The 57,671-nt window shown below is 50.1% G+C and carries 36 protein-coding genes (2 of these 36 only partly in view); 33 read left to right on the top strand and 3 right to left on the bottom strand.

The annotated features are described in order from the left end of the window. The 4 genes from PAECUDRAFT_RS07500 to PAECUDRAFT_RS07485 all read left to right on the top strand — a co-directional run. Positions 1-858 carry the 3' portion of a sensor histidine kinase gene (locus PAECUDRAFT_RS07500; protein ID WP_006037514.1) on the top strand. Its footprint begins 546 nt before the window's first position, so only the last 858 of its 1,404 coding nucleotides appear in the window; its start codon lies off the left edge, out of view; it ends in the stop codon at positions 856-858. Continuing rightward, entirely contained in the window at positions 804-1,160 is a 357-nt protein-coding gene (locus PAECUDRAFT_RS07495; RefSeq protein WP_144266471.1) for a hypothetical protein, read from the top strand. Before PAECUDRAFT_RS07500 ends, PAECUDRAFT_RS07495 begins: the two co-directional genes overlap by 55 nt. A 12-nt stretch (positions 1,161-1,172) precedes the next feature. Then, positions 1,173-1,433, top strand: a complete 261-nt coding sequence (locus PAECUDRAFT_RS25635) for a hypothetical protein (protein ID WP_144266470.1) — start codon at positions 1,173-1,175, stop codon at positions 1,431-1,433. Positions 1,434-1,572: 139 nt separating this feature from the next. After that, positions 1,573-3,915 (top strand): MMPL family transporter, encoded by a 2,343-nt coding sequence (locus tag PAECUDRAFT_RS07485; RefSeq protein WP_006037512.1) that lies wholly within the window; start codon positions 1,573-1,575, stop codon positions 3,913-3,915. Between the two features lie 547 nt (positions 3,916-4,462). Here the strand turns inward: PAECUDRAFT_RS07485 and ku are convergent. Further along, complete coding sequence (ku, locus tag PAECUDRAFT_RS07480) at positions 4,463-5,500, bottom strand: non-homologous end joining protein Ku (RefSeq protein WP_006037511.1); 1,038 nt, start codon at positions 5,498-5,500, stop codon at positions 4,463-4,465. 157 nt (positions 5,501-5,657) lie between these two features. Between ku and PAECUDRAFT_RS07475 the strand changes: the two genes are divergently transcribed. Continuing rightward, positions 5,658-5,888 carry a hypothetical protein gene (locus PAECUDRAFT_RS07475; protein ID WP_006037510.1) on the top strand — a complete coding sequence of 77 codons (231 nt, stop codon included), beginning with the start codon at positions 5,658-5,660 and terminating at the stop codon, positions 5,886-5,888. 4 nt (positions 5,889-5,892) lie between these two features. Continuing rightward, complete coding sequence (locus tag PAECUDRAFT_RS07470) at positions 5,893-6,078, top strand: H-type small acid-soluble spore protein (protein WP_006037509.1); 186 nt, start codon at positions 5,893-5,895, stop codon at positions 6,076-6,078. Here the strand turns inward: PAECUDRAFT_RS07470 and PAECUDRAFT_RS07465 are convergent, their stop codons facing one another. Further along, complete coding sequence (locus PAECUDRAFT_RS07465; protein ID WP_006037508.1) at positions 6,079-6,291, bottom strand: hypothetical protein; 213 nt, start codon at positions 6,289-6,291, stop codon at positions 6,079-6,081. A gap of 364 nt (positions 6,292-6,655) precedes the next feature. On the opposite strand from PAECUDRAFT_RS07465, the gene PAECUDRAFT_RS07460 reads away from it, so the two are divergent. The 8 genes from PAECUDRAFT_RS07460 to PAECUDRAFT_RS07425 all read left to right on the top strand — a co-directional run bounded on the left by PAECUDRAFT_RS07460 (position 6,656) and on the right by PAECUDRAFT_RS07425 (position 16,705). After that, complete coding sequence (locus PAECUDRAFT_RS07460; protein WP_006037507.1) at positions 6,656-7,525, top strand: YitT family protein; 870 nt, start codon at positions 6,656-6,658, stop codon at positions 7,523-7,525. A 143-nt stretch (positions 7,526-7,668) separates the two neighbouring features. Beyond that, entirely contained in the window at positions 7,669-8,901 is a 1,233-nt protein-coding gene (locus tag PAECUDRAFT_RS07455; protein WP_050794292.1) for a thiamine-phosphate kinase, read from the top strand. 46 nt (positions 8,902-8,947) lie between these two features. Continuing rightward, positions 8,948-9,457: a tRNA (adenosine(37)-N6)-threonylcarbamoyltransferase complex ATPase subunit type 1 TsaE gene (tsaE, locus tag PAECUDRAFT_RS07450; protein WP_006037505.1), complete on the top strand. Its 510-nt coding sequence runs from the start codon at positions 8,948-8,950 to the stop codon at positions 9,455-9,457. Further along, positions 9,454-10,305, top strand: coding sequence for a tRNA (adenosine(37)-N6)-threonylcarbamoyltransferase complex dimerization subunit type 1 TsaB (gene tsaB / locus PAECUDRAFT_RS07445; RefSeq protein WP_006037504.1), 852 nt, complete (start codon positions 9,454-9,456; stop codon positions 10,303-10,305). The genes tsaE and tsaB overlap by 4 nt, the downstream gene beginning before the upstream one ends. Then, complete coding sequence (gene rimI / locus PAECUDRAFT_RS07440) at positions 10,302-10,793, top strand: ribosomal protein S18-alanine N-acetyltransferase (RefSeq protein ID WP_006037503.1); 492 nt, start codon at positions 10,302-10,304, stop codon at positions 10,791-10,793. Before tsaB ends, rimI begins: the two co-directional genes overlap by 4 nt. Then, positions 10,790-11,890, top strand: a complete 1,101-nt coding sequence (tsaD, locus tag PAECUDRAFT_RS07435; RefSeq protein ID WP_006037502.1) for a tRNA (adenosine(37)-N6)-threonylcarbamoyltransferase complex transferase subunit TsaD — start codon at positions 10,790-10,792, stop codon at positions 11,888-11,890. The genes rimI and tsaD overlap by 4 nt, the downstream gene beginning before the upstream one ends. A gap of 1,056 nt (positions 11,891-12,946) precedes the next feature. Then, complete coding sequence (locus tag PAECUDRAFT_RS07430; RefSeq protein WP_006037501.1) at positions 12,947-14,560, top strand: 2-isopropylmalate synthase; 1,614 nt, start codon at positions 12,947-12,949, stop codon at positions 14,558-14,560. 534 nt (positions 14,561-15,094) lie between these two features. Then, positions 15,095-16,705 carry a catalase gene (locus PAECUDRAFT_RS07425; RefSeq protein ID WP_040711897.1) on the top strand — a complete coding sequence of 537 codons (1,611 nt, stop codon included), beginning with the start codon at positions 15,095-15,097 and terminating at the stop codon, positions 16,703-16,705. Positions 16,706-16,891: 186 nt separating this feature from the next. Here the strand turns inward: PAECUDRAFT_RS07425 and PAECUDRAFT_RS07420 are convergent, their stop codons facing one another. Next, positions 16,892-18,829: an ABC-F family ATP-binding cassette domain-containing protein gene (locus PAECUDRAFT_RS07420; RefSeq protein WP_006037499.1), complete on the bottom strand. Its 1,938-nt coding sequence runs from the start codon at positions 18,827-18,829 to the stop codon at positions 16,892-16,894. Positions 18,830-19,056: 227 nt separating this feature from the next. On the opposite strand from PAECUDRAFT_RS07420, the gene PAECUDRAFT_RS07415 reads away from it, so the two are divergent. The 19 genes from PAECUDRAFT_RS07415 to PAECUDRAFT_RS07325 all read left to right on the top strand — a co-directional run. After that, positions 19,057-19,698 (top strand): 5-formyltetrahydrofolate cyclo-ligase, encoded by a 642-nt coding sequence (locus PAECUDRAFT_RS07415; RefSeq protein ID WP_006037498.1) that lies wholly within the window; start codon positions 19,057-19,059, stop codon positions 19,696-19,698. Next, a complete protein-coding gene (gene moaC / locus PAECUDRAFT_RS07410) occupies positions 19,686-20,162 on the top strand; it encodes a cyclic pyranopterin monophosphate synthase MoaC (RefSeq protein WP_006037497.1) in 477 nt (158 codons plus the stop codon). Before PAECUDRAFT_RS07415 ends, moaC begins: the two co-directional genes overlap by 13 nt. 40 nt (positions 20,163-20,202) lie before the next feature. Continuing rightward, positions 20,203-20,703: a MogA/MoaB family molybdenum cofactor biosynthesis protein gene (locus PAECUDRAFT_RS07405; RefSeq protein ID WP_006037496.1), complete on the top strand. Its 501-nt coding sequence runs from the start codon at positions 20,203-20,205 to the stop codon at positions 20,701-20,703. After that, positions 20,693-21,736, top strand: a complete 1,044-nt coding sequence (locus PAECUDRAFT_RS07400; protein ID WP_006037495.1) for a molybdopterin-binding protein — start codon at positions 20,693-20,695, stop codon at positions 21,734-21,736. The genes PAECUDRAFT_RS07405 and PAECUDRAFT_RS07400 overlap by 11 nt, the downstream gene beginning before the upstream one ends. A gap of 58 nt (positions 21,737-21,794) precedes the next feature. After that, positions 21,795-22,031 carry a twin-arginine translocase TatA/TatE family subunit gene (locus PAECUDRAFT_RS07395; RefSeq protein WP_006037494.1) on the top strand — a complete coding sequence of 79 codons (237 nt, stop codon included), beginning with the start codon at positions 21,795-21,797 and terminating at the stop codon, positions 22,029-22,031. Positions 22,032-22,077: 46 nt separating this feature from the next. Next, entirely contained in the window at positions 22,078-22,902 is an 825-nt protein-coding gene (gene tatC / locus PAECUDRAFT_RS07390; protein ID WP_006037493.1) for a twin-arginine translocase subunit TatC, read from the top strand. Between the two features lie 167 nt (positions 22,903-23,069). Continuing rightward, complete coding sequence (locus tag PAECUDRAFT_RS07385; protein WP_006037492.1) at positions 23,070-24,218, top strand: endospore germination permease; 1,149 nt, start codon at positions 23,070-23,072, stop codon at positions 24,216-24,218. A gap of 74 nt (positions 24,219-24,292) precedes the next feature. Next, positions 24,293-25,657, top strand: a complete 1,365-nt coding sequence (locus PAECUDRAFT_RS07380; RefSeq protein ID WP_267879176.1) for a spore germination protein — start codon at positions 24,293-24,295, stop codon at positions 25,655-25,657. Next, positions 25,654-26,799: a Ger(x)C family spore germination protein gene (locus PAECUDRAFT_RS07375; RefSeq protein ID WP_006037490.1), complete on the top strand. Its 1,146-nt coding sequence runs from the start codon at positions 25,654-25,656 to the stop codon at positions 26,797-26,799. The genes PAECUDRAFT_RS07380 and PAECUDRAFT_RS07375 overlap by 4 nt, the downstream gene beginning before the upstream one ends. Positions 26,800-26,967: 168 nt before the next feature. Further along, complete coding sequence (gene groES / locus PAECUDRAFT_RS07370; RefSeq protein ID WP_006037489.1) at positions 26,968-27,249, top strand: co-chaperone GroES; 282 nt, start codon at positions 26,968-26,970, stop codon at positions 27,247-27,249. 89 nt (positions 27,250-27,338) lie between these two features. After that, entirely contained in the window at positions 27,339-28,973 is a 1,635-nt protein-coding gene (gene groL / locus PAECUDRAFT_RS07365) for a chaperonin GroEL (RefSeq protein ID WP_006037488.1), read from the top strand. 754 nt (positions 28,974-29,727) lie between these two features. Continuing rightward, positions 29,728-35,289, top strand: coding sequence for an HAD-IIIC family phosphatase (locus tag PAECUDRAFT_RS07360; protein WP_006037487.1), 5,562 nt, complete (start codon positions 29,728-29,730; stop codon positions 35,287-35,289). A 22-nt stretch (positions 35,290-35,311) separates the two neighbouring features. After that, positions 35,312-36,640: a glycosyltransferase family 4 protein gene (locus PAECUDRAFT_RS07355; protein WP_006037486.1), complete on the top strand. Its 1,329-nt coding sequence runs from the start codon at positions 35,312-35,314 to the stop codon at positions 36,638-36,640. A gap of 18 nt (positions 36,641-36,658) precedes the next feature. Further along, on the top strand, positions 36,659-45,733 hold the full coding sequence (locus tag PAECUDRAFT_RS07350) for a non-ribosomal peptide synthetase (RefSeq protein ID WP_006037485.1): 9,075 nt from the start codon (positions 36,659-36,661) through the stop codon (positions 45,731-45,733). A gap of 9 nt (positions 45,734-45,742) precedes the next feature. Further along, a complete protein-coding gene (locus PAECUDRAFT_RS07345; RefSeq protein WP_006037484.1) occupies positions 45,743-49,009 on the top strand; it encodes a non-ribosomal peptide synthetase in 3,267 nt (1,088 codons plus the stop codon). A gap of 34 nt (positions 49,010-49,043) precedes the next feature. After that, positions 49,044-52,853 (top strand): beta-ketoacyl synthase N-terminal-like domain-containing protein, encoded by a 3,810-nt coding sequence (locus PAECUDRAFT_RS24485; protein WP_006037483.1) that lies wholly within the window; start codon positions 49,044-49,046, stop codon positions 52,851-52,853. Between the two features lie 30 nt (positions 52,854-52,883). Next, positions 52,884-54,140, top strand: coding sequence for an ACP S-malonyltransferase (fabD, locus tag PAECUDRAFT_RS07335; protein ID WP_006037482.1), 1,257 nt, complete (start codon positions 52,884-52,886; stop codon positions 54,138-54,140). A gap of 43 nt (positions 54,141-54,183) precedes the next feature. Continuing rightward, positions 54,184-54,990: a thioesterase II family protein gene (locus tag PAECUDRAFT_RS07330; protein ID WP_158306235.1), complete on the top strand. Its 807-nt coding sequence runs from the start codon at positions 54,184-54,186 to the stop codon at positions 54,988-54,990. Then, positions 54,980-57,671, top strand: partial view of a condensation domain-containing protein gene (locus PAECUDRAFT_RS07325; RefSeq protein ID WP_006037480.1) — the start only. The gene runs 4,844 nt beyond the window's last position; 2,692 of the gene's 7,536 nt are visible here — the first part of the coding sequence; its start codon is at positions 54,980-54,982; its stop codon lies off the right edge, out of view. The genes PAECUDRAFT_RS07330 and PAECUDRAFT_RS07325 overlap by 11 nt, the downstream gene beginning before the upstream one ends.

The following is a 57,671-nucleotide window of genomic DNA, read 5'->3' as shown; positions in this document are numbered from 1 at the left end:
GCGTCTCGTTACGTCGTACGGCCCGTCGTGAAGCTAACGGCTGCGACACGCCGTCTGGCCGGCGGCAGCTACGATATACAGCTGGACGTCTCAAGGAAGGATGAGCTGGGGCAGCTGGCACGGGATTTCGAAAATATGGCGGCTTCTCTTCGCCAGCTCGATGCGATGCGTCAGCAGTTTGTCGGCAATGTCTCGCATGAAATCCAATCGCCCTTGACGACGATTCAAGGCTTCGCGCAAGCGCTGCAGGAGGGGGAGACGCCTGAGGCGGACAAGAGGCGTTATATTCAGCTCATAGGGGAAGAGAGCCGCCGCCTGTCCTCGCTAAGCCATCAGCTGCTTACGCTCGCGTCGCTCGATAATGAAGGCCAGCAGTTGAAGACCGCGCCCTATCGGCTGGACGAGCAGCTGCGCCAAGTGCTCATCATGAACGAGCGGCAATGGTCCGCCAAATCGCTTGAGCTGGATTTACAGCTAAGCGAGGTTATCATCGACGGCAATGAAGGCTTGCTGCATCAGGTATGGCTGAATCTCATCACGAATGCGATCAAGTTTTCCCGTGCGGGAGGCAGGCTTGCAGTACGGCTGCATGAGGCGAGCGGCGAGTCTGTTGTCACTATAGAGGATCAAGGCGCGGGTATATCACCCGAAGCGCTGCCGCATATTTTTGACCGCTTCTACAAAGCGGATGCTGCGAGAAGCAGAGCGGAGCGGGTAGGCGGGAGCGGGCTTGGGCTATCGATCGTTCACAAAATCGTATTGCTGCACGACGGGACCGTGTTCGCTGAGAGCGAGGAAGGCAAGTGGACGCGATTGACGGTGCGATTGCCTGTTGGATTGGAGAAAAGAAATGCTTAGGCGAATGGGAGGATGAAATGGGGACGAATTTTACGGCTTTTATCGGACATCAGTTAAAAAGTGATGACATTGAACGATTGTGCCAAACTCTAAATTCAAAATCTTTGAAGCATATTGACGAGTTTGTTGATCATTTACTTCCACACAATCCAAAGGACGTGGGCATACCGTGGGCAGTCTTTGATGGGATTGGCGGTACGGTGGAGATCAACGGTCCGTGCGGATTTGATCTCACTTTCTCGGAGAAGGTTTGTTATTTTCATCATTATATTAGATGGAGTACTTTTCTCCATAATGAGTAGCTTCAGCTTTATTTGAGGCAGGTTTCTTTCGATTTAGCCCGTTATTTCTCATCAGCCTATGCCATTTATGTGCCGGATAATGGTTTTAGAGAAGCAGACATTATAGATTTTATTTGGGAAGATGAAAATAAAGATATCGAAATTATAAAAAATTGGCTTCTTACACGCTGCGGAGCGCCTAAAGGGAAAATTTCTGATATCGCTACAGAGTACGAAGATTATTGGGAGTATGACGGATATTTCATAGATTATTTTGGTGATTTCAATAAATAGAATAAAACGCTCTGCTTCTAGGAGAAAATGCCCGCTGGCCAGCTCGGTCAGCGGTTTTGTTTTGTAATCCAAAGTTCATCATCCGTTCATATTGCGATCCTACCATGAGGGAAGCAAGAGGAATGGAGGTTGATGATGGATGATTCGAGCAAAATGGAAGGCTCGTTATCTCTCGTTATTCGGAAGTCGAAAGAAAGCGCTGGGCATCATTATCGCGTGGCTCCTCATCACGATTATACTTGGGGCAGTTGCTCCTTCGGCTAAGACGCTCGCAGTAAACGGAGGAGAAGGGCATGTACGGAATGCGGTGCCTTCCGCCGAAGCGCAAGAGCAATTGGCAAAGCACTTTCCTTCAGGCGATGGATTGACGGCGCTGCTCGTATTTTATCGGGAACAGCCGTTAGGGCCGCAGGATGAAGCTGCTGTGCTGGAGGTTAGCCAATGGCTTGAGTCGAAGGACGCGCCAGCAGCGGTTTCGGGCGTCGCCCCTTACAGCAAGCTATCGGAAGCGGAGCGTCATCGGCAGGTCAGCAAGGATGGAACGACCGCGCTGTTGAGCCTCTCTCTTTCGCCAAATATGGATTCGGATGCGATTGACGAAACGCTGAAGCTCGTACGCAACAAAGTGGAAGCGATTATTGCGGCAGCGCCGTCTCAATCCGGGGAGCTGCAGTTCGCGATTACAGGGCCTGCTGGCATTGCGGCAGACACAATCGAATTGTTTCGCAACGCGGATTTTGTTCTCATGCTGGCGACAGTTGCCATCCTGCTTGTGCTGCTGCTCGTCATTTATCGTTCGCCTCTGCTCGCCGTGCTGCCATTGCTGATTGCCGGTGTTGCTTATGCCATAACCGATCGCCTCATTGGCCTTGGCGCCGAGTGGGGATGGTTCACCGTCGAGAAGCAAGCGTTATCGATTATGATGATTCTGTTGTTCGCCGTCGTAACCGATTATTGCTTATTCGTGTACGGTCGATTCCGTGAGGCTGTGAGCGAAGGGCTTGCGGGTAATCAAGGCAGTGAGGGAAGCAAAGAGGCAGAGAAGCTGACGCGTTATGCTGCAATGTCGCGCACGATGCGCAGCGTTGCAGAACCGATTATGTTCAGCGGCGGCACGGTGTTGGTTGCGATGCTGGCATTGCTGGCTGCGGTATTCAAGCCTTATCACTCGTTCGCGGCGGTGTTCGCTGTGACGGTTATCGTCATGCTGCTCGCAGGGTTGACGCTGGTGCCAGCGGTGTTTGCATTGACGGGAGGACGGCTGCTGAAGCGCAGCAAAGTCGGCCGCAAGGCTATGGCTAAGCCTGAAACCTATGCGACATATGATGAATATGCCAAAGATGATTCTTACTCGGCAAAACGGCCGCCTATTTGGCTTCGAATCGCTAACTTCGTAGTACGCCGTCCGGCGCTTACGGCGATTCCGCTGCTGCTGGTATTGGTTGCGGGGACGATCGGAACGTCCGGTATAAGGTATTCGTTTAATTTGCTGCAATCCTTCCCATCGGATACCTCTTCGAGAATTGGCTACGAACAGCTGGAGCGGAGTTACCCGCCGGGCAGACTGGCTCCCGTACAGGCGGTTCTAGCAGCGAAGGAACCGATGGCTCAAGATGCTGGGGATGGAAAGGCAATCAAGCGCTTAAGCGAATTGCTGTCGGAGCAGAGCGGGTTAGCCGCCGCTAACAAGCTGGAGCCTGGCAAGCCTGCCGGGGAATACGGCGGTTTTGAAATGGCAAGCGACAAGCTGGCCTTGCGTCAGCAGCTGCTTATGGAAGGCAGCCCTTACGCGCAGGAATCGCTTGATACGTTAGAACGGCTACGGGCGGACGGTCCGAAGCTGATCGCGGAGAGCGGGCTGGATCCGGAGTGGTATTCGTTATATTTTGCCGGACAAACTTCGCTTCAAACCGATGTAAGAGCAATGAATGAACAGGATACACGGGTGCTGATTGCGTTAATTACCGCATTGCTCGCAGTTATGCTTGCTTGGCAAGCGCGTTCAGCTCGGTTAGCGCTGCTCATGCTGGGCACGATTCTGCTGTCTTACGCGGGTACCTTGGGATTAACGTGGCTTGTGCTTCATTTCGGCTTTGGCTTCGAGGCTATTAGCTATCGGATTCCGGTATATGCATTTGTATTTCTCGTCGCGCTCGGCGTCGATTACAATATCATGCTCGTGTCTCGTATCCGAGAAGAAGCAAGGAAGCTGCCGTGGGTTGAATCCATACGAAGAGGCGTCGCGCAAACAGGAGGCGTAATCTCGTCGGCAGGGCTTTTGCTGGCAGCCACGTTCGGTGTGCTCGCGACTCAGCCACTTCAGGAATTGTATTTGTTCGGAATAATTATGGCAGCTGGCGTTCTTATGGATACGTTCCTCGTACGAGGCATGCTGCTCCCTGCTTTGCTGCTGTTGTTCGGCGGCAAAAATCGGATCAGGAGTGTGGATAAAAGTATAACCACTGCGAATTTCTCCAAATGATAGGGATAGCAAAAAAGGCACAGGCGATGCAGCTTATTGCTGCAAGTCTGTGTCTTTTTGAGGTTATTCATGGCGATACCGCCGACTGGGGGTGAATAGGGAACATAGATATGCCCTATTGGGGCGCTCCCGCCGACTGGAGGCGAATAGGGAACAAAAATATGCCCTAATGGGGCGCTCCCGCCGACTGGGGGCGAATAGGGAACAAAAATATGCCCTAATGGGGCGCTCCCGCCGACTGGAGGCGAATAGGGAACATAAATATGCCCTGTTGGGGCGCTCCCGCCGACTGGGGGCGAATAGGGAACATAAATATGCCCTATGGGCGCGATACCGCCGACTGGAGGCGAATAGGGAACAAAAAGATGCCCTATTGGGGCGCTCCCGTCGACTGGGGGTGAATAGGGAACATAAATATGCCCTAATGGGGCGCTCCCGCCGGTTGGGGGCGAATATGGAACATAAATATGCCCTCTTGGGGCGCTCCCGCAGCCCAGAGGAGAATAGGGCAGATTTCTCTGCCCTACTGCGTGCAACCGCAGCCGCGCTACTGCGCGGCCTTCTTCGCCGCGCGCGGCTTGCGCGGCGGCTTCGCGCCCGGCGCCGCCGTGCCGTCGCCCGCGGCTGCCAATGCAGGCGCCGCCGCCGGCGTCGCTTCGGCAGCCGCCGCATCGCCCGCGGCAGCGGCTTTGCCCGCGCGCGACTTGCGCTTCGCGGCAGGCGCCTTCGCAGCGCCGGCTGCGGCTGCGCTGTCGTCGCCGCTGGCCGTCGGGATCGGCCCGACGGCCACGGCAGGCGGCGCTGCCGAAGCGCCGCCGCTGCGCGCAGCCTCGAGGCTCGCTTGCAGCGCCGCCATCAGGTCGAGCACGCTCGACGGCTCTGCCTGCGGCGCGACGCGCACGTCCTCGCCCGCGATTTTGTGCTGGATCATATCCATCAGCTGCGTCCGGTAATCATCCGTATACTTGTCCGGCTCGAACGGTGTAGACAGCTGGTCGATCAGCATGCACGCCATCGCCAGCTCCTTCTCATTTACCGGCTTGGCCTCGCCAAGGCCGGGCACCTGCTGGGGCGAGCGAACCTCGTCCGGGTAAAAGATCGTCTCCATCGCGAGACAATCGCCCATGACGCGAATCGCGGCGAGCGAGCTTTTTTGCCGAATCGATACTTTCGCAATGCCGATTTTGCCCGATTGCTTCATGGCTTCCATAAGAAGCTGATAGGCGCTTCCGCCAGCCTGGTCAGGCGATAGGAAGTACGTCTTCTGGAAGTAGATCGGATCGATGTCCGACAGCGCGACAAAATCGATAATCGTAATCGTCTTTGATTTCTCGCCGCTCAGCTGCTCAAGCTCTTCTTTCTCGAACAGGACGAACCGTCCTTTTTCATATTCATAGCCTTTCATAATATCGTCCCATTCGACCTCGGTCTCGCAGCTAGGGCAGGATCGAACGTAGGAGATCGGGCTGCCGCAAGGGCGATGAATCATGCGCAGGGAGATATCCTTATCCTCCGTTGCTGAAAACATTTTGACGGGAACATGCACAAGTCCGAAGCTGATGGCGCCTTTCCATACCGTATGCATTGAATCGCACCTCCATCGTTTTTATTACCATCGTTCCCGCAACGCATGAGATTCAACCGCGGAGGGCATATTTTTCGAAGAGGAACAAGGCGACAGTTGCGCGCAGCTTTATCGTGTTCCGCTAGACATTCACATTCTTAGGAGGTTCATCTGCGATATGGCTAACGAAAACGTAACGAATACAGGGGAAGCGGGCGGCCCAGACGCACAAACGGATTCCCGGCATGATGGTCGGGACAGCTATGAGATGGATATCGATCGGATGGTAAACGAGGGGCTCGGAGGCGGTCAAGTGACGGTGCATAATGGCCTGATCGACGCGTCGACCACGGATTATATGGATAATTATTTGGCGCAGTTAAACGATGAGGAAGCCAAGGAGGGATAACGAAATGGACATTCAGCGGGCGAAACAAATTTACGAGTCAAGCGCAACGATCGGCGTTCATCTGGAGGGGGAGCCTGTCTGGATCGAGAGCGTCGACGAAGCCAACGGCATGGCGACCGTTCAAGTTGGCGGGACGCCGCAGAACACGCACACGGTGTCGGTTGATCGTCTTGTCGAGGACAAAGGCTAGTCAGCAGCTAACGCTCCAAAATAAGACAGCGCCGTCGTCCGTGCCTTTTCGGCACCACGTACGGCGCTGTTCTGCCTTGCGATTCGTCACGACTTGCGTGTGCGGCTTGCGCACCCATTGATTGCGTCCTGCCCCTGTCATTATCGCCTCGGCTCGTTCCTTGGCTGTTCGGTTGGCTGCGCTTGCTGCGCGGCTTTTTTGGCGTTTGCCCATCGAGATGATCCCTCCGAAAAATAATCGAATTCCTGCTGTTGACCAGGTACGTTCAGCATAAAAGAATTGCCGCCGGGATGCAATAGAGGCTTGCTGGCTGTTTGAAATGGATGAATTTAGGGAAACATACGCAACGCTGGCCGCTGCAAGCGAGTGCAGATGGAAATTGCGCGTACACTTTTCAGACATTTTGCGATAATTGAAGATTGGATTCGATAACGATAGGATAACGCGAGATCGGATGAATTTTAGTCAATAAAACAAGCGAATTTGAACAAAAACGATGGAATTTGGTTCAAATTGAGCCGTTTTTCATGTATACTATAAATAGTAAAGCGAAACAACGAGAAAGCGGGGGACAACTATGGTACAAATCCAGCACAGTAAGTTGACGAAGATTGAGCTTGCGCGGCGGATCGTCTTTCTGACCATTGGCGCAATTTTGATGGCAGTCGGACTCGAAATTTTTCTAGTTCCGAACAATATTATTGATGGCGGCATCACGGGTATATCTATCATTAGTTCTCATCTGTCGGGCGTTCCCATCGGTGTATTCCTCTTCTTGCTGAACTTGCCGTTCCTGTTTATCGGCTACAAGCAAATTGGCAAGACGTTTGCATTATCTACGTTATATGGCGTTATTGTCATGTCGATCGGCACCTTCCTGCTTCATCCGGTACCGGCGTTTACCGACGATACCTTCCTGGCTGCGATATTCGGCGGCGTCATTCTCGGCATTGGCGTCGGCATCGTCATCCGGTCCGGCGGTTCATTGGACGGTACGGAAATCGTAGCGATTCTCGTGAACAAGAAAATTCCGTTCTCTGTCGGCGAAATTGTAATGTTCTTCAACTTCTTCATCCTAGGAAGTGCAGGCTTCGTATTCGGTTGGGACCGCGCGATGTACTCGCTCGTTGCGTATTATTTGGCCTTCAAGATGATTGACATCACAATTGAAGGCTTTGACGAATCCAAGTCGGTATGGATCATCAGCGATAATTCGGAAATTATCGGTGATGCCATTATGAGCCGCCTCGGTCGCGGCGTTACGTATTTGCACGGCGAAGGGGCCTTCTCGGGCGGCAGCAAAAAAGTGATCTTTTGCGTTGTTACGCGCCTGGAGGAAGCGAAGCTGAAGTCGATCGTGCAAGAGATTGACGATTCTGCTTTCCTGGCGGTCGGCAATATTCACGACGTGAAGGGCGGACGCTTCAAGAAGAAAGATATTCACTAAGCGGGCTGCGCAATGCAGCAAGGCCGCGATTGGGGGCATGAAGCCTTACGGTCGCGGCTTTTTGCATGCGCTGGACATGCTTTCCTTTTGTTGCGGGAGCTGACACAGCCCGATATAATAAGGGCAACGCAGAGAATCGGCGAATGAATATCGTTGGTGGGACTGTAAGACGAAAGAGCGGCTTGGAGGCGGAAGTGGTGGACGAGTTCGCGAGCATCGGCCATTGGACGGCGGGGCGCCAAGAGGCGGACTGGCAGCGAAAGCAGGGGGTCGTCATCGGCATTGGAGACGATGCCGCAGTCGTGGAAGCGCCGGCCGGGTCGACGGATAGCTGGCAATGGGTATTGGCGGTCGATACGATGGTGGAGACCGTGCATTTTAACGATGGGACGATGACAGAATCGGACATCGGATACAAAGCATTAGCCGCGAACGTGAGCGATATCGCAGCGATGGGCGGCATTCCGCGGCACGCGCTCGTATCGGTGAGCGTGCCGCCAGCTTGGACGCCGGAGCGCATGCGCCGGCTGTACGACGGGATCTATGCGTGCGCCGAGCGGTACGGCGTCGCGATCATTGGCGGCGATACGACGTCGTCGCCGCAGCATTTGGTCGTCGCCGTCACCGTCGTTGGGACGGTGGAGGCGGGACGCGCGCTTCGGCGCTCCGGGGCGAAGCCCGGCGACGCCGTGTTTTTGACCGGCCCCGTCGGCATGTCCGGGGCCGGGCTGCATGCGCTGCTCGCCGCGGATTGCGGCGGGGGCGCAGGGGTTGGCGCCGCGGCGCAGCCGGCTAGCGCGGACGCTGCCGCAGCAGCGGGGCACGGCTTTGCCGTGCCTGCTTGCGCGGCGGACGACGCGCAAGCGTCTGGCGCGAGCGCGCCCAGCCGCGCGGAGCAAGCAGCCTCGGGCGTGCCCGAGGCGCTCGTGCGCGCGCACCGGCGGCCCGCGCCATCGGTGCGGGCCGGGCGCCTGCTGCTATCGCGCGGCACCTGCACGTCGCTGAACGATGTCAGCGACGGGCTGGCCAGCGAAGCGTGGGAAATCGCGCAAGCTTCGAGCGTTCGGCTCGTGCTGCGGGACCGCGCGCTGCCTCGCAGCGGCGCGCTTGTTAGCTATGCGAGTCAAGTCCAGGGGGATGCGCTGGAATGGATGCTGTTTGGCGGCGAAGATTACGTGCTGCTCGGAACGATTGATGCTGCCGATGCGGAAGCGGCCAAAGCCGAATTTGCCAAGGAGGGCCTGCCTTTTTACCTCATTGGCGAGGTAGAAGCGGGAGACCCGGAGGTCATGCTGGTGACGGCTGGCAATGGCGGCGGCTCCTCATCGGAGCGCAGGCGGCCGATCCCGAAGCGGGGATTTAACCATTTTGCGTGAAGCGGGACAGCGCATCGATCACGAGCAGAAGGAGAACGGTGAACGAATGGACAAGCAGGTAAAGACGATCTTCGAATGGGAGGGCGAGTCGGAAGCCGACACGATCGAGCTGGCGCAGCGGATCGCCCAGTGGGCGGAGCCGGGTACGGTTCTGGCGCTTGATGGCGATTTGGGAGCGGGCAAAACCCGGTTTTCCCAAGCTTTTGCTGCGGCGCTGGGCGTGGCAGGCATCGTGAACAGTCCGACCTTTACGATTATCAAAGAATACGAGGGGCGCTCGATGCCCTTTTATCATATGGATGTGTACCGATTGTCGGTTGATGAAGCGGACGATCTGGGCTTGGATGACTATTTTTTTGGCGAAGGCGTTACGATTGTGGAATGGGCAAGCCTTATTGAGGAATTGCTCCCGCCCGATCGGCTCCATCTTCGCATCGCGAACCTGGGGGATCAGCGACGGCAATATGAGCTAAAAGCGATTGGGGCGCGCGAATCGGCATTCGTGCAGGAGTGGTCCCTATGGTTGGAGCAACAGCAAGGAGGAAAGCGGGCATGAGCGGAGCAATAGAGCAAACAAACGCGGAGAAACGGCCGGTCGTCCTCGCGTTGGACACGTCGACGGCGACGATGGCGATGGCGATCGTGCAAGGCACCGAGGTGCTGGGCGAAGCGCATTCGCTCGCGGAACGCAACCATTCCGTCGAGGTCGTCTCCAAGCTGAAAGGTTTGTTGGCTTCCCGCGGATTAACGCAGCAGGAGCTTGGCGGCATTGCAGTAGGCAAGGGCCCAGGCTCCTATACCGGCATGCGGATCGGGGTAACGGTTGCGAAGACGCTGGCATGGGCATGGCAATTGCCTCTTGTAGGCGTTTCCAGCTTGGAGGCATTAGCCTTCGGCCAGATGAACGGAAAATGTTCGGCGGCTATCGGCGCGGACGAGGCATCAGTCGATGAGCAGTGGTTCGTTCCGATCATGGACGCGCGCCGCGGGCAGGTGTATACGGCGGCGTTCGTCAGCAACGGCAAAGCGGATTGGCAGCGCATGGCGGATGACGGCATTCGTCTGATGAATAGCTGGGCGGATCGGCTGCATACGTTGGCAGCCGAGCATCGCAGCGGGGCGCAATCATCGCAGGCTGGCAGCCTGTCGATTACAATTGGCGGCGATGTGCAGGTGCACGAAGCCGAGCTGATTCGACTGCGCGAGCTGTGTGCGGGCATCGGCGTGCAGGTCGACTATGCGCAGGCGCTGATGGAAGGGCGAAGCGTCGCGCTTCTTGGCGCTGCCCGCATTGCCAGAGGCGAGCAGGAAGACGTGCACGCATTCGTGCCGAACTATACGCAGCTGACCGAGGCTGAGGTTAAGCTGCGCGAGAAGCAGCAAGCGGAGCGTGAGAGCCAATGAGTGACGCAATCGAGCATTCGAACATATCCTTCCGTAAAATGCGCCTGGCGGACATCCCGTTCATCGTATCGATCGAGCAGGAAGCATTCACGACGCCGTGGACGGCGGAAGCGTTCACGAATGAGCTGACCAACAACCATTTTGCTCGTTACATGGTTATGGAGGACGCTACAGGCATTATTGGCTATGGCGGCATGTGGACCATTATCGACGAGGCGCATATCACGAACATTGCCGTGCGTCATGACCGCCGAGGCATGGGACTTGGCGAGCTGCTCTTGCGCCGGCAGATGGCCGACGCGGAGGAGGCCGGCATGCTGCGGATGACGCTGGAGGTACGCGTCACGAACGAGCGCGCGCAGCGCCTGTACGGGCGGCTTGGCTTTGAACCTGCAGGCTTGCGGCCGGGCTATTATTCGGATAACAACGAGGATGCGCTCATTATGTGGGTCGAGTTGAGCGCGCCTTGGACGGGAGTACAGCAATGACGAACAAGTATGAGCAACAGACAGCTACAGATGCAAGTGCAAATGCCAGCGCAGAGGCGCTCAATGAAAAAAGCCTCCTGCTTGCGATCGAGACAAGCTGTGACGAAACGTCAGTCGCGGTTGTTCGCGATGGGCGGCATATATTGTCGAACGTTATTTCCAGCCAGATCGACACGCATCGCCAGTTCGGCGGCGTCGTGCCTGAAATTGCATCCAGACAGCATGTTGAGACGATTACGCTCATGATGGAGCAGGCGCTGGAGCAAGCTGGCGTTAAGCCCGCCGAGCTGTCTGCTATTGCAGTTACGCAAGGACCCGGTCTCGTAGGTGCGCTGCTTGTGGGCGGCGTGGCGGCCAAAACCTATGCGATGGCGCTGGATATCCCGCTAATCGGAACGCATCATATCGCCGGACATATTTATGCGAATGCGCTGGTTCACGATATCGTTTACCCTTGCATGGCGCTGGTCGTATCCGGCGGGCATACCGAGCTGGTGCTGCTGGAGCGCGAAGGCTCCTTCCGCATCATCGGCCGTACGCGGGATGACGCAGTCGGAGAGGCTTATGACAAAGTGGCGCGGGCGCTGGAATTCCCTTATCCAGGCGGACCGCATATCGATAAGCTCGCCGTGAGCGCAGACGACGTCATTGAGCTGCCGCGCGCTTGGCTGGAGCCTGATTCGTATGATTTTAGCTTAAGCGGCTTAAAATCTGCGGTTCTTGCTGCGATTAATCAGGCGCGGATGAAAGGCGAAACGCTCCGAACAGCTGCGCTTGCACGCGGTTTCCAAGAGTCGGTCATCGATGTGCTGATCGGCAAATCGATGCGTGCCGTTCGCGAATTCGGCGCGCGCCAGCTGCTGCTCTGCGGCGGTGTTGCGGCGAATCGCGGGCTTCGCACGGCGCTTGCAGCCAGCTGCGAGGCGGCTCAAATTCCGCTGCTCGTACCTCCCTTCGAGCTGTGCACGGACAATGGCGCAATGATCGGCGCAGCCGCGCATTTGAAGTGGAAAACCGGCGAATTTACATCGCTCGATATGAAAGCTGATCCGCAGCTGTCGCTCGAAGCGTGGTCAGTGGGAAGTCCAACTGCTTAAAAAATAGGGTGTTGACATTGGAATGTGCGTGTGCATATAATAGCTTCAACAGATCGCATATTGAATAATTCCAAACGCGACGAACAGGAATAGTAAGAGCAACCGGGGATGGCTAGCCTGACGGAATGTCGGCTGCCGCTAGAGAGCTGCGGGGGGGGGTGCAACGCAGTCGAAGGGGATCTGAAGCTCGCCTGGGAGCGGAGTGGCGGAATCGTTCATCTCGAAGTCGATTCGTCGACGACCGGATGCTCGACCGTACGCCATTACGGTTTACCCCCGATATAAGGTGCGTCATTGTCTTAGTCCGGCCGGATAGGACAATGCGCTTAAGGTGGGCGTTCAATCGGGTTATTCCGAATCGGATGTCAACAAGAGTGGTACCGCGCGGGCATACACAGCCTGTCGTCTCTTGCAATACAAGAGACGGCAGGCTTTTCTTGTTGTCATCAGATTGCGTACGATCGCTGCGAGTTGGAATGTTAAGCGAATCCTGTTGAAGCTTTACGATGATCAAACCAGATGAATCAAGCCGATTCCATCACGTTGACACATTACACATACGGAACATTGAGATCTCCATACGAGATTTGCATAGAAACAACCATAACAACAACCAGCATAGCAATAACGCAATGAACAGGAGCAGTACGACGATTCGGGGTGCCAGAGAGCTGCGGGACGGTGCGACGCAGCCGAACGAACGTTGGAAACTCGCCTGAGAGCGGAACGGTGGAACAAGGGAAAGGCGGAGCGTTGCTCCCGCGAATCGCTTGCGTACATCGTTACGGCCCGTCCGGCCGTTACCCGGGACGCCGACAAGCTGAATGGCCCCGAAGTTGTGGACCAGGCATTGTCGGCACAAAGCGGACTCGGCCGCCTGCAGCGTACAATCGCTGAACAGGCTACGAGTCAACGAGAGTGGTACCGCGGCAGCGGCTTGAACACAAGCCTGTCGTCTCTTATTCGCCCTGGCAGATGCCGGAGCGGGAGACGATAGGCTTGTGTTTTTTATTTTTACAGGTTCACCTAAACCTAAATTGAGCGGAGGAAATAACTATGACGAACCAATCCCCTATCGAGATGAATAAAAACCGGATCCAAATTTTTGATACAACGCTGCGTGACGGCGAACAATCCCCGGGAGCTGCTGTTGATTCCGGCCGTAAAATCGTCATTGCCCGCCAACTGGCAAAACTGGGCATTGACGTCATCGAGCCAGGCTTCCCGATCTCAAGCCCGGGCGACTTTGCAGCTGTCCAGCAAATCTCGCGCGAGCTGCAAAATGTGGAAATCGCAGGCTTCGCCCGCTGCATGCGACCGGACATCGACGCGGCAGTCCGGGCAACGGAAGACGCGGCTCGCCGCCGCCTGCATCTGTTCATCTCCTCGTCGGACATTCATCTGGACTTCCAGATGCGCAAATCGCGCGATCAGGTCATTCAGATGGCGCGAGACATGATCAGCTACGGCAAGCAATTCGTTGATGAAATCGAGTTTTCGGCGATGGACTCGACGCGCACCGGCCATGAGTTTCTGATCACGATGGTTGAAGCGGCAATTGAAGCGGGCGCGACGATCATCAACATGCCGGATACGACGGGCTATGCGATGCCGCATGAGATTGAGGAGCTGTTCCGTACGGTGCGCCGGGAGGCGCGCGGTGCGGATAAGGTTCGATTCAGCGCCCACTGCCATAACGATCTGGGCATGGCGGTTGCGAACAGCATCGCGGCAATTCGCGGCGGAGCAACGCAGGTCGAGGTTACTGTTAACGGCATCGGCGAACGGGCGGGCAACTGCTCGCTGGAAGAGCTGGTCATGGCAATCGAGACGCGCAAAGAGGCGCTGCAGGCCGAGACGGGCATTGTGCAAGCCGAAATTTTCAACACCTCGCGTCTGGTCAGCCGCACGATGCGCTTCCCGATCGCCTTCAATAAGCCGATCGTCGGACGCAATGCGTTCCAGCATGAATCCGGCATTCATCAGGATGGCCTGCTGAAAAATCGCAATACGTTCGAGATCATGGACCCTGAGGCAATGGGCATTCCGCGCAGCATGATCATTCTGGGCAAATCGTCAGGCCGCCACGCGATCAAGCATCGCCTGTCCGAATACGGCATTCAGGTGAGCGATGATCAGATGCAGGGCATTTACGAGAGGTTCATCGAAATCGCTGACGTCAACAAAATCGTGACGGATAGCGAGCTGGTCCGGATTACGGGCGAAGCGACCGAAACACAGCCCGATCCGTTCGTTCTGGTTGATCTGCAAGTCGTGTCCGGTACGCAGCGTTCCCGTGTAGCATCGGTTACGGTTCGCGATTCAGTCGGTGAGGAGCGCTCATACTCGGCTGTCGGTGAAGGGCCGCTGGAATCGGTCATCCGCTGCATTCAGCAGGCGATCCCGAATGCCGGCGAGTTCGAGGATCTGGAGCTGCACTCGCTGTCCACTGGAGAAGGCGCGTACGGCGAAGCGGTCGTGACGACCGTTTATGAGGATCAGCGTTATCGCGGCACGGCGATTCACAAGGATATTGTGCTGGCTGCGGCGCAGGCCTATGTAGCAGCGTGCAACCAAGCGATCATGAGCAACAGCCGCAAGGCAGAGTCAGGGACGACAGCTGCTGGTCAAGCCGGGCAGGCGGAAGCGCCGGTACAATCGGCAGGTTAATCGGCGATTCGCTTCATCTATTCGAAAAGAGCAGTTCCACAGGCGGTTCGGCCTGCGGGACTGCTCTTTTTACCATTTATCCACAAACGATCACCAAATTGTTGATAACGCTTTCAAATGCTTGCTGGGCCTCGGTTTATCGAAACATGTAATTGTGATGTAAAGGTGGACAACTTTTTCACAGGCTGATTGTGGATAATGTGGATAACGTGGACAAAAGGGAGGGGATGCAGTGCTAAGGTCGTAGGCCATTCGACAAACCGCTATTTCTCTTACATTATTCGAGATTGATTTCGACAGAATTGTATAACAATTTATTCACGGGTGTGGATAAACCTGTGGATGAGGTGCATAGTTTTGGAAATAACGAAAAGCAGCCTCTAGCTAGCTCTTCCAGCGCTGGTTTGGATAGACAGGACGTGCATAACTCCGATTCGGGTGAGAAATAATGGAGGAGGTACCAGCAACAATTGCGAACGGAGGAACGAGATGGTTTCTAATGATCATAAGGGCAAACCGAATCAAAGGGAGAGCATGCCCGATCTTCAGGCGGGCAGTGCTTCCGATACGCGATTTGCCGAGGGAGAGACAGAGCAGACGCTAACGAACCGCCAGGGGCATCCTGTCACCGATAACCAGAATGTACGGACGTTGGGCAGCCGCGGGCCGACCGCGATAGAGAATTACGATTTTCTTGAGAAAATCTCGCACTTTGACCGAGAACGCATTCCCGAACGCGTCGTTCATGCGCGAGGCGCAGGGGCGCATGGCTATTTTGAGGCATATGGCAAAGCTGGCGACGAGCCGGTTTCAAAATATACGCGGGCAAAGCTGTTTCAGCAAGCGGGCAAACGGACGCCTGTATTCGTCCGCTTCTCGTCGGTTATTCATGGCGGGCATTCGCCAGAAACGCTGCGCGATCCGCGCGGCTTTGCGGTGAAATTTTATACCGAGGACGGCAATTGGGATCTGGTCGGCAACAATTTGAAAATCTTCTTCATCCGCGATCCGATCAAGTTCCCGGATATGGTGCACGCGTTTAAGCCGGATCCTGTAACGAACATTCAGAGCAATGAACGTTTCTTTGACTTCGTATCCAATTCGCCAGAGGCGACGCATATGGTGACCTTCCTGTTCTCGCCATGGGGCATTCCCGCCAACTATCGCCAGATGCAAGGCTCAGGCGTGAATACCTACAAGTGGGTGAATGAACAGGGGGAAGCGGTGCTGGTCAAGTATCATTGGGAGCCGCTGCAGGGCATTCGCAATTTTACGGCTGCGGAAGCGGAGCAGGTGCAAGCCAAAAACTTTAATCACGCAACGCAGGATTTATATGAAGCAATCGAACGCGGCGAGCATCCGGCCTGGGAGCTGTGCGTCCAAATTATGAGCGATGACGAGCATCAGGAGCTTGACTATGATCCGCTCGATCCGACGAAGTTGTGGGACCCTGAGCAGTTCCCGTTCCTCCCCGTTGGCAAAATGGTGCTCGATCGCAACCCGGCAAATTATTTTGCCGAGGTGGAGCAGGCAGCGTTCGGCACGGGCGTTCTTGTGGATGGACTCGACTTCTCTGATGATAAGCTGCTGCAGGGGCGCACGTTCTCCTATTCGGATACGCAGCGCCATCGCGTCGGAACCAACTATTTGCAGCTGCCGATCAATGCGCCGAAGAAGCATGTGGCGACGAACCAGCGGGATGGGCAAATGGTGTATCAGGTCGATATAGCGCCTGGACAAAATCCGCATATCAATTACGAGCCTTCATCGCTTGGCGGGCTGCAGGAGGCGCAGCAGCGGGGCAAGGAGCATGAGCCTGCTTATAACGCTAAGCTCGTCCGTCAACGGATCGAGCGGACGAATGACTTCGCCCAAGCGGGGGCGACCTATCGCAGCTTGGACGAAGTGGAGCGCAGCGACCTTGTCGCCAACCTCGGGGCGGCTTTGTCCGAATGCCGAGATGTCATCCGCAACCGGATGGTCGACCACTTCACGCAAGCGGACCCCGAGTACGGCGCAGCCGTTGCGCAGGCGATCGAGCAGTCGCTGAAGAGGGGCGGCAGCGACTCGCATGTCGGGACGGAAGCGGCGAATGACGGGATGGAGATTGCGTCCGAGCTCGGCCATCCGTCGGATCGGTACTAGTAAGAGGAGCGAATGTAAGAGCCGAAGCACAGTCCTTCCGCGCAAGCAGGGAGATTCGACCAAGGAATATGCCTTTATTGTTAGGCAGACGCTAAGCAATAAATGATAGATTAAAAAAAGCGGAAGCCATGGGTATATTTCAGTCCATGGTTTCCGCTATTTTTGTATGCTATTGCTTCTAATTCGCTAGCCCACAAGACCTTCCCACTGCTCATACACGGCAGCCAGCTCGGCTTTCTTCGATGCGACGTCGCCTTGTATCGATTGGATGCGCACATAATCGTTGAACACCGAAGGATCGGTGAGCGCAAGCTCAAGCGCTGCAATCTCTTCTTCCAGCCGTGCAATTTCGCCCTCTAGCTGCTCAAGCTTGCGCTGGCGGGTTCGTTCGTCACGCTTGGCTTGCTTGTCCGCTTCATAAGAGGTTGGCGCGGCTGTTTCTACAGCAGTCGATTGCTTGCTCTTCGACGTGGTGGACGCCTCGGCCTGCGCGGCAAGCTCTTCACGTTCCAGCTTTTTCTCGATCATATGGTCATAATTTCCCAGGAAATGCTGGCAGCCATCCGGCGTTAATTCGACAATACGCTCCGCCATTTTGTTTAAGAAGTAACGGTCATGCGAGATGAACAGCAGCGTGCCGTCATAGTCCAACAGCGCGGCTTCGAGCACCTCTTTACTGAACAAGTCAAGGTGGTTGGTCGGCTCGTCGAGAATAAGGACGTTGGCGCGGTCGAGCATCAGCTTGGTCAAGGCGACGCGAGCCTTCTCGCCCCCGCTTAGCGAGGAGACGCTCTTCTGCACATCATCGCCGCTGAATAGGAAATTGCCGAGCACCGTACGGATACGGGATTCCTCTAAGCCCGGAAACGCGCTCCATACTTCCTCCAACACGGATTTCGTGCCTGTCAGCGTAGCTTGCTCCTGGTCATAGAAGCCGAGCTTCACATGCGTTCCCCAGCGAAATTCGCCTTCCGCCAGCGGCTGCTGATCGATCAGCGCTTTGAGCAGCGTGGACTTGCCGATCCCGTTAGGGCCGACAAGCGCAACCGTTTCGCCGCGTTCCAATCGGAAGGAGACGTTGCGGAACAGCGGCTTGCTGCTGCCCTCGAATGCGACGGAAAGCGATTCGGCATGAAGCACGTCTTTACCGGTCTGACGGTCGATTTCGAAGGAAAAATACGCTTTTTTGAGCTCGCCTAACGGCTTGTCCATTCGTTCCATCTTATCGAGCGCTTTGCGCCTGCTCTGCGCACGCTTGGTGGTCGAGGCGCGCGCAATATTTTTTTGGATGAATTGCTCCAGCTTCGCGATTTCATCCTGCTGCTTCTCGAACATTTTCAGCTGGGATTCATACTCGGCTGCCTTGAGCTCGATGTATCGGCTATAGTTGCCGGTGTAGCGTTTGGCGGCATGACGCTCGATCTCAATGATGGTCGTTGCCAGCGCATCGAGGAAATAGCGGTCATGGGATACGACGAGCAGCGAGCCGTTATAGCTGCGCAGGTAGCCTTCCAGCCAAGTGAGCGTTTCGATGTCCAAGTGGTTGGTCGGCTCATCGAGCATGAGCAGCTCTGGCGCTTGGAGCAGCATGCGCGCGAGCGCCAAGCGGGTCCGTTGTCCGCCGCTTAGCGTCGAGATGATTGTCGCTGGATCGAACTGCCCGAAGCCCATGCCGTGCAGGACGCTTTTAATGCGAGTATCCATCTCGAAGCCGCCCTCGGTGCGAAAATACTCCGAACGCGCCGCATAGCGGGCCAGCGTTTCCTCGTAACGTTTTTCGTTCTGCTGCAGCTCAGGGTCGGAAATCGCCACCTCGAGCTGGCGAAGCTCTTGCTCCGTATCGATTAGATCGCGGAACACCTCGCGCATTTCTTCTATTATGGTGCGGTCGGATTGCAGCCCGCTGTTCTGGGCAAGATAGCCAATCCGCGTTTCTTTTGCTTTGTAAATCGTACCTGAGTCGGGCGAAATAACGCCCGCGATCATTTGCAGCAGCGTCGATTTGCCGGCGCCATTCACGCCGACGAGCCCGACTCGCTCGCGCTCCTGAATCTGGAATGTTATGCGAGATAGAATCGGCGTGATGCCGTAGCTTTTGGTCAAGTCGGATACTTGAAGCAGCATGGTCAGGATAGCCTCCAATTTCGATATCGGTTCATTCGTTTATTAGGTCATATTAGGATAGCAGCTGTTGAAAACTCGGTCATTTGGACTTTACCTTCTATAGGGACAGTTTACATGATTCCGTTCGTTTGCGAAACTATATGCGCATTGGCGAAAGCGGAATAACAATGGTAAACTAATAGCGATATAGAAGCTTACGTGATGGAAAAGAAAGGCAGCGATAGCGGATGGTCGATGAGAGGAAGGGGCAAAAGTCGGAGCTGCGCGCGACGATGAAAGCTAAACGGGATGCCCTGAGCATCGCTTCACGCGCCGAATGGTCATCGGATGCTTGCGCCAGACTGGGCCAATTGCTCGAATCGGAGGGCGTATCGACCGTGTTTGTCTACGTGCAGCTGCGAAGCGAGCTCGACACTTCGCCCTTGATCGAATGGTGCTGGCGGAGCGGCGTTGCAACGGCTATGCCTCGCTGCGAGCCTGATGGACGGACGATGACGCTGTATTGGATTCGGGAATGGGGCGATCTCGCGCTTGGCGCATACGGGATTCGAGAGCCGAATCCGGAGAAGGCAACGCCATGCGGCAACGCTTTTATCCCGGATGCCGTAATCGTGCCGGGCTTGGCGTTCGATCGAACGGGCGGCCGACTTGGCTATGGAGCCGGCTTTTACGACCGGTATTACGATGCGCTGCAAGCTGCAACCGGGATCGAAGGAGGCTTGATGCCGCCGTGGCTTGGCTTGGCTTATGAGGAGCAATTGGTCGAGCAGGTGCCAACGGATGGTCATGATGCCTACATGGATGCGATCGTGACGGAGCAGGCGATTTACCGAAGTGGACGGAGGAGCGGTACGACATGGAGTCTTTGACACATTTTAATGAACAAGGCCGGGCGCGGATGGTCGACATTACGGATAAGGATGTCACCTCGCGTACGGCAATTGCGGTAACGACGATTACGATGCGGCCGGACACCTTGCAGACGATCAAAGCCGGCAAGATTGGCAAAGGCGATGTGCTCGCAGTAGCGCAGGTGGCGGGCATTATGGCAGCGAAGCAGACGTCGGCTTGGATTCCGATGTGCCATCCTATTGCGCTAAGCGGCGTGAATATCGCTTTTGACGATAATGGGCAGGACGAACTATATATTGAAGCAACTGTTAAGACGACCGGCAAGACAGGCGTTGAGATGGAGGCGCTGACGGCGGTTTCCGCCGCAGGCTTGACCGTGTATGATATGTGTAAGGCGCTGCAGAAGGATATGACGATAGGACCGACACGGTTAATGGAGAAAACCGGCGGTAAGAGCGGGGACTACCGGAGCGGGAGCTAGCCTGCTGCCGAATAACCGCAAGTGATGGGAGGAATTGTTCATGAAATGGAAAGTGGCGATTCTGACAGCGAGCGACAAAGGTTCCAAGGGGGAACGTGAGGATACGAGCGCGCAAGTGATCCGGGAGCTGGTAGAGGAAGAGCTGAACGGCGAAATTGTCGATTATCGCATCGTGCCTGACGAACAGGACGAAATCATGGCCGCGCTGATCGAAATGACGGATTATTATCAAGCCGATCTGGTGCTTACGACGGGCGGGACCGGCTTGGGCCCGCGGGACGTAACGCCGGAGGCGACGATTAAGACGGCGGACCGGCTGGTGCCGGGCATATCGGAAGCGATGCGGATGGGCGGCATGAGCCGGACGCGTAGAGCGATGCTGTCCAGAGGCGTGAGCGGAATTCGCGGCCGATCCCTTATCATTAATTTGCCGGGCAGCCCGAAGGGCGTTCACGAATGCCTCATGCAGGTGATGGATCAGCTGCCGCATGCGCTGGGCATCGTTTCGGGCCGAATCGGAGAGCATGCCAATGAGCGCTAATGGGAACGAGTTAAGCGCTGGTCGCGAGACCGTCATGCGCGAAGTGCCGGTCACGCATGCGATCGGCATGCGACTTGCTCACGATCTGACGCAGATTGTCCCAGGGAAATTCAAGGGGCGCAAGTACAAACGCGGCCATCTCATTACCGAGGCGGATATTCCAGGGCTGCTGGATATCGGCAAAGAGCATATTTATACGCTTGAAATTGGCGACAACGATTTGCATGAGGATGACGCAGCCGGCCAGCTGGCATCTGCGCTTCTGGGTGATGGCCTGACGCTAACGGAGCCGCATGAGGGCAAAGTGACGCTGCGCTCGGAGCGGCTGGGCCTTGCAGTAATTCCTCCGGCTCTTGTTGAGGCAATCAACGAGATTGGCGACATTGCGCTGGCGACGGTAAAGCGCCATGCGCTTGTGTCGATCGGCCAGCCGGTTGCGGCTACCCGTGCGATTCCGCTGGTGCTGCCCAAGGCGAAGGTAGAGGCAGCGTTGGCGCAAATCGAAGCTTATCGAGCGGCCAACGGCGGTGAGGCGCCCATTCAAGTGCGCCCGCTCAACAAGCTGCGCATCGGTCTGCTGACAACGGGCGGCGAAGTGTTCAGCGGACGAATCGAGGATAAATTCGGGCCTGCGGTACGAGCGAAGCTGGAAGCGTTAGGATCGGAGGTTGGCGAGCAGCGGTTCTCGCCGGATGACCGACAAACAATTGTCAATCATATCCGTTCCTTGTATGACAAAGGGTATGATATGATAGTAGTAACTGGAGGTATGTCCGTTGACCCGGATGATCGCACGCCAGGCGCAATCAAGGAAGCCGGGGCTGATATCGTCAGCTACGGGACGCCGATGCTGCCGGGCTCGATGCTGTTGATGGGTTATCTGAACGGAATTCCTATAATGGGCCTGCCAGGATGCGTTATGCATGATCCTTACACGTCGTTCGATGTGCTGCTGCCGCGTATTCTCGCCGGTGACATCATTACTCGTGCAGATATTGTAAGCATGGGGTACGGCGGGTTATACGGCTGTTAAGCCATGGATTGACGTTTTATAATGATGAATACTCACTTGAAGCGAAGAGGTGATTACATTGTTCAGTGGTATTGGACCTACAGGCATTATTTTACTGGTTCTGATCGCGCTGTTGCTGTTCGGACCGAATAAGCTGCCGGAGCTGGGACGGGCATTTGGCCGTACGCTGCGTGAGTTTAAAGCGGGGGCTCGCGACATCATGGATGACACTTCTGAAGATCGCAAGTCGAAGGATCGGATCGAAGTGAACCGGACGGACGACGTTCAGTCCAACAATAAGCGGCTTCCGGATTAATCCGGGCCGTTTTTTTCTGTAGCATAAGCGTAAGGAGTGAGCCAACATGGCTGAGCAACACAAGTCTGCTTCTGAACCGTCGGCGGCCAAGATGAGAAAGCGAATAAGCGAAGAGGGGCTCATGCCGTTATTGGAGCATCTGGGCGAGCTGCGGCGTCGCATTTTTTATTCGCTGATCGTGCTTTTGGTCGGTTTAGGAATCGGGCTCTATTTTGCCAAACCGCTTTATCTGTTCGTCATTGAGGACGGTCCGATGAAGGGCGTCGATCTGCATACGTTCTCGCTATGGGACGGCATCGGAATGTATATGAAGTTCGCGTTCCTTATTGCGCTTGTCCTCGTGCTGCCTTTCGTGTTTTTCCAGCTATGGTCGTTTATCAAGCCGGGCCTTTCGGAGAAGGAGCAGCGTGCGACGCTGAAATACATCCCGTTCGCGCTTGTGCTGTTTTTAATGGGCCTATCCTTTTCTTATTTTGTCATTGCGCCGATGGCATACGAATTTACGACGTCGGTTTCGCGAAGCCTAGGTCTCATTGAGACATATGGTGTTATGCAGTACATAACGTTTTTGTTTAACATTCTCATTCCGATTTCATTGCTGTTCGAGCTGCCGCTCGTCATCATGTTTCTGACGAAGCTGCGCGTGCTCAATCCGCTTCGTTTGCGGAAGATGCGCCGGATTGCGTACTTCGTCATGATCTTCATCGGAACGGTCATTACGCCGCCAGACGTCATTTCAGATATTCTCGTATCCATCCCGCTGCTCGTGCTGTATGAAGTGAGCATCTTCTTGTCTGGCAATGTCTATAAGAAGCAGCTGGCTGCAGATGCGGCGTGGGAGAAAGAATACGAACAATTCGATAATGAATAGTTGAAATCGAAGCGAATATGCAAGCCAACTGAAGCCGCTCTCGGCATGCCCTGGATATTAGGGCGTGTCGAGGGCGGTTTTTGTTTTCGACAAATTTCCTGTATTCGACAATAAAGGTATGTTTATGATCGCGTTGGGGAAAATAGGGGCGATGGAGGTGAGTGTCCGTGAAAGGCGACAAGATATTCGGATTATGGCCGTTATCAATGATGCTGATCCTGTCGGTTGGCCTCGTGAATCATGTTGTCGTTATTCCTTTGCTCCTTGATTCCGCTAAGCGCGATAGCTGGGCTAGTGTCCTGATATCCGTTCCGATCGTACTGCTGTGGGCGCTTTTTCCGCTAGCGTCCCTTTTAAAATCGATGAGAAATCAGTCGATCCACGAATGGCTGGGTGGGCGTGTATCCGCGTTTGCGAAGTGGATGCTGTTAGCGCCGATTGTCGGTTTGCTTTTATTTACAGCCTTTCATACGATTATCGATGCCGTTTCATTTGCAAATGCGACCTATATCCCGCTTACGCCGGATGTTGTGGTTTGCTTCGTATTCGTCCTTTTATGCGCATACGGCGCGTTAGCTGGGCTGCGGACGATCGCATTCGTTTCATGCATTCTGCTTCCGATTGTTGTTGTTCTAGGCGATTTTGTTATGTCAGCGAACATCCCGCACAAGGATTATAAATTTTTGCTGCCGATTGCCGAGCATGGCTTTGGCCCGATTATGGATGGCTCGCTTTATTCGCTTAGTGCGTTGGCTGAAATTTATGTCTTGCTCCTGGTGCAGCCCCATATCAGCCGCAATTTCAGCCGAAAGGGACTGAGCCTTCTTATTGTTTTCTTGGCCATCCTAACATTGGGGCCGCTTACTGGAACAATTGCCGAGTTTGGCCCGTTCGAAGGGGAAAAGCTTCGTTTTCCGGCCTTCTCGCAGTGGCGTTTGGTAACGATCGGCAACTATATCGAGCATGTCGACTTTTTTGCGATTTATCAATGGATGTCAGGCTCGTTTATTCGAACCTCCATGGCGATTTATCTCGTTACAGAACTGCTGTTCCGTACACGGCGCGGTCAGATTCATGGGATCATTTGGCTGTCGCTCATTTTTGGCATTATGACGACATTCACGCTGCATCGACAACTTATTTATCGTGATTTGCTTCAGCATTACTTTTATTACACTGGCATATTGGTTTTATTGCTTACGCTCATGCTGTGGGGAATAGCGGCCGGAAGCAAAAAGCGAGGGAGTGGCGGCAAGGCGGCTGGGCATCGAGCCCAGAGGGGAGAAGAATTGCCCGAAGGAGGCGAAAGCAGTTGAAGCAAACATTGAATCCAACGCATAAAAAGGAGGGCCCATCGGCTGAACGCTCGTTTTCGCGATGGACAGACACTGTGAATCGCTGCGGGGATGTTAGCATGCGCCAAATACCTATCGGCAAAAGCGGGGAATTGTCGGTTCATTTATTCTATTGCATAGGCATGATAGATAGCCGTGAGTTTCAGATGAGCGTGCTGGATCAGCTTGAGCATTGGGAGCCGGGCGATGGGCACACTGCACCGCCTATTTTTGTCCCATTAGAAGACGATACGAGCGAGGAACTGGCGTTTCAAGCGTTAGCCTCGGGCACGTTAATCGCCATAATTGAAGACCGGTGGTACCGGGCGGACATTAATAGCCAGCCCGGCCGCCAGCCTGAAGAATCGACGATGGAAGTGTCGCTCAAAGGTCCGCGGGATGGCTTCGTCGAGAAAATTGAGATCAATATCGCGCTTGTGCGCAAGCGTCTGCGGACGCCTGATTTACGCTTTGAATTCCGGACGATAGGCAGCGCAACAGGAACGCAGGTTGCTGTTCTCTATATGGCTAACAAAGCTGAACCCTATCTGATCGAAGAGATGAGGCGGCGCTTGGATGAGATCAAAATCGAAGCCTTATATAGCTCAACGCAGCTAGAGGAACTCATTTCGGACCGTCCGATGTCTTTGTTCCCGTTAGTTGATTATATGGGCCGTCCTGATTTTATCGTGGAGACGCTTATGAATGGGCGGATAGCTGTTATCGTGGATGGGTCGCCTTCAGCGATTATTGCGCCAACATCCATTACGCTATTGATCAAATCGCCGGAGGATGCGCATCTTCCGTATCACTATGTTTCGCTGGAGCGGCTATTGCGTGCGATCGGGCTGGCGATTGCCCTTTGCCTGCCAGGCTTTTGGGTAGCGCTTTCCGCCTTTAATAGCGATCAAATTCCGTTCGCGATGCTTGCTACCGTGACGGTGTCGCGTTCAGGCTTGCCTTTGTCTGCTCCCATGGAAATGATGCTAATGCTCGCTATGTTCGAGCTTTTTCGTGAGGCGGGCGTTCGACTGCCGCGTCCAGTCGGCCAAACCGTATCCGTAGTCGGCGGATTAATTGTCGGGGATGCGGCCATTCGTGCAGGGCTTACGTCTCCCACGATGCTCGTGGCGGCTGCTGTAACGGCCGTTGCGACATTTACGCTCGTCAATCAAAATTTGAATGGCTCGGTCAGCGTAATCCGGCTGTTTATATTGGTGCTGTCCTCGATACTGGGCATTTTCGGCTTATTTGTCGGCCTGTTCGTAGTCATCGTGTATATGTGCTCTCTGGAATCGTTCGGACAGCCTTATATGCTGCCGTTGGCTCCTTTCCGTTGGAAGCAGTCGCTAGGCGCGCTTCTTCAACTGCCGTGGTCGCTGCGGCGGGGCAGGCGCAAAGGGCAAGGCGGCAGCGCATGAGCACGCGTCTTATTGGTAGAGCCATTCGTTTGGTGCTGGCAGCCGCTGCGATGCTGACCTTAAGCGGATGCTGGGACGAGGTTGATTTGCAGGAGGTCGGCTATGTAACGGCTCTGGGCATTGATTATGTGGATGGCAAGTACGAGTTGTACGGCGAGATGATTGGCTTCAATACCGTTGCCAAAACGGAAGGCGTCCAACCGGCAGAGGGAGCCAATACGTGGACGGGACGCGCGGAGGGAAAAACGCTGTTAGTTGCTTTTCAACAATTAATGAGATCCACGCAATATCAACTCAGTCTGGATCATCTCAAGTCGCTTGTGATCAACGAGCGTGCAATAGGGATGCTCGATGAGGTGCTGGACGGATTGAACCGGCAGCGGGCGTCGCGTTACACCGTATGGGTGTTTGGCACGAAGGAGCCGTTCGATAAGCTGTTTGGGGCAGACACGATTTTTAACCGTTCGCCTCTCGTAAGCGTGTTGTATTCCCCAAAACTGATATTCGAACAGGACAGCTCCTATCTGCCTTTAAATATGCAAATGTTTATTCAGCAGCTCGATGAGCCGAGCTATACGACGATATTGCCCAATATAAGCACGAATAACGTGGCATGGAAGCAACAGCAAAAGTCGCTTAATCTTTATCAATTAAATGGCGTGTACACCTTTAAGAACCGTCATTTCAACAGCTATATCGAGGATACCGCAATTAATGGCTTGCGGTGGATTCAACCCAAATTCTCGCATTCCATCGTCGGATTTCAAGTCGGTGACGGCCGCGTATCGATATCCGTTGACAAGGTGAAGTGGAAAATCAAGGATGGGGGCGGGAATCCTCGCCGATTCCGAGTAGAGCTTGCCCTTCGCATCCATACGATTGAGATCGAGGGAAATCACACATCCAAGGAAATCGAAGCGGCTACGAACCAGTTTGTGAAAAATGAAGTGAAAAAAACGTTCCTGGCAGGATTGGAGAAGAAAGCTGATCTGCTTCAATTAAGGCTTCACCTGTATCGGTATCACAACGCTTACTGGAAGAAATACGCATCTGACGATAATTGGCTGCCGGGCGCGGACGATGTAACGATAGAAGTCCGCAGCGTATTAAAGAATAGCGGCAAATACGACCTGAGGGATTAAATCCGGTCGAGTTCGGTTATTTCGTTTGTTAAAAAACAATAAAACAAGCGGCTGGGCACTTGAAATATGGACGCAAAATGAGTATTATAAAGTTGGTTGTTAGCACTTGACTCGTATGAGTGCTAACAGAAGAAAAAACGTAACATTTTCAAAAGGAGGCTATTTTTCATGATCAAACCTTTGGGTGAACGCGTATTGGTAGAGCCGATCGCGAAAGAAGAAACGACGGCAAGCGGAATCTTGCTGCCAGACACGGCGAAAGAGAAGCCGCAAGAAGGCAAAATCATCGCGGTAGGCAGCGGTACGCTGAAAGACGGCGCTCGCATCGCGCTTGAAGTACAGGTTGGCGATCGCGTCCTGTTCTCCAAATACGCAGGAACTGAAGTCAAATACGAAGGCAAAGAGTATTTGATTATGAAGGAAAGCGACATTCACGCGATCCTGGGCTAATCGTCCGCGATTGAATCGACATACATGCAAGGCCATAACGGAGCGGAAGCTCTGCATACATCAAACCGATTAATGGGAGGTCATTGACGATGGCAAAAGAAATCAAATTCGGCGAAGACGCTCGCCGCGCTATGCTGCGTGGGGTAGACGCGCTTGCTAACGCAGTGAAAGTGACGCTCGGTCCTAAAGGCCGCAACGTCGTATTGGAGAAAAAATTCGGCAGCCCGTTGATCACGAACGACGGCGTTTCCATTGCAAAAGAAATCGAGCTCGAAGATGCATTCGAGAACATGGGCGCACAGCTTGTTAAAGAAGTTGCGACCAAAACGAACGACGTTGCTGGCGACGGCACGACGACGGCTACGGTTCTTGCTCAAGCGATGATCCGTGAAGGTCTCAAGAACGTAACGGCTGGCGCTAACCCAATGGTTATCCGCAAAGGTATTGAGAAAGCGGTTCGCGCTGCTATTACGGAACTGCAATCGATCGCTAAGCCGATCGAAGGCAAACAATCGATCGCACAAGTTGCTTCGATCTCCTCGGCTGACGAAGAAGTAGGCCAATTGATCGCAGAAGCAATGGAAAAAGTCGGCAACGACGGCGTAATTACGGTTGAAGAATCCAAAGGCTTCGCAACGGAGCTTGAAGTGGTTGAAGGCATGCAATTCGACCGCGGCTACCTGTCGCCTTACATGATCACGGATACGGATAAAATGGAAGCTGTCCTCGACAACCCATACATCCTGATCACGGACAAAAAAATTACGAACATTCAAGAGATCCTTCCGGTTCTCGAGAAAGTCGTTCAATCCGGCAAGCAATTGCTGATCATCTCCGAAGACATCGAAGGCGAAGCGCTCGCTACGCTGCTCGTTAACCGCCTGCGCGGCACGTTCACGTGCGTTGGCGTTAAAGCGCCAGGCTTCGGCGACCGCCGCAAAGCAATGCTGGGCGATATCGCTGCTCTGACTGGCGGCCAAGTCATCACGGAAGAACTCGGTCTTGAGCTGAAATCGACGACGGTTGACCAACTCGGTACGGCTCGCCAAATCCGCGTAACGAAAGAAAACACGATCATCGTCGACGGCGCTGGCGACAAAGCCGACATCGATGTTCGCGTAAGCCAAATCCGCGCACAGCTGGAAGAAACAACGTCCGACTTCGACCGCGAGAAACTGCAAGAGCGCCTGGCTAAACTGGCTGGCGGCGTAGCGGTTATCAAAGTCGGCGCAGCAACGGAAACTGAACTCAAAGAGCGCAAACTGCGCATCGAAGACGCCCTGAACTCGACACGTGCAGCTGTCGAAGAAGGTATCGTTTCCGGTGGCGGTACGGCACTCGTGAACGTATACAAAGCAGTTGCAGCTGTTGCTGCAGTTGGCGACGAGCAAACAGGCGTTAACATCGTGCTTCGCTCCCTCGAAGAGCCAATCCGCACGATCGCAGCGAACGCAGGCCAAGAAGGCTCCGTTATCGTTGAGCGTCTCAAAAACGAAAAAATCGGCGTAGGCTACAACGCAGCTACTGGCGAGTGGGTAAACATGTTCGAAGCGGGCATCGTTGACCCAGCGAAAGTAACGCGTTCCGCTCTGCAAAACGCAGCATCCGTTGCAGCTATGTTCCTGACGACGGAAGCAGTTGTTGCTGACAAGCCTGAGCCGAAGGGCGCAGGCGCTGGCATGCCGGATATGGGCGGCATGGGCGGTATGGGCGGCATGATGTAGTAAGTGCCCTAAGCCCTTGATTTATTATGGGTTTGAGGTGTCGATATTTCCCGCGTAATTATTAAAGGTAATATCGAAGAAAAATTAGAGGCTTCTCATGAGTTCAGTGAACTTATGGGAAGCCTCTTTTTTTATTCGTTGTTACGTCGTCCCTGAGGCCGAGACGCTCTGATTTTTACCAGAACTACACTTACTCACTATTAAAGTCGTTATTGATATCCGTCTAGTGGAAAAGAAGGGGTTTAACAGATGTTTTGTTATTTTGAAGAATATAAAGTTTTACTTGTTAATTTCTGATAGCCCAGATATCCTTCCGGAGCGGAAGCCACGGTGTTGGCTGCATTAAAATTGGTAAGATTTCCAATTAAAATATGATATCTATTACAAATTTGTAATGACATACAACTCATTATTGAACAAAGCATGGAGGTCTAATGAGCTACAGTGTCTTACAAAATCTATAGTTGCACATTCGAATATTACAAAATTCGACAAGAACATGGTTCTAATTACCCATATTTATAACTATTAAACATTTGCTATACTGTTCTTAAATTTCTATAATTTATAAATGTATAGGTATAGTGGAAAAAAAGAGGTTGATTCATACGCTTGATTGCTGTTATGCCATGCCGTTAGGGACTACTCATTTTTTTGGAAACTGATTGCTTTGCCTCTTCCAAGAGTAAGGTTATTTTTTTAAAAATGCAAACGTTTGCGCTAATTGATAACTAAGTGGGGGAATAAAAGGTAAATGGACATCTTTAATTTTATCGATATCTTAAAGTTTAGATCTATCCAACAGCCGAATGATGTGGCCTATCATTTTCTATCGGATGACGGAATGTTATTTGATGAGATTAATTATCAACAGCTTTTTCAGAAAGCTGCAAAATTGGCAGCCTATCTACAGGAAAATGACATGCAGGGAAAGCGAATCGTACTTTTGTTTCCTCCAGGAATCGATTATATAATTGCGTTTTTTGGTTGCATGCTTGCTGGAAGCGTTTCAATTCCGTTGTATCCACCTAGCGGTAGCAATCATAATAACAGGCTTCATTCTATTATTAATGACGCTCAAGTTGATATGATTGTTACAACTGAGCAGTTAGCCGAAAAAATGAGAGATGTGAGATTTCAATTCATACATCGTTCTGCTGTTTCGGTTGTCACGATCAAGAAAGTGCTGGAAGATGTAACAACTCGATGGTCTGTGCCTGAGGTGTCCGGCCATTCACTCGCTTTTATTCAATATACTTCAGGCTCTACAGGTCACCCTAAAGGAGTAATGCTTTGCCATAACAATCTGTGGTCGAATGCAAAAATGATCGAAAAATCATTTAAACATACCACTGAAAGTCGGGGCTTAATATGGTTACCCCCTTATCATGATATGGGGTTAATTGGAGGAATACTTCAGCCGTTATACGGGGGGTTTCCAGTTACTCTCATGTCTCCTATGGCGTTTGCGAAACGTCCTTTATTGTGGCTGGAGGCTATTAGTCAGGCTAAAGCGTCTATTAGTGGAGGACCGAACTTTGCATACGATTTGTGTGTAAACAAAGTGACAGAGTCACAAAAAGAAAATCTGGATTTAAGTCATTGGACGGTTGCTTTTAATGGTGCCGAACCAATAAAAAGCGAAACGATTAAAGCGTTTGTTAAAGCGTTTGAGCCTTGCGGGTTTCGAGAGGATGCATTTAATAACTGCTACGGTTTAGCTGAATCGACATTGTTTGTAACAGGTAAGATGACCAGTAAAGAGCCGATGTTCGCTCAAATAAGCAGATCGGCAATAGAACTGGGGCAAGCGAAGACAACGAATGACGATCTGAAAGAGATCGTGAGCTGTGGAGAGATTGTCGATGAAATGAATCTTAAGATTGTAAATGCAGAAACGAGAATCATATGTGCAGAGGATGAAATTGGGGAAATTTGGGTTTCTGGTGATTCGGTTGCTCAGGGCTACTGGAATATGCCGGAAGAAACGATTAAAACCTTTCAAGCACATCTCACGCCCACCGACGGTAAAAGTTATCTACGGACGGGAGATTTGGGCTTCGCTAAAGAAGGGAATTTATTTGTTACAGGCCGCATAAAAGAAATGATGATTATTAGAGGCCGGAACTATTATCCATACGATATTGAAGATGCAGCAAACCAGTGCGACCCTTCTTTATTGCCGAACGGAGCTGCAGCCTTTACGGTGGAGCAGACAGAGGAGAATCAATTAGTTTGTGTTCTGGAAGTGCATCGACATTCGAAGCAAACTGATTTTGAAGCAGTTTCCAGAGAAATTACGAAGCAAATTTTTATGCAATTTGGGTTGACGGTCTATGATGTTGTTTTCGTTAGAATGAGCAGCTTGCCGAAAACGACGAGCGGAAAAATTCAGCGTCACATGTGCAAAACAATGTATTTGGAGAACAGCTTGAAAGTTGTGTTTCAGAAGCGGGGCGAGGACGATCGTTCGGGAATAACTTCTTCTTTACTCGATATGCAGATCTCCGGGACCTCGAAGGAAAAATACGCCGCACTGCTTACTTTGTTTAAAGAATTTGTTTCTGAATTGACAGTTACGCCTATTGACCGGATTGACGACTCTGTACCGATTATTGCGTACGGGCTGGATTCTTTAAAAGCGGTGCAAATTACTTACTTTATTCAAGAACGTTTTGGCATCGAATATCCATTGGAAAGCTTGTTGAACGAACAAACATTGGCGATGCTGTCTCATGAAGTACTTCATAAATTAGATCATTCAACGAGTACAAACGGTACGAATTCACCGAACATCAGTGTTCGTAATACGGAGTCCGACGAGACGGATCGCTGTCCGCTTTCTTACGATCAGGAGAGACTGTGGTTTTTGGAACAATTATATCCGGGCAGTCCAGTCCATCATATTCCAGCTGCGCTTCGAGTCAACGGGGGCTTAAGTTTGGATATTTTGCAGAAGAGCGTGGATGCGCTCTTGGCAAGACATCGTGTTTTGCAATGCCGGTTTCAAACCAATGGGTCTATCCCGATGCAAATAAGAGATTCCGCCGTTACCTTGCGTGTGGAACATTTCGATATGTGCCATTGCGATGCTCGTGATCTTTCGGAAACGATTCGAACAAGCGTACATCGTCCGTTTAATTTGGAAACAGGACCGCTAATGCGGGTGCAAACCTATCAGACAGCAGCGTCCGAGCACATTGTGTTTTTTACCGTTCATCATATCGTCGGAGATATCGCCTCCATTCATATTCTTTTACGGGAAACGTTTAAGTTTTACGAGATTATGGCGGGGGGAAATGCACCGTTAGTCGAGGAGATTCCTTCTTCCTATTTCAACTATGTTCGTTGGAAAAGAGCGAGCATTGAAAGCAATTCGCATGCGCTTCAAATGGATTATTGGAGAAATCAACTGCAGGGAGCTGCTTCTTTGCTGAAGCTGCCGACTGATCGACCTCGCCCGATGATGCAATCATTTAACGGGGATCAGTTAGAGTTTAATGTTCCGATATCTCTCATGCAAAAGATGAGAGACTATTGCAAGATGACGAACCATACGCCTTACGTCGTCATGTTGGCAGTTTTCCAATCACTTCTATACCGCTTTAGTCAGCAGAAAGATATTGTGATTGGTTCTCCTACTCAAGGGCGGAAACGGGCTGAATTCAAAGATACGGTCGGATACTTTGCATTTCCGTTGCTGATTCGGACGAAATTTGCACCGGAAAGTTCTTTTCAGGACATTGTGCAGGATGTGAAAAAAACCGTCCTCGACGCATTTGCCCATCAAGATATACCGCTAGGAAAGATTGTCGAGGCAGTATCGCCAGAAAGAGCGCTGAATTACAATCCACTGTATCAAGTCATGTTTAGCGTGGTGAAATCTATCGATTATGCCGCTTTAAGCTCGACATTAGAACTTGCACCGTATCCGGTGAGTGTGGATTACACTGATTTCGATCTATTTTTGATCATGACGGAACATAACGATGACCGTTATGAAGGCTCGTTGAAATTTAATACAGATTTGTTTGACAAGGTGACGGTACAGAGATTAATTGACAGTTACGTTGGGATTTTGGAACAGGTCTTGGATCATGTGGAGACGCCAGTGCGGGAGTTAGCCCTGTCTGCCGATTTGGTGCGTTTATACGAACAATCGAGACCTGCAGCCGAAACAGCGATGAGTATTAAGGTTTCTTCTACGTTTACTGCTGAGCCTGTAGAGGCATCGATCCGCTATTGGATGGAGCAGTTGCAGCTTCCTGCTCAGGTTGAATTTTCACCATTTAATCAGGTATTCCAAAGTCTGCTCGATATCAGCTCTCCAGCTGATGAGCAATCCGCCAAAAAAAGCGTACATGTCTTGTTCATCCTGCTGGATGATTGGGTTCCGAGTTTGGTCGAGTCCTCCGTGTCTTCGTTTAGACAAACGGTTAACGATTTTACGGCAGCTGTACAGGCAGCAAGCAGGCGAACTCATGATCCATTTATCGTATGTGTAACGAGATCGAAACCGGCATACGAAACGGTTTCGTTCGTGCGCGAATGGTTCGATGAGGCATTGCAGAATATGGAAGAATGTTTCCGCTCGCTCGCTAATGTGTACTTGATTTCAGAGCGTTCGCTCGATTTGTTATATCCCGTGTCGGATTATTATGATGCTCACGGCGACTCGTTAGCGTCAATTCCGTACACGTCGGCTTATTTCACGTTGCTTGGGACGAAAGTAGTGCGCCGCATTTGGTCTATTGTTCAGCCGCCTTATAAAGTTATTGTGATGGACTGTGACAATACTTTGTGGCGAGGAGTATGCGGTGAGGATGGAACGAGCGGCATCGTGGTAGACGAGAACAAACAAATGTTCCAGGAAGTCATCAAACGTTACAAAAACGATGGGATGCTGCTTTGCCTGTGCAGTAAAAATAACGAAGAAGACGTGTTCGATGTATTTCACCAGAGGGCGGATATGAAGCTAAAGCTTGACGATTTTGTTTCGTGGCGAATCAATTGGCGATCTAAATCGGAAAATCTGAAGTCGATGGCGGAGGAATTGCGGCTAGGTTTGGACAGCTTTATTTACATTGATGACGATCATATTCAATGCGCGGAAATTGAAGCGAATTGTCCAGAAGTGCTCGTTCTTCAAATGCCGTTGGCTGACCAGGCATTTACCGAATCGCTAAGCCATTTGTGGGCGTTGGATATTAAAAAAGCAACGAAAGAAGATACGGAGCGGAGCAGTTTCTATAAAACGAACGCAGCGCGAGAACAGTTCAAAAGTGATTTGACGTTGGAACAATTTATTCAAAGCTTGCAATTGTCCATCACAATCTCGGATCTTTTGCCGAGCCAAATAGAGCGAGTATCCCAATTAAGTTTCCGAACCAATCAGTTCAATACGACGACGAAAAGACGTACGGAACAAGAAATGATGAAACTGGAACAATCGGGAATGAAATGCAGTACGGTTTATGTCAAAGATAAATTTGGAGATTACGGTCTGGTGGGGAGTTTCATATACTCCGAGGAGAATAGCAGACTCGTTGTTGATAACGTCGCGCTAAGTTGCCGTGCGCTGGGAAGAGGTGTTGAGCACCGGATGCTCGCTCATTTGGGCTCCCTTGCAGCTAATCATAACAAGCATACGGTCGATATTCTTTATTCCAGATCACCTAAAAACAAACCTGTTGAGGATTTTCTGGAAGAAACGGTAGGGCAATATCGCAGAGGGAATGATTGCGATGCGATCTATTCGGTGCCGACTTCGGTGTTGTCTGCAGTACAACTGTCGTTTAAGCAAAGTGCTGCAGAGCGCTTCGAAGGAGCAGCACGGCCAAGAGAGCAGAAGGAAACCGTTTCCCATTATCGGCCTAAACTACTGAAGAGAATATGGATCGAACATAACGAGATAGCTCATATTCATAGCAGTGTAATCGAGTATTCCAAAAAGAAAAATGCACCTACAGTGAACACGGAACACGTCAGTCCGACTACGGCGATTGAGATGATGTTAGCCAATATCTGGACAGAGCTGCTCGGAACTCCTAATCCAAGCGCCAAAGAGAACTTCTATGAAGTAGGGGGTCACTCGCTGTTGGCCGTGCAGTTCGTATCCCGGGTGAGGGATGAGCTAGAAATCGATCTTCCTTTAAAAATCTTTTTTACTAGCGAACCGAACATCGAAGAGTTTGCCAAGGCTATCGAAGATTACATTATCGAGCAAGCAGGCATAGACGATGCGAATGAATTGCTGAAAGAAATTGAGGGATTGTCGGACGAGGAAATAATGGCACTTCTAGCCGAAACAAACTAACTATCGACGAGCAAGGTGAACTATGAAATTTTTATTAGTGCAAAATACAACGTTTGTTCCAACTCTCGGAGGGGCGAACAAGGCTAATCGGGCTCTGATGGAGCAGTTGGCTGCTAATGGTCATTCGTGCATGGTAATCGCTCCTGGGGTGAGCAAAGTTCAAGGAATAGCCAGCCGAGAGCGCTTTACAGAGGAGTTGGATGCAAGAGGGATTCAAGCTATTTCTTCGGCTCAAGCAGACACATTTTTTTCGAACCAGGTTGAAGTACATGCACTAGTGAGCAACGCCTTTTTTCGTAATGTAATGAAAGAGAAAATTCAGGCGTTTCAACCCGACCTAATTCTTGTTTCTTCTGAAGATCCTGCTCAGGTTTTGCTTGCTACCGCATTAGAACTAAGTCGCAAAGTCATTTATATATGTCATACAACACTTGCTCTGCCTTTTGGTCCGGACTGTGCGTATGAGAGCAAAGCGCAAAAAGAACTTCTGCAGAAGGCAGCCGCGGTCATCACGGTCAGCGAGTATTTAAAGGACTACTTATCTCGCTGGGGGGGGATTTCCTCAGAGGTGATATCGTTCCCGGTTTACGGCAACATCAAGGGAAGCAATGTTGCCGATTTCGATAAAGGGTATGTGACCATGATCAACCCTTCGTCCATCAAAGGGATTTCTATATTTACAAGCTTGGCGGAGCGATTCCCTATGCACTCTTTCGCAGCCGTGCCGACTTGGGCAACAACTGCACAAGACTTGGCGGTGTTGCGTAATGTTCCAAATGTCACAATACTGGAACCTCGGGACAATGTATCGGAAATTTTCGAACGGAGCAAAGTACTGCTTGTTCCCTCCTTGTGGGGGGAGGCGTTCGGTCAAGTAGCAGTCGAAGCGATGCTGCACGGTATTCCCGTTTTATCCAGCGATGTAGGTGGACTGAAGGAAGCGAAGCTAGGCGTGAGTTACTCCATCCCTGTTGTCCCTATTAAAGAATATACGGAACAATTTGACGATCGGATGATTCCAATACCTGTCGTACCTGAACAGCCGCTAGAGCAGTGGGAGCAGTCACTGCAGGAACTATTGGAGAGTAGAAAGCATTACCAGGAGGTTTCCGTTCAATCGCACGCTGCTGCTAAAAAGTTTGTGGAACAAATTCATATTGGTACGTTTGAAACTGTATTCATGCATTTGAATGAACGACTGAGCGACACGGCGACCGAAATTGAAGTGGATGCGGAAGGAAGCGTAAATGGATCCGGAAGCGTATCCCGGTTGCCGAGCAATCTGTCTGCTGATAAGAAAGATTTGCTTATGGCCCGACTGCTTGAAAAAATGCGTTCGAACAAATATTGATCATCGTTGAGGTGTGTTATGAAGCTGTTGTTGGTTCAACCATTAAGTTACTTTGTATCTCATGGCGGTGCGCACAAAGCAAACCGAATGCTGATGGAAGGCTTGTCTTCATACGGGCATCAATGCAAAGCGATTGCTATTGCAGCAAGTAACGACGGCCGAAACGATCGCGATTTGTTTTTGGAAGAGCTTCGCGAGAAAGGGCTTGAACCGGTACATTCTCACAGTTCTGCGGACATTTTTAACTCCAACGGGGTGGAAGTCCACGCGGTTTCTAATGCGTTGCTCCTGTATAACTACATAAAAGAAGTTATCGGACAATTCGATCCGGATTGGGTCATCGTATCTGAGGATAGAACGTACACAATGCTGGAAATGACGTTGGAGGCAGCACCCGACAGAGTAATACTGATCGCTCATAGTCAGGCGACGTTGCCTTTTGGTCCGGAAAGTTTTACACATAGTGCTACAAATACGAAAATAATCGGAAAAACAGCGGGTATTATTACCGTAAGCGAGTATATGAAGTCTTATCTCAAACGATGGGGCGGCTACGATTCGACAGTTATTCGGTTTCCTGTTTATGGTGAAGGTCCTTTCGAGCATTACAGCAATTATGACGACGGCTACGTGACGATGGTTAACCCTTCGAATATTAAAGGTATTTCGATTTTTATCGAGTTAGCTAAGCAGTTCGGTGATTTGCCGTTTGCGGCAGTTCCGACCTGGGCAACTTCAGAAAAAGATATCTTGTCCTTAAAAGAATTGCCTAACATGACGATTTGGAACCCGTTCGAGAACATTGACGATTTGTTTAAGCGAACGAAAGTGCTAATCGTTTCATCGCTATGGGGAGAGTCTTTCGGCCAAATTATCGTTGAGGCGATGCTTCGAGGCATTCCTGTTCTGGCGAGCGAGGTAGGTGGGATACCCGAAGCGAAATTGGGCGTCGATTATGTGTTGCCCATTAGCCCGATAACGAAGTATGAATCGAACCTCGATCTCAAAACGATTCCGATCCCTGTCATTCCTGAACAACAGGTGTCTCCATGGATCACTGCTTTGCAACGCTTGACTACGGATCGTGAACATTATGAGCAAGTGTCCATTCGTTCTAAAGAAGCTGCTGAACAATTCGTAGGACAGATCGGCATTGAGTCGTTTGAACAGTTTTTTCTAAACGCGTCTCCGAAACAGCATCTTGCAGCATCTCAAAAAAGTGCGACTGAATTATTAAAGAACATTTCAAGAGATAAAAAAGCGCTGCTTGCTTTGAAATTAAAAGAGAAGATGAAAAACTCAAGCCAAGAGGCAGTTTTGCCGGCTCCGAAGCTTGACCTTTATCCTGCCTCCTATTCACAAGAGCAATTGTGGTTTCTCGAACAGATGCCCAATGAGAAGCCTCCGTACAATGCTCTAATCGCTTGCAAACTAACCGGGTTGCTTGACAGCGATGCGCTATCAAAAAGTATACGCGAAGTGATGCGCCGTCATGAAGTATTGCGGACTCGGTTCGTTTATCAAGACGCTGCGCTGTATCAGCTTGTGTCGGACATGGAAAGCGTCAAGCAGCTCAACGTCATATTCCCCGAATGGTCGAAGGAAAATGAGGCGGATAAGGAAGCCGAAATTAACAATCTGATCAGGCGCGAAACCGAGCAACCTTTCGAGTTGAGCAAAGGGGCATTTCGGACGAATCTGATTCGTATTTCGTCCCACGAGCATATCTTATTGATCGGGATGCATCATATCATTTGCGACGGATGGTCGATTGATATTTTGACAAACGAACTGATCGCTTGTTACGAAAGTTACGTGCGAGGGGAATCTCCTACGTTGGAGAAGCCGCTTGTTCAATACAAAGATTACGCCTATTGGCAAAGACAGAAATTAGAAGGGAAAGGTGTAGAGGAATTAAAGAACTACTGGAGAGGGCAACTACAAGGTGAACTTTCGATTATCAACTTGCCGACGGACTACCCTCGCCCGGCTGTTCAACGGTTTAAAGGCGCTACTGAGTCTGTGATTTTGCCGAAGGAGCTGCTGAATCAGCTTACAAATTTCAGTAAAAATGAAGGGGTTACTCTTTATGTAACGCTTATGTCGTTGATGCAGACGGTTCTCTATCGGTATACCGGTCAGGAAACGATTCTCGTCGGTTCCCCGGTAGCTAACCGAGACATGAAGGAAGTATCAAATCTGATCGGTTATTTTACGAATACAATCGTTATTAAAGGCTGTTTTTCGGATGAGATCGGGTTTCGCGTCTTGCTAAAGCAACTACGGGATACAACGATGGGAGCGTTCGCTCATAAAGAGTTTCCGTTCGATAAACTCGTAGAGTTGCTTAATCCGAGAAGGGATTTAAGTTACTCCCCCGTGTTCCAGGCGTTTATGACTTTTCAAAGTATGGCTAATCATGATGCGGAACACGATGTTGGGAAAAAAATGCACAACCTAGATATTCAGTTTATCGGTGTGGGTCAGGATACATCTAAGTTTGACATATCTTTCTATTTTTTAGAAGCCATAGACGGGCTGCACTTGTCTATTGAATATGATATTGATTTGTTTAACCGTTCTACAATTGTAGAGCTTATGAATGCTTTTCAATTTGTGACGGAACAAGTGATGGATAATCCTGATGTCACGGTTTCGGATTTGTTGTTGATGAAGGAGCACCGTGCTGTCGAATTGGCTAAACGCTGGAATGAGACGCATGGGGCGGTTCCGGAAAGCCCGTATGTTTATCTTGAATTTGAAGCTCAAGTTGAGCGAACGCCGGATGCCATAGCATTCCGATCCGAGCATGAGGTGCTGACGTATCGAGAGTTGAACATTCGGGCTAACCGTCTGGCAAACTATATGTGGCACGCTGGTATTAAGCCGGGAACGATAGTCGGAGTCGCATTAAACCGTACAGCTGATTTAGTTATCGGACTTTTGGCTATATGGAAGGCGAACTGCGCGTATCTGCCGCTCGATATGAGTTACCCTCAGGAACGAATTGAATTCATCGTAAAGGATTCGAGTATAGGTTGCTTACTCACCGAGGAATGCTTTGAGTCAATGTTTGAATGGTTTGCGATGAAAATGTTACTAATCGATACGGAAAGCGCTCGTATAGCGGACGAAGATTACCGGAACGTTCGAGGTGAACAGTCGGACTCTGACTTGGCGTATTTGATCTATACATCCGGATCTACAGGCAGGCCCAAAGGCGTACAAATTCGGCACTCGTCGGTGATCAACTTCCTGTGTTCGATGTCGAGTGTACCCGGAATAACCGATAAGGATGTGTTGTTGGCACTTACGCCGATATCTTTCGACATTTCCGTATTGGAACTGTTTTTGCCTCTTACTCGTGGAGCAACGGTAGCAATGGTCTCGGGAGAAACGGCTAAAGATGGTCGGAAGCTTATTGATTCGATTTCTTACTTACAGGCTACAATGATTCAGGCTACTCCTGCGACATGGAAGATGTTGCTGGAGCACGGCTGGAAACCTGTTTGGCCTATCAAGAAGCTATGCGGCGGAGAGGCGCTGACGAAAGATTTAGCACAAAAGCTGTTGACGATGCCAGGAAGCTTGTGGAACATGTATGGTCCGACCGAAACGACGGTATGGTCAGCCGTTTATGAAGTGACCCATACCGATCATCGGACGATGCCCATCGGTAAGCCAATCGCGAACACTCAAATCTATATTTTGGACAAACAGATGCGTTTGCTGCCACCTGGACTTCCGGGAGAAATTGCTATAGGCGGGTTTGGTGTTGCCAAAGGTTATTACAATCGCCCCGAATTAAACGCCGAAAAATTCGTCCACGCTCCGTTCCAAAATCAAGCGGAACCGCGATTATATCTGACAGGCGATTTAGGCAGGTATTTGTCTGACGGTAATATCGAATTTATGGGGCGAATGGATTTTCAGGTTAAAATACGCGGTTATCGAATTGAAATAGGTGAAATTGAGCATTCGATTACTGAGCATCCAGTGGTGGATCAAACGGTAGTAATAGTCCGCGAACAAGAATACTCAGACAAAAGTCTGATCGCGTATTGCAAAATGAACGGAGTCTCTCGACTGGAAGAGGTCAAAGAGTATGTAAGGGGAAAACTCCCTGGGTTTATGGTGCCGTCCCTATTTGTGAAGGTTGAACAGTTCCCGTTGACCCCAAATGGAAAAATTGATCGAAAGGCACTTCCCCAGCCGCTAGAGGATCGTTTGGTCGCTTCAAGAATAGCACCGAGAACCCCGACGGAAGAAACGTTGGTTAAGCTCTGGGAAGAACTTCTCGGCGTTGGGGCGGTATGTGTACAGGATAGCTTTTTCGATTTGGGAGGACATTCTTTAACGATAACCCGATTGCTGGCGCGAGTTGCTGATGTTTTCCAAGTACGCATTGCGCTTCGGGATTTTATCAAAAACGCGACGATAGAAGGGCTAGCCTTGGAAATCGACAAAGCGATTTCCGCCGGACACACGGAGAAAACAGAACGAATCGTCCGGAGAAGCCGGGAAGCTCGAATCCCCTTATCATTTGCACAAAAAAGACTGTGGTTTCTCAATGAGCTTGATTTAGGTAAAAGCAGCTACAATATGTTCCTTCCATTAAAGCTGAATGGTCGATTGAATGATGTTTACTTGGAGAAAAGTATTGCGGATGTCATACACCGTCACGAAATTTTACGTACTGTATTTTTGTGGAAAGACAATGAGCCGCAGCAATGGATCAAGCCGCAAGTCGATTACGAAATGTTGAGAACTGATCTTAGCGGATATTCCGAAAGCGCAAGAGAAAAGTATTGGCATAAGTTGGCCCAAGTGGAATCGAGCTACGAGTTTGATTTGGAAAGAGAACTTTTGCTAAGAACGCATTTGGTTAAATGCTCAGAGGAAGAACATCTGTTGTTTTTTACAATTCATCATATCATTTGCGACGGTTGGTCGATGGGAATTCTCATTGATGAAGTGCAAAACGGGTACGGGAGGTACGAGCAAAACGGTACTTCGGTTGCTCCGGAGTTGACTGTTCAGTATGCGGACTACACACTTTGGGAGCAAGAGAAGTGGAAGCGGGGCGAATATGATGCACGTATCGGTTTTTGGAAAGATGCATTGCTTCATTATCCGGTTACGCTCGAATTGTTGAACGATTTCGCACGTCCTGCCATTCGCGAAGGTAAAGGCGGAGTAGAAAGTTTTCAGTTGAAGGATTCGTTGACCGAAAAGCTTCGTAAGCTGTGTACGCAAGAGCAAACGTCTTTATTTACAGTATTGATGTCTGCATTTCAGGCGTTGCTGCACCGGTATACAAACCAGGAACGATTTTTGATCGGTATACCCGCAGCTAATCGAGACCGAACGGAGATTGAGAATCTTGTCGGTTGTTTCGTAAATACGCTAGCATTCCCATGTGATTTTAGTAGCGAGCCAACCTTCCAGCAGTTAATTCGGCAGACGAAGGAGTTTGCGGCGAAAGCATTAGAGCAAGACATTCCGTTCGAACTTGTCGTGGATGCGGTAAAGCCGCAACGAGAATTAGGTCTAAACCCGCTTTTCCAGGCTATGTTTGTTTTTCAGCCTCCCGGCAAATCGTTGGGAATTCCCGGGCTAGACATATCCGTTCTTCCATATGGGAACGACACGGCCAAGTTCGATTTGACTTTAAGCATGACGGAGCTCGACGGACGGATATCAGGTTCCTTTGAGTACAGTACCGAATTGTTCAGTTCCTCAACAATCAAACGGATGATTGGGCATTTCATCCGGCTGACGGAGTCCATGGTTAGTCAATCGGCATGTCCTGTTCTGGAAGCGGAATTGATGACAGATGAGGAGAAAGAGCAGCTTCTGTTCCGGTTTAACGCTACGGAGTGGCCGTTGCCGTCAAGCCATCTCGTACATGAAGATATCGATCGTCAGTGCGAAGAAACTCCTCATAATGTTGCACTCACAGATTGGAATTCTTCGCTCACTTATCGGGAGTTAAAAGAGAAGACCGATATCATTGCTGACTATTTGGCGGCACAGGGAGTGAAGCCAAATTCTCTGATCGGCATTTATATGGAGCGTTCGATCGAAATGGTACTCGCAATCGTAGGTATTTTGAAGGCTGGAGGAACGTATGTCCCTCTTGATCCGGAACATCCTGCAGACCGTGTCCAAATGATTTTGGAAGATACTTCTCTTCGTCTGGTGCTTACTCAATCTCAGTTGAAGGAGCGTTTGGCGGATCGAACCGATTTGCAGCTCATTTGTATGGATAAGCCATTCGCCAGTTCCGGAGCACGTCCGAACACGGCAGCGCGCACTTCAGCAACGCCCGACGATTTGGCGTATGTACTATACACATCAGGATCGACAGGCAAACCGAAAGGTGTCATGATTCCACACGCAGGTCTTATGAATCGATTGATGTGGATGCAAGAAGAGTACCGCTTATCGTATCAAGACAGAGTGCTGCAAAAAACGCCGTATAGTTTTGACGTTTCAGTCTGGGAGTTTTTATGGCCGCTTATGTACGGAGCCGGACTTATTATCCTGGAGCCGGGAGAGCACCGCAATCCTGCTTATTTAGTTGAAATCATTAAAAGGCATGAAGTCTCGATCATTCACTTCGTTCCGTCTATGCTGCAGCTATTTGTTGATCAGCCGGGATCCGAAAGTTGTATTTCGCTGCGGGATGTTATTTGCAGCGGTGAGGCGCTGCCTTACCAGCTGAAAGAAAAGTTCAGTGAGAAGCTTTGTGCTAATCTGCATAACTTGTATGGTCCGACTGAGGCTTCGATTGACGTCACGTATTGGAATTGCAGTGAGCCGATCGGTAAGCGGATTGTACCGATCGGCAGACCGATTTGGAACACACAAATTTATGTGTTGAATACCAAGCTTCAGTCGGTACCGGTCGGTGTAATCGGTGAACTGTATATTGGCGGAGTTGGGCTCGCCAAAGGGTATTTGAATCGCGACGATCTTACACTAGAAAAGTTTATTGCTAATCCGTTCAGATCGGGAGAGAAGATGTACCGGACTGGAGATTTAGTCAGGTTTCTGTCGGAAGGAGCCATTGATTACGTCGGCAGAGCGGATCATCAAGTGAAAAATAATGGAGTTCGCATTGAATTAGGGGAAATCGAAGACTCGCTTAACCGCTGCCCCGGCATAGTAAGAAGCCACGTCCTGTTGAGAGAAAATAAAGAAGGCAGAAAAAAATTAGTCGCCTACTTTATAAGTGACGAATGGAAAGAAGGACGAATCGGCGAAATACGGGCATTCCTATCGAATAAACTTCCGAGCGCTATGATTCCGACGGATTATGTTCGTGTGGATCAATTCCCGACGAATTTGAACGGCAAAATTGCTGCTTCCTTGCTGCCTGTCCCTGAAGCAACCGAACGCCAAGCCGGGTCGATACTCGCTCCTCGAAACGAGAAAGAGCAAGTTCTGCTCGATATTTGGATGCAATTACTTGGAATTAACTCTATATCCATCACTGACAACTTCTTTGAATTGGGTGGCGACTCTATTCTGTGCATTCAGATGGTTACCAGGTTGAATCAGCGTGGATTCCGAGTAACGACCAAAATGGTATTTCAGTATCAGACGATTGCCGATTTGGCGGAGATGATGGAAGAGGGGCGGTCGATTGTGGCCGACATAGAGACGGAAGCTCTTGGAGAATTCCCGTTGACGCCGATTCAACAATGGTTTTTCGAAAATCAGATCAACCATCCTCATTATTGGAATCAAGGGTTGCTACTTGAATCGACGCAAAGCTTGTCTATTCCGCTAATTGTGCAAACGTTTGAACGCCTGTATCAGACTCATGACCTGCTGCGCGCTACGTTTACTTTCGTGAACGGGGAGTGGAAGCAGAATATTCCCGCCTATTCGGAGGCGTTCGTAAGCCGAGGATTTACCTACTATAACGTAGGGGAGTTGGACGAGTCTGCGCGAAAGCAGCTGGTAAAATCGGTATCGATCAATATGCAAGAAACACTGAGACTGGAGGAGGGACCTCTATTTCGGGCGGCGTACTTTGACCACGGGGAAGGCAGTGGCGGAAAGCTATTGCTACTTGCCCATCACTTAATCGTAGACGGCGTTTCTTGGAGGATGCTGCTTGACGATTTATCGACCATATACGTTTATTTGTCCCGACATTCGGAACTTCCTGCGTTAGTGAAATCCGGCTCGTATAAACAATGGTCAGAGCATCTATGCCGACTGGCCAGCAGTGCGGAGATGGACAAAGAAGCGGCATATTGGTCGAAGCTCACAGATCTTAAATTGGGGATGATGTCTGAGCTGTTGTCGGACCCATTGGCTGCTATGAAAGATCGCCGGAATGTAACGGTTCTTTTGAATCGGTCTTCCACCGAGGCTTTGTGGACCGAAGTCATTCCCGTTTACCGTATGAAAGTGGATGAAGTGCTATTGACGGCACTTGGAATGGCACTGCGGGAACATGTGCAAAGCGATACTGTACTTATCGATGTCGAAGGACATGGCCGGGAAGAAGCGGAGGCTCATGCAGGTGCCATTGGATGGTTTACATCCGTATATCCAGTTCCTCTGAAGTTAGATCAATTCGCGGCTTTGAAAGATGGGTTACTGTGGACGAAAGAAACGATACGAGCCATACCTCATCGCGGCAACCGGTTCGGTATATTAAAGTATTTGCATCCGAACCGGGAAATTCGCACCCGTATCGCTGAGATTCCGCAGGGAAGTATCCTGTTTAATTATCTCGGACAAGTTGGCACAGCGACGGAAGCTTCTCTCTTTTCGTTGTCGTCTGACGATATCGGGCCGCTGCGGAAGATGGAAGATATTCATGGATACGGAATTCAATTCGATGCCATCGTGTCAAACCATCAGTTGGAAATTAGCTTGAATTATGACCCGAGTCGATTTAGCGATGAGTTTATTCAAGCATTGGCAGAAAATTTTGCAGCAGCAATTGACAACATTATTGTTCACTGCAAAGAATCGGAAACGGGGGCGTTTACGCCATCCGATTTCTCAAATGCCAAGACTACCCAAACTGAGCTCGATAAGCTGCTCGCTATGATTAGTGGAGAGTGATCATAACAGATGTTCAACAAAAATGTAGAAAATATATACGAGTTATCTCCTATGCAGATGGGAATGCTGTTTCACAGCTTGTATGCCCCTAATTCTGGTCTGTACATCCAGCAGTTTCAGGCTGTGCTGAACGGGACAGTGGACGTTGAGAAATTATCGTGCGCATGGCAGAGTGTGATCGCTAAGAATGCGATTTTACGGACAGCATTCTTTTGGGAAAATCTCGAAAAGCCGCTGCAGGTAACATTCAAACAGGTCGACGTTTCAATACGAGAAGTTGATTTGACGAGCAAAACCGAAGGGGAGCAGGCAACGGAGTTAGAGGAGCTGCTGTCGTCCGATTTGCACTCGGATTTTATTCTAAGCCATGCGCCGCTAATGCGGTTTCATTTGATTCGCCTGAAGGATGAACGAAATATGTTCATTTGGACACATCATCATATTCTTTTGGACGGATGGTCCGTTGCCCAGCTCTTCAAGGAAGTGTTCGACGTCTATGAGGCGTTAGTCAAAGAAGAAGAGCCCGTATTCCAAAAGCGGAAGCCGTTCGTGGATTATATTGAATGGTTGCAAAAAAATGCTGCCGAAGACGACGGTCATTTTTGGCATGAGTACTTGTCAGGTTTCGAAATGCCAAACCGGTTGCCGGGGGAAATCCGAACCCGGTTGCCGGTACAGCCGGATGCGTGTAACTTCGCCGTTTGCGAGAAAACGTGGTCGCGTGAATCGACGGAAAAGTTGATCCAATGTGCGAAGTCCCATCAACTGACGTTGAATACGATTATTCAAGGCGTATGGGCTTTAGCTATTCATGCGTATAGCGGAGATGAGGATATCGTGTTCGGCGTTACGGTTGCCGGACGCCCACCTTCGCTGTCCGGTATTGAATCGATGTTGGGCCTATTCATTAACACGCTTCCGCTACGAGTGCGAATCGATCGTCAATCGAGTGTAGGTGAATGGTTAAAGACGATTCAACATCAAATGATTTCTTTGCACGAGTATGAGCATACGCCGCTGCATGAGATTCAAAAGAAGAGCGAAGTTGCTAAAGGTCCAACGTTGTTCGAGAGTATTGTGGTATACGAAAACTACCCTGTATCTGAAATTCCTAGAGCGTCGGGTCATGGATTATTGATCGAGCGCAGCCAGTTCGAGGAAACGACGAATTTCAAAATAACGAACTCTGTTGCGGTCTCAGCAAATCGAGAGCTTACGTTTCAAATGAAGTTCAACAAGCATGAAATTGCAGAAAGCGTTTGTACTGCGGTAATGGAGTATATAGATACTCTGCTTGACTACTTCGGCAACGAAGGCATGGGTGTGCCGCTCTCGCATATTCCGAAAGTATCGGCAGTTGTTCAAGAGTTCTATCTCGAGCAAGCGGCAAAAACGACAGACTATTCTGATGATCGATGTTTCCATCAACTTTTTGAAGACGCTGTTAACCAAACGCCTGATCGGACGGCGATCGTTTGTGAAGAGCAAACGTTAACCTATAGAGAGCTCAACGAGCGAGCGAATAGACTTGCGCGGTTTTTGAAGCAACTCGGAGTGCAGAACGAAACACTCGTTGGAGTGCACGCAGACCGTAACGTATCGCTATTTATCTCGTTGCTCGGCATATTGAAGGCAGGGGGAACTTTCGTTCCGCTAGATCCTGCTCACCCGGCGGAAAGAAACGGGCGTGTTCTGGAAGAGGGCGGGATTACCTATCTATTGGTAGATTCGAATGATGCGGTCGATGCCTCGGCTAACTGCAAAGTTATAAATATATCGGATCTTCAAATCGAGCAGTACGCTCCAGACAATTTCGATGAACCTTTGTCAGCAAGTCAGCTGTGTTACGCCATATTTACTTCGGGCACAACCGGTACTCCGAAAGGGGTGCTCGTGACACATAGCAACTTGGTTAATGCGGCTTATGCCTGGTTAGAGGAATACCGATTAAGTGAATTTGACGTAAAGTTGCTTCAGTTGGCCAGCTGTGCATTTGACGTCTTTATGGGAGATGTGGCTCGTACGTTCGTCAGCGGAGGGACTCTGATTGTATGTCCTAATGCTGTCAAGCTGGATCTTCCTCGGTTGTACGAATGGGTAGATAGACACGAAATTACGATAGTAGAATCGACACCGGCGCTGCTTGTTCCTTTCATGGAATATGTGCATGACCAGCGTTTGCCGATGAAGTCGTTGCAGGTACTCATTTTAGGTTCCGATTATTTGGCTGCTGCGGACTACAAGCAGTTGATTCAAAGATACGGTCATCATATGAGGATCATCAATAGCTACGGCGTGACGGAGGCTACAGTCGACTCCAGCTATTTTGAAATACGTTCGCTCGAACAATGGCACGAATCAGGTGAGAGCCACGTGCCTATCGGGAAGCCAATGCCGAACACCTACTATTACATTTTGGACGAGCAATTACGATTGGTACCCATCGGAGCAATAGGGGAGTTGTATATAGGGGGAAGGGGCATTTCACGCGGTTATTTGAACCGCACGGAGTTGACTCAGCAATCGTTCGTCAGAGACCCCTTCCAACCTGATAAGCGGCTGTATAAAACCGGCGATTTGGCAAGGTGGCGAGAGGACGGAATTGTAGAGTTTTTAGGACGGGAAGACCATCAGATTAAGATTCGAGGGTATCGTGTAGAGTTGGGAGAAATAGAGAATGCACTGCTGGAGCACGAAGCGATAGTACGTGCAGCTGTGTTCTACTATGCAGAGAAATCCAGTCTTTGCGCTTATGTCGTATGTACGAAGGATACGTCGCGGGAGTCCGTTCTGTTTGATCTTCGCCGTCGGCTTCCGGAGTATATGATTCCTCATTCTATTGAGTTCATGGAGACACTTCCGCTAACGCCTAACGGCAAAGTGGATCGCAAAGCGCTGCCGACACCTGGAGATGAGCGGGGCGCTGACGACGAATCCCAGCTTGTGGAGCCGCTCAACGATATCGAGGACCAGCTTCTAGAAGTGTGGAAAAAGCTGCTAGGCATACAGCGTATCAGTACAGATCAAAGCTTCTTTGATTTGGGCGGCAACTCGTTGCTCATTTTAAAGCTGTTTAACGAGATCAATCGACTGTTTCCAAATGCTAACGTATCTGTATCAGATTTGTTCTCGTATCATACCATTCGGCAGCTAAGTAAATATATTCGTTCCAAGCATGAAACGGATGACCTTGATCTACTGCTTCTTCAATTGGAAAAAGGGGAAATTGATCTGGAAGCGGCACAATCCAAACTTCAGCTAATCTCTCGTCAATAATAACAATGCGTTATTTAGGAGGTTTCTTCATTTTATGCAAGCTATTCAAAAATACATTCTTGAACAAGTAGCGACAAATCGATTGGAGAGAGACCGAGCGTCAGCCTTACTCAAAGAGTTGACGCAGCATGAGCCTGCGAATACGAATGAAACGAAACAGGATATCGCTGTTGTAGGTGTCGCTTGCCGATTTCCAAATGCAGATAATGCACGAGACTTCTGGACCAACATGATGCAAGGCGATGATGCAATCGAAACGTTTCCGACGAATCGCATCGATGATATTCGTTATTTGAACGAACAATCATTTGCTATGTTAAGAGGAGCCAAATTCAAGTTGGGAGGCTATTTGAAGCAGGTTGACTTGTTTGACCCCGATTTTTTTCAGATCACACCCGCAGAAGCGAAAGCGATGGATCCGAATCAGCGGTTGTTTTTGGAGACGGCCTGGGAAGCGTTGGAATCGGCCGGTGCTTCGAAGGAAAAGTTGTCGGGGTCTTTGACAGGCGTTTATGTTGGATATTCCTATGAAGAAGGATACAAAAAGCTGTTAGAGGAGTTTGATGGTCATGCAGTGCTAGGCAATATGCCAGCCGTTATTCCTGCAAGATTGTCATACTTACTGAATCTAAAAGGGCCTAGCATGATTTTTGACACAACCTGCTCCTCTTCATTGGTAGCTCTTCATCACGCTTGTCAGGCCATAAGAGCGGGGGATTGTCGCCAAGCGGTAGTAGGCGGGGTACAAACGCTGCTTTTGCCGCTTGACGTTGACGGTGCTGAAATGGGAACCGAATCGGCGGACGGCAAATGCAGAAGTTTCGATGCCGATGCCAGCGGTACGAACGTTGCGGAAGGTGTCGGGGTAATCGTTATTAAACCGTTAGAGGACGCAATTACCGATAACGATCACATTTACTGCGTTATTAAAGGCAGTGCTATTAATTCAGATGGGGCATCGAACGGCCTAACCGCTCCAAATCCTGAATCTCAGGCTGAGGTCATAAAAAGAAGTTGGAAAAACGCTGGGATAAGCCCGACCCGTATATCGTATATTGAGGCGCACGGCACAGGCACAAAGCTTGGAGATCCGATCGAGATCGATGGGCTAAAACGTGCATTTCGTTCGTACACCGATGACAAACAATTTTGTGCAATAGGCTCAGTTAAGACCAACATCGGCCATTTAGATGCGGCGGCTGGCATAGCCGGTGTAATTAAAACGGCGCTTGCACTTTATTACAAAAAAATTCCAGCCAGCTTACATTTCGAAACGCCTAATCCGCTCATAGATTTTTCTGATTCACCCGTTTATGTCAACAAAGAGCTTCAAGAATGGAAGACAGATGACGGCCCGCGACTAGCCGGCGTAAGCGCCTTCGGTCTAAGTGGTACGAACTGTCATGTCGTATTGGAAGAGTACACAGGCAGCGCAGTTTCTGAACAGAGTGAACTTGCGCAGCAAGTATTCACCATTTCGGCCAAAACAAAAAGGGCTTTATTCCAAAGCGTAGAGAAAACTAAGCAGTTTTTGCAGCAAAATGACTCTTGGCGTCTTGTTGATCTTTGTTACAGCATGTCTCGCAGAGACTCTTACAGTCACAGGATTGCAATCAAAGCGAAAGATACCGACGAACTGAAAGCGAAACTTACCCGCGTCGCTGCGTTCGGAAGCTACGAAATGGTTTCGGATGAGATGCGAGAGTGGGGTATCGGCTATGCTTGCACCAGCATGGAAACAAGAATCCAGAGACTAGAATCGACGAGTGTAGAGGATATTTTTTCAGGTTATTTGAACGGGTGGCAAATTGATTGGAATCGTGTTTATGCAAATACGCGATGTCAAGTAGTGCCGTTGCCGGCTTATGGTTTCGATCAAAAGCGGTTTTGGCCGAAGCTGGGGTTAAAAGAACAGCGGTATGAGGAGATCGACGCTAGTCCGTATTTGTTCGACGCCGCTTGGATGCCTAAAGAGTTGCAAAATGGCCTCACCGCGACCGAAGAAACGAAGTTTTGGCTCATTTTTTCGGAAGAGTCAGACTTGGAAAATGAGCTTTTGAAGGAACTGAAGCTGCGTAAAGAAGATTATATTATCGTTAGACCTAGCCAGCATTTTTCACGCCAATCTTTGCAGGAATTTACGATTCATCCTGCTCACACCTCTGACTATGACTTGTTGGTCTCAGCATTGGGAGCAAACGTTTGGGAGAGTCTTACAGGTCTCATTCATATGTGGAATTGTTCTAATGATGACGATAGCATGCATGATCTGAAAACGTTGGAGGAGTCGCAATACAAAAGCGCCTATAGCTTATTTTATTTGATGAAGTCGCTTCAAAAGCATCGGATTTCGCCAAAGCTGCAAATGAATATCGCAACGTCGTATGCTTTCAAAGCCAACGGAAGCGAACCGACAATTTACCCTGTGCGGGCAACACTTGCCGGTCTTGCCAAAGTTATTTCTCAGGAAATGCCGAAAATCGTAACCTATTGTATCGACCTGGATACGAAACAAATGTCGGGGCACCAAGCGGCGCAGGCGATTCTTACAGAGGTTTCTCAACCAAAGGGAGAACGGGATGAACTCGTCGCTATCCGCAAGGACGGGGGAAGATTAGTACAAGTTCTGGCTCGTCACAATCCTGCTCCGGTCGCGGATAGAAAGCGCGCACTGAAGGAGAACGGAGTGTACCTTATCATTGGTGCCGGATACCTAGGGATGGAAATCGGCAAATATATGGCGGAGAAACACAACGTCAACCTCGCTTTCATTACTAGAACAGCTCTGCCTGCTAGGGATGCTTGGGAAAGTCTCATTAAAAACGGGGACGAAAACAGCCGAGTCTACAGTCAGGTCAAAGGCATATTAGATATTGAAAAATCAGGCTCAAAAACGATTCACCTAAGTGCAGATGCGACGAGTTTCTCAGAAATGGAACAGGCTGTTCGCCAAGTCAAAGAAACGTTCGGAAAGATCGACGGGGTTGTATTCTCCATTAAGCAAATTTACGGAAAGATGATCGAAGAGATGGATGAAAACGAGTTCCACGGCGCCGTTATGAGTAAGCTGAAAGGCGCTTGGATCATCGACGAGCTTACTAAAGATGCCGATCTGGACTTCTTCATTACGTTGTCTTCGATTTCTTCCATTATGGGTGGCCCCAAAAATTGCGACTGCACAGCGGTTAACATGTTCTTGGACGCTTTTGGCGATTATCGTCTTCAGCAGGGCCGTGCGACTACAACGATAAATCTTACTGAAATCGTAACTGGGGACAAACACGGGTACTTGCTCGATGTTACGATGCTGCCGCCGATTCAATACAGCCAGTTCATCGCTTGTTTCGACCGTGTGCTAAGTAAAGCCTATGATCTCATCGTCGTATCGGATTTTGATCTCAAAATAATGAAAGAATTGCTTGGAGTTGTAAAAATCAACTTTTCGGATGCTCTGAGGGCTGAAATATTGGCGCATGGATCTTCCATCGAATCTGAAAAAGCGACAGCGGTGCTCTCTGGATTAAGTATGGAGGAAGTTGTCGGGAAAATAACGGAAATGTGGAAAGAAGTGCTGGGATACGACGACATGCCGGAAAACGCTAGCTTCTTCGAAGTCGGCGGCACTTCACTGAGCGCGGTCAAGCTGCTGCGACTGCTGCGAGACGCTTTCCAAGTTCAAGTAGAGATTGCTGATCTTTATTCCTATTCGACAATTCGCGAGTTGGCTGGTTATGTCAAAGAGAGAGACGTGCAGCAAGCAGACGATATGATGGATATTTTAAATGAGTTTGAGAGTGGAAGCATGACATTGGAAGACGCTGCGAAGCTGCTTGGTAAAGTATAAGACTGAATTTTGCTAAAGGATGGATGAGGTTTGAACATAGCGCTTCTTTTTCCCGGTCAAGGTTCGCAATATATCGGCATGGGCAACGAATTGTGCAATCAGTTCGAAGTGGCTGGCCGAACATTCGAAGAAGCTGGAGATTTGTTGAATATCGATGTATCGGCGTTGTGTAATAACTCACCTGAGCAGTTTAATCGAACGGATATGCTGCAGCCGATCCTCCTTACGCTAAGCGTAGCGGCTTATCGGGTGCTTGAGCAAGAAACTACTTTGGCTATTTCGTTCGGTGCGGGACACAGTTTAGGGGAATATTCCGCCTTGGTATGCAGCGGAGCGATTTCTTTTGCCGATGGGCTCCAAATTGTCCAAAAGCGTGGCAGATTCATGGAAAGTTTAGCACCGGCAGGAGGAGGAATGCTGGCGGTGCTAGGATCGACTATTGAAGATATTCAAGAGGTGTGCAGCCAAATAGAGCGTAGCGGGAAGCGGGTCGTACTGGCAAATTGCAATTCGGATTCCGAAGTGATCTTGTCAGGTGATGTCGCAGCTATTCAAGCAGCAGGCCGAGAGCTGGAAAAGAGGGGCGCCATAATTAAAACGTTGCCGGTTTCCGGAGCGTTTCACAGCCCTTATATGGAACTAGCCTCGGAAAAAATGAAAGTCGAATTGCAACATTTAAAAGTCTCGTATGAATCGCGGAAGTGGGATGTTTTTTCCAATGTAACTGCCCTTCCGTATGAATCCGAAGAACAAGTTCGAAACTTGCTGGCAGAGCAAATGGTGTCACAAGTTCGTTGGAACGATACGATGAACGAGCTTGTACAACGAGGGGCAGACTCGTTTATCGAAGTCGGCCCGAAAGCGGTCCTGACAAAGCTTATGAAGCAGAAGTTTCCAACCACTCGATGCTTTCCGATGGAAGGCCAGCAGCAGTTGCAACTTATTAAATCTGAGTTGGGCGCGAAAGAGACGACTAGGGAACCTTCTACCGCTGTTGGACAGTGGGGCGAGGAATTTATAGGACGCTGTTTGGCGATTGCGGCTGCTACTCGAAACCGTAATCCGAACAACGCAGAATACGAAAGCGCAGTCGTCGCCTCCAATGAAAAGCTCCGGCTGTTAAAACAGACGGTCGAAAGTGAAAAGATTGCCACGATTGGGCAGATTCAGAAATCTATGGAGTTGTTAAAAACGATTCTAATGTTTAAGAAAGCGTTGGATGAGGAAGTTCGTGAACGGATCCGCATGCTGGAAGAAAACCCGAAATTTAAACACTTCTTTCAATAGACTTGTCGAAATGAACGAACAACGCAGCAAAGGGTGAGAAATTGTGCCGCCATCAGTATCTTTCGACTCCTGGTTTTTATATGCGAAAAGGAAGGAGAACCCTAAATTACGTCTCTTTGCATTTCCTTTCTCTGGAGGAGAAGCTCGATTTTACTCCTCCTGGGTACACAAACTTCCCGAAGGAGTGGAAGTTTGTGCGATCCAACTGCCTGGCAGAGGGTCACGAATAAATGAACCTTTGCATACGAGAATGGATCGATTGGTGCAGTTGCTGTCGTTTTTGATTCGTCCCCTTACGGACATTCCTTACGTTTTTTTTGGGCACAGTCTAGGGTCGCTTATCGCTTATGAACTGGCAAGGACGTTGCAGGAGCAAGCTGCTGGCGCTCCGGAACGTCTGTTCATTTCGGCTTGTAACCCGCCCCGAATAGTAGGGGCAGAGCGAGAGGAGCGATCGCCACTGCATCTATTGAACGATGATACGTTGTCGAATGCATTACGCCAAATGAACGGTACTCCGCATGAGGTATTGCAAAACGATGAGTTGATGAAGGTTTTTCTGCCGATCATAAAGGCTGATTTTGAAATGATTGATACATACGAATTTCGGGAAGGGGTGGCACTAAGATGCCCGCTGACCGTATTTGCTGGGACAGAAGATCCTATCGTATCGATTGAATGGCTTCCTAAGTGGGCGGAGTGTACGAGCAGTCATTTAAACATGCACGCTATTACCGGAGGACATTTTTATTTAAAAGAAAACGAAGAGCTTTTTTTCCAAATGTTGAACGGTGAACTAGACGAGTTACTGACTGGGATAGAGGGAGTGGCAAGCAGTCATGGGAAATAATCATATTCAATACATTTTGCAGCTTTTGCGTAACAACGAAATTACGAAAGAAACGGCGCATAAGTTGCTTATGGAGTTTTCCGATCAGGGAGAAAAAAGTGGCGAGCAAGAAGATAAAGTGGCGATCATCGGCCTTTCCTGTCGCATGCCTATGGCGAACAACAAAGAGGAGTTTTGGAATAATCTTGTAGGCGGGGTAGATAGCATACGACCATTTCCAGATTCTCGCAAACAAGATACCGACCGTTTTCTTTCACAAATGGGCCCGGATTCATTGACTGGCGGCAGTGATTATTGGTCTGGCGGATTTTTGGATGAAGTGGACAAGTTTGATAACGACTTCTTTCAAATCGTGCCTGGCGAAGCCAAATTTATGGATCCACAGCAGCGGATGTTTTTGGAAATGACATATGAAGCGTTTGAAGATGCTGGACTTGGCGGCACTAAGATGAATAACACCAATACGGGTGTTTATATCGGCAATTGCATAAACCAATATGCCGCAGCGATCTCGGACGCACTGCCTCCTTCAGCCGTACCGGGCAATCTTGTTCCATTTATCGCATCCCGAGTATCACACGTTTTCAATTTGAACGGTCCTGCTCTCGCTTTTTCTTCTACTTGTTCCTCTTCGTTGGTAGCGGTTCACTATGCTGCGCAGGCGATAAAAACTGGAGAGTGCACAATGGCGGTAGCGGGGGCCATTAACTTGCAATTGTTCCCCGTTAATATGAAAAATGATTATTCGGAAACAGTAGGCATTACCTCCGAAGACGAAAAATGCAAAGCGTTCGATAACGATGCCAATGGAGTCGTTCGAGGAGAAGGCGGCGGTGTAGTTATCCTCAAATCGTTAAAGAAAGCGATAGAGGATGGAGATCATATTTATGCCGTTATAATCGGCAATGCTATTAACAACGACGGTCGATCTTCCAATATTACTGCCCCGAACCCGGCAGCCCAGTCAGAAATGTATAAAAAAGCATGGAAAAATGCCAAGATCGATCCGAGGTCGATTACCTATATTGAGGCACATGGAACTGGCACCAAGTTAGGTGATCCGATCGAAATTTCCGCAATAACCAAAGCCTTTGCTGCCTATACAAAAGACAAGCAGTTTTGCGGTATTGGTTCTGTAAAAACGAATGTGGGGCATCTGATCGAAGGAGCGTCCGGCATCGCCGGATTAATAAAGACGGTTTTGGCTGTGAAAAATGGCCAAATTCCGCCTACCCTTCATTTTAACGAGCCTAATGCGTTTATCGACTTTATTAATTCGCCGGTGTATGTGGCAGATCGCCTGGAAGAGTGGAGTCCAGAAGGATTTCCGCGGCGGGCGGGAGTCAGTGCGTTCGGTTTTAATGGAACGAACTGTCACATCGTTCTGGAGCAGTATGAGGAGAATTTATTGACAGAAGAGTCGGCGCCATTAAAAGAGTTTCCGTTTGTACTGTCAGCCTTAACACAAGATTCGCTGCAATCGCTAGTCGCCAAATATGTGGCTTTTCTAGAGGATACGCCCGACGTACATTTTCCGAGTTTGTGCTACACCGTCTGCACGGGCCGTGGGCAATACGCTCACAAAGTTGCTCTCAGCGCAACAGGTGCAGTGGAGCTGCTTGAAGGGTTAAGAGAGCTGCTAGTTGAATGGGAGCAGACTCCATCATTTTTAGTGATGAGTGATTCGATTTCGGAATTGCTGAAGCCAACGTTGGAAGCTTACTTACGTGGCGATGAAACGGCTTTGGAACAATGGTTTCATAATTTCGGAAGTGCCTGCCGCAAACTTTCTTTACCAACATACGTATTTCAAAAAAAGCGGCATTGGGTTGATTTGCCTGAGGCGAATCAGGAAGCGATCGTCCGAGAGAAGCAGCGCTTGACGGAACCGGATGCTGCTAACAATGAGCATACGGTAACTTTGCTTGATACAGCCTTCGTGGAAGGCAAGTTGATAGAGCTGTTTAGCGGTATCCTGGGCGTGCCCGATGTTCAAAGAACCGACAGTTTCTTCGAGTTAGGTGGAGACTCCTTGTTGGGAATTCAGCTTATTAACCTCATTGCCAAAGAACTCAATAAGAAGTTAAGTTTTGATACGTTGTTCGCGTTCCCTACGGTTGAAGGGATTGCCATGGAAGTTATCGGCAGTATAACGCAAAGCTATTCTTCTATTGAACTGCAACCACAGTTGGATGCATATCCTGTGTCTTTTGCACAACGCAGACTGTGGGTTCTGGATCAAATGCAGGATGATCAAAAAGCTTACAATATGCATCAGGAAATTTCAATCGAAGGCGAGTTCCAAATCGAAGCATTTGAAAAAGCGTTGCGTTTCATGGTGGAGAGACACGAAACGCTGCGAACGACATTCGTGTTAGAAGCGGGAGAGTTAAAGCAGAAAATCGGGCGGACGGTTGACCTTCCGTTTGAGATGATTGTGTTGAACGATGAATACGACGTACCGTGGAAAACAAAAGAATTATTGACTGCATACAAAAACGAATCTTTTGATATCGAAACAGGACCGTTATTCCGTAATGTCATGATTCAAACGGGACCACAAAAATATGTTTTCCTGTTTGTCATTCATCACATTATTTCCGACGGCTGGTCGGTTGAAGTAATGATCCGTGAAACGCTAAGTTTATATGAGCATTTTTCCGTTAACAAATCTCTTGAAT

The sequence above is a fragment of the Paenibacillus curdlanolyticus YK9 genome (assembly GCF_000179615.1).
GTDB lineage: Bacteria > Bacillota > Bacilli > Paenibacillales > Paenibacillaceae > Paenibacillus_T > Paenibacillus_T curdlanolyticus.
This window is presented reverse-complemented; position numbering and strand designations above follow the sequence as displayed.

Bases quoted from the DNA above. Each gene is read 5' to 3' on its own strand.
- PAECUDRAFT_RS07460 (WP_006037507.1), top strand. From the start codon at position 6,656: ATGGTACAAATCCAGCACAGTAAGTTGACGAAGATTGAGCTTGCGCGG.
- PAECUDRAFT_RS07355 (WP_006037486.1), top strand. From the start codon at position 35,312: ATGAAATTTTTATTAGTGCAAAATACAACGTTTGTTCCAACTCTCGGA.
- PAECUDRAFT_RS07415 (WP_006037498.1), top strand. From the start codon at position 19,057: ATGGTCGATGAGAGGAAGGGGCAAAAGTCGGAGCTGCGCGCGACGATG.
- PAECUDRAFT_RS07375 (WP_006037490.1), top strand. From the start codon at position 25,654: ATGAGCACGCGTCTTATTGGTAGAGCCATTCGTTTGGTGCTGGCAGCC.
- PAECUDRAFT_RS07465 (WP_006037508.1), bottom strand. From the start codon at position 6,291: ATGGGCAAACGCCAAAAAAGCCGCGCAGCAAGCGCAGCCAACCGAACA.
- PAECUDRAFT_RS07360 (WP_006037487.1), top strand. From the start codon at position 29,728: ATGGACATCTTTAATTTTATCGATATCTTAAAGTTTAGATCTATCCAA.
- PAECUDRAFT_RS07345 (WP_006037484.1), top strand. From the start codon at position 45,743: ATGTTCAACAAAAATGTAGAAAATATATACGAGTTATCTCCTATGCAG.
- PAECUDRAFT_RS07425 (WP_040711897.1), top strand. From the start codon at position 15,095: ATGCCCGATCTTCAGGCGGGCAGTGCTTCCGATACGCGATTTGCCGAG.
- PAECUDRAFT_RS07405 (WP_006037496.1), top strand. From the start codon at position 20,203: ATGAAATGGAAAGTGGCGATTCTGACAGCGAGCGACAAAGGTTCCAAG.
- groL (WP_006037488.1), top strand. From the start codon at position 27,339: ATGGCAAAAGAAATCAAATTCGGCGAAGACGCTCGCCGCGCTATGCTG.
- tsaE (WP_006037505.1), top strand. From the start codon at position 8,948: ATGGACAAGCAGGTAAAGACGATCTTCGAATGGGAGGGCGAGTCGGAA.
- PAECUDRAFT_RS07485 (WP_006037512.1), top strand. From the start codon at position 1,573: ATGATTCGAGCAAAATGGAAGGCTCGTTATCTCTCGTTATTCGGAAGT.
- PAECUDRAFT_RS24485 (WP_006037483.1), top strand. From the start codon at position 49,044: ATGCAAGCTATTCAAAAATACATTCTTGAACAAGTAGCGACAAATCGA.
- PAECUDRAFT_RS07475 (WP_006037510.1), top strand. From the start codon at position 5,658: ATGGCTAACGAAAACGTAACGAATACAGGGGAAGCGGGCGGCCCAGAC.
- PAECUDRAFT_RS07350 (WP_006037485.1), top strand. From the start codon at position 36,659: ATGAAGCTGTTGTTGGTTCAACCATTAAGTTACTTTGTATCTCATGGC.
- PAECUDRAFT_RS07470 (WP_006037509.1), top strand. From the start codon at position 5,893: ATGGACATTCAGCGGGCGAAACAAATTTACGAGTCAAGCGCAACGATC.
- tatC (WP_006037493.1), top strand. From the start codon at position 22,078: ATGGCTGAGCAACACAAGTCTGCTTCTGAACCGTCGGCGGCCAAGATG.
- rimI (WP_006037503.1), top strand. From the start codon at position 10,302: ATGAGTGACGCAATCGAGCATTCGAACATATCCTTCCGTAAAATGCGC.
- ku (WP_006037511.1), bottom strand. From the start codon at position 5,500: ATGCATACGGTATGGAAAGGCGCCATCAGCTTCGGACTTGTGCATGTT.
- PAECUDRAFT_RS07400 (WP_006037495.1), top strand. From the start codon at position 20,693: ATGAGCGCTAATGGGAACGAGTTAAGCGCTGGTCGCGAGACCGTCATG.
- tsaD (WP_006037502.1), top strand. From the start codon at position 10,790: ATGACGAACAAGTATGAGCAACAGACAGCTACAGATGCAAGTGCAAAT.
- moaC (WP_006037497.1), top strand. From the start codon at position 19,686: ATGGAGTCTTTGACACATTTTAATGAACAAGGCCGGGCGCGGATGGTC.
- PAECUDRAFT_RS07430 (WP_006037501.1), top strand. From the start codon at position 12,947: ATGACGAACCAATCCCCTATCGAGATGAATAAAAACCGGATCCAAATT.
- groES (WP_006037489.1), top strand. From the start codon at position 26,968: ATGATCAAACCTTTGGGTGAACGCGTATTGGTAGAGCCGATCGCGAAA.
- PAECUDRAFT_RS07455 (WP_050794292.1), top strand. From the start codon at position 7,669: ATGAATATCGTTGGTGGGACTGTAAGACGAAAGAGCGGCTTGGAGGCG.
- tsaB (WP_006037504.1), top strand. From the start codon at position 9,454: ATGAGCGGAGCAATAGAGCAAACAAACGCGGAGAAACGGCCGGTCGTC.
- PAECUDRAFT_RS07420 (WP_006037499.1), bottom strand. From the start codon at position 18,829: ATGCTGCTTCAAGTATCCGACTTGACCAAAAGCTACGGCATCACGCCG.